The organism is Enterobacter sp. 50793107 (assembly GCF_001463365.1).
Taxonomy (GTDB): domain Bacteria; phylum Pseudomonadota; class Gammaproteobacteria; order Enterobacterales; family Enterobacteriaceae; genus Enterobacter; species Enterobacter cloacae.
This window is the reverse complement of the sequence record NZ_LNII01000166.1, coordinates 113,550-161,579: the sequence shown is the minus strand read 5'-3', so window position 1 is coordinate 161,579 and position 48,030 is coordinate 113,550. Positions and strand designations below refer to the sequence as shown.

At 57.3% G+C, this 48,030-nt stretch carries 52 protein-coding genes (1 of these 52 cut by a window edge); 21 read left to right on the top strand and 31 right to left on the bottom strand.

The annotated features are described in order from the left end of the window. The 3 genes from pcoS to APU11_RS24125 all read left to right on the top strand — a co-directional run. Nucleotides 1-1,260: copper resistance membrane spanning protein PcoS (pcoS, locus tag APU11_RS24140; RefSeq protein ID WP_060578733.1), on the top strand; the 1,260-nt coding region annotated here is incomplete at its 5' end. 217 nt (nt 1,261-1,477) lie between these two features. Beyond that, a complete protein-coding gene (gene pcoE, locus APU11_RS24135) occupies nt 1,478-1,912 on the top strand; it encodes a copper resistance system metallochaperone PcoE (protein ID WP_000723069.1) in 435 nt (144 codons plus the stop codon). A 448-nt stretch (nt 1,913-2,360) separates the two neighbouring features. After that, the gene (locus APU11_RS24125; protein WP_014833633.1) at nt 2,361-3,386 is read left to right on the top strand and encodes a TerC/Alx family metal homeostasis membrane protein; all 1,026 of its coding nucleotides are present in this window, start codon (nt 2,361-2,363) and stop codon (nt 3,384-3,386) included. A gap of 60 nt (nt 3,387-3,446) precedes the next feature. Here the strand turns inward: APU11_RS24125 and APU11_RS24120 are convergent, their stop codons facing one another. From APU11_RS24120 to APU11_RS24110, 3 genes are all read right to left on the bottom strand, one after another. Beyond that, the gene (locus tag APU11_RS24120) at nt 3,447-4,109 is read right to left on the bottom strand and encodes an HAD family hydrolase (RefSeq protein WP_013099181.1); all 663 of its coding nucleotides are present in this window, start codon (nt 4,107-4,109) and stop codon (nt 3,447-3,449) included. 106 nt (nt 4,110-4,215) lie between these two features. Next, entirely contained in the window at nt 4,216-5,010 is a 795-nt protein-coding gene (locus APU11_RS24115) for an SDR family NAD(P)-dependent oxidoreductase (protein ID WP_020687718.1), read from the bottom strand. Nucleotides 5,011-5,042: 32 nt separating this feature from the next. Further along, complete coding sequence (locus tag APU11_RS24110; RefSeq protein WP_045294878.1) at nt 5,043-5,924, bottom strand: LysR family transcriptional regulator; 882 nt, start codon at nt 5,922-5,924, stop codon at nt 5,043-5,045. Between the two features lie 99 nt (nt 5,925-6,023). On the opposite strand from APU11_RS24110, the gene APU11_RS24105 reads away from it, so the two are divergent. The 8 genes from APU11_RS24105 (at nt 6,024) to arnF (ending at nt 14,245) form a co-directional block, all read left to right on the top strand. Further along, nucleotides 6,024-6,530, top strand: coding sequence for a phenolic acid decarboxylase (locus APU11_RS24105; RefSeq protein WP_029883623.1), 507 nt, complete (start codon nt 6,024-6,026; stop codon nt 6,528-6,530). A 324-nt stretch (nt 6,531-6,854) separates the two neighbouring features. Next, nucleotides 6,855-7,994, top strand: coding sequence for a UDP-4-amino-4-deoxy-L-arabinose aminotransferase (gene arnB, locus APU11_RS24100; RefSeq protein WP_058650531.1), 1,140 nt, complete (start codon nt 6,855-6,857; stop codon nt 7,992-7,994). 1 nt (nt 7,995) lies between these two features. Further along, nucleotides 7,996-8,979 carry an undecaprenyl-phosphate 4-deoxy-4-formamido-L-arabinose transferase gene (gene arnC / locus APU11_RS24095; protein WP_013099176.1) on the top strand — a complete coding sequence of 328 codons (984 nt, stop codon included), beginning with the start codon at nt 7,996-7,998 and terminating at the stop codon, nt 8,977-8,979. After that, complete coding sequence (gene arnA, locus APU11_RS24090; RefSeq protein WP_013099175.1) at nt 8,976-10,958, top strand: bifunctional UDP-4-amino-4-deoxy-L-arabinose formyltransferase/UDP-glucuronic acid oxidase ArnA; 1,983 nt, start codon at nt 8,976-8,978, stop codon at nt 10,956-10,958. The genes arnC and arnA overlap by 4 nt, the downstream gene beginning before the upstream one ends. Further along, nucleotides 10,955-11,857, top strand: a complete 903-nt coding sequence (gene arnD / locus APU11_RS24085) for a 4-deoxy-4-formamido-L-arabinose-phosphoundecaprenol deformylase (RefSeq protein ID WP_045294885.1) — start codon at nt 10,955-10,957, stop codon at nt 11,855-11,857. The genes arnA and arnD overlap by 4 nt, the downstream gene beginning before the upstream one ends. Then, complete coding sequence (arnT, locus tag APU11_RS24080) at nt 11,854-13,509, top strand: lipid IV(A) 4-amino-4-deoxy-L-arabinosyltransferase (protein WP_058650530.1); 1,656 nt, start codon at nt 11,854-11,856, stop codon at nt 13,507-13,509. Before arnD ends, arnT begins: the two co-directional genes overlap by 4 nt. Beyond that, entirely contained in the window at nt 13,506-13,844 is a 339-nt protein-coding gene (gene arnE, locus APU11_RS24075; protein ID WP_013099172.1) for a 4-amino-4-deoxy-L-arabinose-phosphoundecaprenol flippase subunit ArnE, read from the top strand. Before arnT ends, arnE begins: the two co-directional genes overlap by 4 nt. Continuing rightward, nucleotides 13,841-14,245, top strand: a complete 405-nt coding sequence (gene arnF / locus APU11_RS24070; protein WP_013099171.1) for a 4-amino-4-deoxy-L-arabinose-phosphoundecaprenol flippase subunit ArnF — start codon at nt 13,841-13,843, stop codon at nt 14,243-14,245. The genes arnE and arnF overlap by 4 nt, the downstream gene beginning before the upstream one ends. Here the strand turns inward: arnF and acpT are convergent. The 18 genes from acpT to APU11_RS23980 form a co-directional block, all read right to left on the bottom strand. Beyond that, entirely contained in the window at nt 14,178-14,795 is a 618-nt protein-coding gene (acpT, locus tag APU11_RS24065) for a 4'-phosphopantetheinyl transferase AcpT (RefSeq protein WP_029883618.1), read from the bottom strand. The genes arnF and acpT overlap by 68 nt on opposite strands. Nucleotides 14,796-14,797: 2 nt before the next feature. Further along, entirely contained in the window at nt 14,798-16,027 is a 1,230-nt protein-coding gene (locus APU11_RS24060) for a beta-ketoacyl-ACP synthase (protein WP_020687725.1), read from the bottom strand. After that, nucleotides 16,024-16,755, bottom strand: coding sequence for a 3-ketoacyl-ACP reductase FabG2 (locus tag APU11_RS24055; RefSeq protein WP_013099168.1), 732 nt, complete (start codon nt 16,753-16,755; stop codon nt 16,024-16,026). The genes APU11_RS24060 and APU11_RS24055 overlap by 4 nt, the downstream gene beginning before the upstream one ends. Beyond that, nucleotides 16,752-17,225 carry a 3-hydroxy-fatty acyl-ACP dehydratase gene (locus APU11_RS24050; protein ID WP_023620062.1) on the bottom strand — a complete coding sequence of 158 codons (474 nt, stop codon included), beginning with the start codon at nt 17,223-17,225 and terminating at the stop codon, nt 16,752-16,754. The genes APU11_RS24055 and APU11_RS24050 overlap by 4 nt, the downstream gene beginning before the upstream one ends. Further along, nucleotides 17,222-18,391: a beta-ketoacyl-[acyl-carrier-protein] synthase family protein gene (locus APU11_RS24045; RefSeq protein ID WP_058650528.1), complete on the bottom strand. Its 1,170-nt coding sequence runs from the start codon at nt 18,389-18,391 to the stop codon at nt 17,222-17,224. The genes APU11_RS24050 and APU11_RS24045 overlap by 4 nt, the downstream gene beginning before the upstream one ends. Nucleotide 18,392: 1 nt before the next feature. Then, nucleotides 18,393-18,974, bottom strand: a complete 582-nt coding sequence (locus APU11_RS24040) for a DUF3261 domain-containing protein (protein WP_023620064.1) — start codon at nt 18,972-18,974, stop codon at nt 18,393-18,395. Beyond that, a complete protein-coding gene (locus APU11_RS24035) occupies nt 18,971-21,292 on the bottom strand; it encodes an MMPL family transporter (protein ID WP_058650527.1) in 2,322 nt (773 codons plus the stop codon). The genes APU11_RS24040 and APU11_RS24035 overlap by 4 nt, the downstream gene beginning before the upstream one ends. Further along, a complete protein-coding gene (locus tag APU11_RS24030) occupies nt 21,261-21,866 on the bottom strand; it encodes an outer membrane lipoprotein carrier protein LolA (protein WP_058650526.1) in 606 nt (201 codons plus the stop codon). Before APU11_RS24030 ends, APU11_RS24035 begins: the two co-directional genes overlap by 32 nt. After that, complete coding sequence (locus APU11_RS24025) at nt 21,863-22,285, bottom strand: thioesterase family protein (protein ID WP_020687732.1); 423 nt, start codon at nt 22,283-22,285, stop codon at nt 21,863-21,865. Before APU11_RS24025 ends, APU11_RS24030 begins: the two co-directional genes overlap by 4 nt. Nucleotides 22,286-22,288: 3 nt before the next feature. Then, nucleotides 22,289-23,980, bottom strand: coding sequence for a glycosyltransferase family 2 protein (locus APU11_RS24020; RefSeq protein WP_058650525.1), 1,692 nt, complete (start codon nt 23,978-23,980; stop codon nt 22,289-22,291). Then, nucleotides 23,971-24,324 (bottom strand): hydroxymyristoyl-ACP dehydratase, encoded by a 354-nt coding sequence (locus APU11_RS24015; RefSeq protein ID WP_058650524.1) that lies wholly within the window; start codon nt 24,322-24,324, stop codon nt 23,971-23,973. The genes APU11_RS24020 and APU11_RS24015 overlap by 10 nt, the downstream gene beginning before the upstream one ends. Continuing rightward, nucleotides 24,311-25,660, bottom strand: a complete 1,350-nt coding sequence (locus tag APU11_RS24010; protein ID WP_058650523.1) for an AMP-binding protein — start codon at nt 25,658-25,660, stop codon at nt 24,311-24,313. The genes APU11_RS24015 and APU11_RS24010 overlap by 14 nt, the downstream gene beginning before the upstream one ends. Beyond that, nucleotides 25,653-26,249, bottom strand: a complete 597-nt coding sequence (locus APU11_RS24005; RefSeq protein ID WP_032618692.1) for a hypothetical protein — start codon at nt 26,247-26,249, stop codon at nt 25,653-25,655. The genes APU11_RS24010 and APU11_RS24005 overlap by 8 nt, the downstream gene beginning before the upstream one ends. Further along, on the bottom strand, nt 26,221-26,472 hold the full coding sequence (locus tag APU11_RS24000; RefSeq protein ID WP_020687737.1) for an acyl carrier protein: 252 nt from the start codon (nt 26,470-26,472) through the stop codon (nt 26,221-26,223). Before APU11_RS24000 ends, APU11_RS24005 begins: the two co-directional genes overlap by 29 nt. A 12-nt stretch (nt 26,473-26,484) precedes the next feature. Beyond that, nucleotides 26,485-26,742 (bottom strand): phosphopantetheine-binding protein, encoded by a 258-nt coding sequence (locus APU11_RS23995; protein WP_010436544.1) that lies wholly within the window; start codon nt 26,740-26,742, stop codon nt 26,485-26,487. Next, complete coding sequence (locus APU11_RS23990) at nt 26,723-27,538, bottom strand: lysophospholipid acyltransferase family protein (RefSeq protein WP_013099156.1); 816 nt, start codon at nt 27,536-27,538, stop codon at nt 26,723-26,725. Before APU11_RS23990 ends, APU11_RS23995 begins: the two co-directional genes overlap by 20 nt. Continuing rightward, nucleotides 27,535-28,257, bottom strand: coding sequence for a beta-ketoacyl synthase chain length factor (locus APU11_RS23985; protein ID WP_060578732.1), 723 nt, complete (start codon nt 28,255-28,257; stop codon nt 27,535-27,537). The genes APU11_RS23990 and APU11_RS23985 overlap by 4 nt, the downstream gene beginning before the upstream one ends. Nucleotides 28,258-28,407: 150 nt before the next feature. Next, on the bottom strand, nt 28,408-29,457 hold the full coding sequence (locus tag APU11_RS23980) for an AI-2E family transporter (protein WP_013099154.1): 1,050 nt from the start codon (nt 29,455-29,457) through the stop codon (nt 28,408-28,410). A gap of 144 nt (nt 29,458-29,601) precedes the next feature. Between APU11_RS23980 and APU11_RS23975 the strand changes: the two genes are divergently transcribed. Next, complete coding sequence (locus APU11_RS23975) at nt 29,602-30,819, top strand: MFS transporter (RefSeq protein WP_045294902.1); 1,218 nt, start codon at nt 29,602-29,604, stop codon at nt 30,817-30,819. A gap of 4 nt (nt 30,820-30,823) precedes the next feature. Here the strand turns inward: APU11_RS23975 and APU11_RS23970 are convergent, their stop codons facing one another. Further along, nucleotides 30,824-31,381, bottom strand: coding sequence for a DcrB family lipoprotein (locus APU11_RS23970; RefSeq protein ID WP_013099152.1), 558 nt, complete (start codon nt 31,379-31,381; stop codon nt 30,824-30,826). 72 nt (nt 31,382-31,453) lie between these two features. Further along, the gene (locus APU11_RS23965) at nt 31,454-32,119 is read right to left on the bottom strand and encodes a 7-cyano-7-deazaguanine/7-aminomethyl-7-deazaguanine transporter (protein ID WP_013099151.1); all 666 of its coding nucleotides are present in this window, start codon (nt 32,117-32,119) and stop codon (nt 31,454-31,456) included. A 167-nt stretch (nt 32,120-32,286) separates the two neighbouring features. On the opposite strand from APU11_RS23965, the gene tusA reads away from it, so the two are divergent. Then, nucleotides 32,287-32,529, top strand: a complete 243-nt coding sequence (gene tusA / locus APU11_RS23960; protein WP_014833603.1) for a sulfurtransferase TusA — start codon at nt 32,287-32,289, stop codon at nt 32,527-32,529. 4 nt (nt 32,530-32,533) lie between these two features. On the opposite strand, the gene APU11_RS23955 is transcribed toward tusA, so the two are convergent. The 5 genes from APU11_RS23955 to APU11_RS23935 all read right to left on the bottom strand — a co-directional run bounded on the left by APU11_RS23955 (nt 32,534) and on the right by APU11_RS23935 (nt 38,397). Next, a complete protein-coding gene (locus APU11_RS23955; RefSeq protein WP_023621483.1) occupies nt 32,534-33,820 on the bottom strand; it encodes a TRAP transporter large permease in 1,287 nt (428 codons plus the stop codon). A gap of 10 nt (nt 33,821-33,830) precedes the next feature. Further along, entirely contained in the window at nt 33,831-34,340 is a 510-nt protein-coding gene (locus APU11_RS23950; protein ID WP_013099148.1) for a TRAP transporter small permease, read from the bottom strand. Nucleotides 34,341-34,351: 11 nt separating this feature from the next. Next, nucleotides 34,352-35,323, bottom strand: a complete 972-nt coding sequence (locus APU11_RS23945) for a TRAP transporter substrate-binding protein (RefSeq protein ID WP_013099147.1) — start codon at nt 35,321-35,323, stop codon at nt 34,352-34,354. 196 nt (nt 35,324-35,519) lie between these two features. Beyond that, on the bottom strand, nt 35,520-37,694 hold the full coding sequence (gene zntA, locus APU11_RS23940; RefSeq protein ID WP_058650522.1) for a Zn(II)/Cd(II)/Pb(II) translocating P-type ATPase ZntA: 2,175 nt from the start codon (nt 37,692-37,694) through the stop codon (nt 35,520-35,522). A gap of 76 nt (nt 37,695-37,770) precedes the next feature. Beyond that, the gene (locus APU11_RS23935) at nt 37,771-38,397 is read right to left on the bottom strand and encodes a lysoplasmalogenase (RefSeq protein WP_013099145.1); all 627 of its coding nucleotides are present in this window, start codon (nt 38,395-38,397) and stop codon (nt 37,771-37,773) included. Between the two features lie 129 nt (nt 38,398-38,526). On the opposite strand from APU11_RS23935, the gene APU11_RS23930 reads away from it, so the two are divergent. Continuing rightward, nucleotides 38,527-38,883, top strand: coding sequence for a DUF2500 domain-containing protein (locus tag APU11_RS23930; RefSeq protein WP_029883607.1), 357 nt, complete (start codon nt 38,527-38,529; stop codon nt 38,881-38,883). Between the two features lie 54 nt (nt 38,884-38,937). On the opposite strand, the gene APU11_RS23925 is transcribed toward APU11_RS23930, so the two are convergent. Together APU11_RS23925 and rsmD are read right to left on the bottom strand one after the other, a co-directional pair. Then, nucleotides 38,938-39,219 carry a DUF1145 family protein gene (locus APU11_RS23925; RefSeq protein WP_013099143.1) on the bottom strand — a complete coding sequence of 94 codons (282 nt, stop codon included), beginning with the start codon at nt 39,217-39,219 and terminating at the stop codon, nt 38,938-38,940. After that, on the bottom strand, nt 39,203-39,805 hold the full coding sequence (rsmD, locus tag APU11_RS23920; protein ID WP_029883606.1) for a 16S rRNA (guanine(966)-N(2))-methyltransferase: 603 nt from the start codon (nt 39,803-39,805) through the stop codon (nt 39,203-39,205). Before rsmD ends, APU11_RS23925 begins: the two co-directional genes overlap by 17 nt. 127 nt (nt 39,806-39,932) lie before the next feature. On the opposite strand from rsmD, the gene ftsY reads away from it, so the two are divergent. From ftsY to livJ, 6 genes are all read left to right on the top strand, one after another. Next, nucleotides 39,933-41,390, top strand: a complete 1,458-nt coding sequence (ftsY, locus tag APU11_RS23915; RefSeq protein ID WP_058650521.1) for a signal recognition particle-docking protein FtsY — start codon at nt 39,933-39,935, stop codon at nt 41,388-41,390. A 2-nt stretch (nt 41,391-41,392) separates the two neighbouring features. Continuing rightward, entirely contained in the window at nt 41,393-42,064 is a 672-nt protein-coding gene (ftsE, locus tag APU11_RS23910; protein WP_013099140.1) for a cell division ATP-binding protein FtsE, read from the top strand. Then, complete coding sequence (gene ftsX / locus APU11_RS23905; protein ID WP_013099139.1) at nt 42,051-43,106, top strand: permease-like cell division protein FtsX; 1,056 nt, start codon at nt 42,051-42,053, stop codon at nt 43,104-43,106. Before ftsE ends, ftsX begins: the two co-directional genes overlap by 14 nt. A gap of 251 nt (nt 43,107-43,357) precedes the next feature. Continuing rightward, nucleotides 43,358-44,215, top strand: coding sequence for an RNA polymerase sigma factor RpoH (gene rpoH / locus APU11_RS23895; protein WP_008500093.1), 858 nt, complete (start codon nt 43,358-43,360; stop codon nt 44,213-44,215). Nucleotides 44,216-44,351: 136 nt separating this feature from the next. Continuing rightward, complete coding sequence (locus APU11_RS23890; protein ID WP_038985052.1) at nt 44,352-45,617, top strand: 4-aminobutyrate--2-oxoglutarate transaminase; 1,266 nt, start codon at nt 44,352-44,354, stop codon at nt 45,615-45,617. A 196-nt stretch (nt 45,618-45,813) separates the two neighbouring features. Next, nucleotides 45,814-46,914 carry a branched chain amino acid ABC transporter substrate-binding protein LivJ gene (gene livJ, locus APU11_RS23885; RefSeq protein WP_014833593.1) on the top strand — a complete coding sequence of 367 codons (1,101 nt, stop codon included), beginning with the start codon at nt 45,814-45,816 and terminating at the stop codon, nt 46,912-46,914. Between the two features lie 91 nt (nt 46,915-47,005). Here the strand turns inward: livJ and panM are convergent, their stop codons facing one another. Further along, the gene (gene panM, locus APU11_RS23880) at nt 47,006-47,389 is read right to left on the bottom strand and encodes an aspartate 1-decarboxylase autocleavage activator PanM (RefSeq protein WP_023621800.1); all 384 of its coding nucleotides are present in this window, start codon (nt 47,387-47,389) and stop codon (nt 47,006-47,008) included. Between the two features lie 424 nt (nt 47,390-47,813). Here panM and livK point away from each other — a divergent pair, with 424 nt between their 5' ends. Continuing rightward, nucleotides 47,814-48,030 carry the beginning of a high-affinity branched-chain amino acid ABC transporter substrate-binding protein LivK gene (gene livK / locus APU11_RS23865; RefSeq protein WP_028028112.1) on the top strand. The gene runs 893 nt beyond the window's last position, so the window shows 217 of its 1,110 coding nt (coding positions 1-217); its start codon is at nt 47,814-47,816; its stop codon lies beyond the right edge, outside the window.

The window sequence follows — 48,030 nt, the reverse complement described above, 5'->3', positions numbered from 1 at the left end:
GGTAAACTTCAGCTCACCGAAGAGTTTCTTAAAACAGAGACGTTCAGGAACAAAACGGATATTAAGTCATTATCAGAAAAAATAAACGATGCGATGGTGGGGCACAATGGCTTATTCATTTCTATAAAAAACATGGAAAATGAAAAAATTGTTGAACTCTATGCCAAAAATTCTGTTGTTCCAGCGGTCCTGCTTAATAAGTCGGGTGATATTCTCGACTATATGATCCAGACGGAAGAAAATAACACCGTGTACCGCAGTATCTCGCGGCGGGTTGCCGTGACGCCGGAACAGGGTAAAAGCAAACATGTCATCATTACGGTTGCCACGGATACTGGGTATCACACCCTGTTTATGGACAAACTCAGTACCTGGCTGTTCTGGTTCAATATCGGTCTGGTCTTTATTTCTGTTTTTCTGGGCTGGCTGACCACACGTATTGGTCTGAAACCGCTACGGGAAATGACCAGTCTGGCTTCCTCCATGACCGTACACAGCCTGGATCAGCGTCTAAATCCCGATCTGGCTCCGCCGGAAATCTCTGAGACCATGCAGGAGTTCAATAATATGTTTGATCGCCTGGAGGGGGCATTCCGGAAACTGTCAGATTTCTCGTCTGACATCGCGCATGAGCTGCGCACACCAGTCAGTAATCTGATGATGCAGACGCAGTTTGCACTGGCTAAGGAAAGGGATGTTTCGCATTACCGCGAAATTTTATTCGCTAACCTGGAAGAACTGAAAAGGTTGTCACGAATGACCAGTGACATGCTTTTTCTGGCACGTTCAGAGCATGGTCTGCTGCGGCTGGATAAACATGATGTGGATCTGGCAGCCGAACTGAATGAATTACGTGAGTTGTTCGAGCCCCTGGCAGACGAAACAGGAAAGACAATCACGGTTGAAGGAGAGGGCGTTGTTGCCGGAGACAGCGATATGCTCCGACGTGCTTTCAGTAACCTGCTTTCCAATGCAATCAAGTATTCTCCCGATAACACCTGTACAGCGATACACCTTGAGCGTGACAGTGACTGTGTGAACGTGATGATTACGAATACGATGTCCGGCCAGGTTCCCGCTAATCTGGAACGTTTGTTTGACCGGTTCTATCGCGCAGACTCATCAAGGTTCTACAACACGGAAGGCGCGGGGCTGGGATTATCAATTACAAGGTCGATCATTCATGCTCACGGCGGCGAGCTGTCAGCAGAACAGCAGGGGCGTGAAATTGTGTTCAAAGTGCGCCTGTTAATGGATTAATCCCGTTGTTCAGGAGAAACCTGGAAGGTGACAAAATTGTCATCATTCAGTCACGCGATAAACAGAGGCGGTTTTTTATAATTATTCATAAATCAGGAGCAGCGTGATAACACAATCACCTGGTTCCTGGAGTGATGATTAACCCGCCCTGAGATCAACTGCTTTCTCTGTTATAAGCCATTGATTGTTTGGGTATGTAAACACCGGAGACCCAACCATGAAAAAGATTCTCGTATCATTTGTTGCCATTATGGCTGCCGCTTCATCTGCCATGGCTGCAGAGACAATGAACATGCATGACCAGGTAAATAATGCTCAGGCACCTGCCCACCAGATGCAGTCATCTGCTGAAAAAAGTGCAATTCAGGGAGACAGCATGACAATGATGGATATGAGCAGTCACGATCAGGCCGCAATGTCCCATGACATGATGCAAAACAGCAATTCTGCTGCCCACCAGGACATGGCTGAAATGCATAAAAAAATGATGAAAGCTAAACCCGGAGCTACCAACGAAACAGCAAAGTCATTTTCTGAAATGAGCGAGCATGAGAAGGCCGCAGCTGTACATGAGAAGGCGAATAATGGTCAGTCTTCCGTTGTTCACCAGCAGCAGGCTGATAAGCATCGCAGTCAGATCACCCAGAATTAACCCGCAGCTCCACTTGTTAGACCCTCATTTGACGCCGAAGTCACTGGCTTACGCTCCCGTCCGGGAGCGTTTTTTTTTCCCATATATCAAACTTTAACTCTGAAGAGGTGGAAGTATCTGACCAACACTGTCACGTAACGCCAGATAACTACAAAAACACCTTTTTCCTCCTGTAAATTGCAGTTCCTGCAAGAACATCAAGGCATAATGTTGGAACAGCGTGTGATACACACTTAGCATCATGTTTTGTATGTGTTTTTTTTAAAACTTTACAACTTTAAAGTCTTTTTCAGGTTAAAGGATACAACTTTAATGTCTCTACACAGCCGAAAAGAACGTTTAAACTTTTACTTTTCAGAGTGATGTGCCCTGGGCACCACTCTTTTTCTCTGCTGGCATATGCCAGTCTGCATGGTTTTTGTGTTTTGCCTCTACAAAAGGGTTGTGTATGTCTGCTGCTCATCTCGGTTTCCCGACGGAAACCGTTGTTGTCTTTGTGGTGATGGCTGTCGGGGCGATGTTTATCGACCTCTTCATGCACCGTCACGATAAGCCTGTTTCGCTGAAAAGTGCCGCAATGTGGTCCGTTTTCTGGTTCTCGATGGCGATGGCGTTTGCCGGGTTCCTGTATGTTCACCACGGTGCCGAGATGGCGAGCCTGTTCCTCACCGGCTACGCGCTGGAAGAGGTGCTCTCGGTCGATAACCTGTTTGTGATGATGGCGATTTTTGCCTGGTTCGGCGTGCCGGATAAGTACCGTCACCGCGTACTCTACTGGGGTGTGCTGGGGGCGATTGTCTTCCGCGGTATCTTCGTGGCCATTGGGACCAGCCTGCTGAGTCTGGGGCCGTACGTGGAGGTTATTTTCGCGCTGGTCGTTGGCTGGACGGCGGTAATGATGCTCAGGCGTAACGAAGAGAGCGACGAGGTTGAAGATTACTCCGGACACCTGGCCTATCGCCTGGTAAAACGCTTCTATCCTGTCTGGCCGAAAATCAGCAGCCACGCCTTTATTCTGACCCAGAAAGAGGTGGATGCGGAGCTGGAAAAACCAGAAAACCAGGACGTAATGGTTGGGCGCGTCAAAAAAGCGAAACGTTACGCGACGCCATTATTACTTTGCGTGGCGGTCGTGGAGCTGTCTGATGTGATGTTCGCGTTTGACTCCGTACCGGCCATTATCGCCGTCAGCCGCGAGCCGCTGATTATCTACAGCGCCATGATGTTTGCCATCCTCGGCCTGCGTACGCTCTATTTCGTACTGGAAGCGCTGAAGCAGTATCTGGTTCACCTGGAGAAGGCGGTGGTCCTGCTGCTGTTCTTCGTGGCGTTCAAGCTCGGGTTGAATGCAACAGATCACTTCTGGCATCACGGCTACAGCATTGGCGCGACGACCAGTCTGTTCGTGGTATTAGGCGTGCTGGCGCTGGGGATTATTGCGAGCGTGATGTTCCCGGGGAAACGTGAGGCCTGATGCAACGCTCTTCTCCCTCTCCCTGTGGGAGAGGGCCGGGGTGAGGGCACCAGACCGCACCTAACCCTTAATCGGTGAGTTGCGGCGCTTGCGCGGTGGGTGGAAGTGCCGCCAGTGTGGATCCTGCGCTGCGGCCAGCAGTTCGTGGTCGCCACGGGTATCTCCCCAGGCGCGCAGATGGTACTCGTTCAGATTGCCATACACCTTTTCCAGTCTGGCGACTTTCTGGGCGCAGCGGCAGTTGTTGCCGGTAATGCGCCCGGTCAGCTTACCGTCTTTCACTTCCAGTTGTGTGCCAATCAGCTTGATGCCAAGCTTGTCAGCCCACGGCTGGAGCACCAGTGCCGGAGAGGCGGAACAGATGGTCACTTCCGCGCCAGAGTTCACCTCCGCCGCCACCGCCAGCACCCCCTCGGGGCGCATCAGCTTGTTCCAGTATTTTTCGCAAAACGCTTCCGCCTGCTGACGTAACCAGTGTTCATCCACCCCCGTCAGGAACGTTTTGATCAGCACCTCTTTTAGCTCATCACGCGTTAGCTTGCGGCGTACGCAATGGAGCGTCGGCAATGCCATACGCACCAGTCGTCCCGCGAAGTAACGTTTCCCGAAGGCAAAACGCAGGAAAGGGATGAAGCTATCGTGGTGTGTTAACGTTCCATCAAAGTCGAAGACAGAGAGCACGTTAGATTTGGCCACGGTCTCGTCGGCAATCATATTGGTCATAAATACGTCTTAGCTGAAATACACATTCTGCTCGTTAGTTTACCTGCTTTGGCGCCACAGTCCTTAAACCTCACGCTTTTTTTCTCATTCTTGCGGCCTGAGCCACTCAGATAATGTCATCCACCACGCCACCGTCGACGCGCAACGCCGCGCCAGACGTGGCGGAGGCCTGCGCTGAGCAGACATAGACCACCATATTGGCGACCTCTTCAACCGTGGCCGCTCGCTGGATCACCGAGCTGGGGCGGTTGGCCATCACAAACTCTTTTGCCAGCTGTTCCAGCGACTTACCGGTCTTCTCGATCTCGTCTTTCATCATCTCTGCGAATCCATCAGACATCGTCGGCCCCGGCAATACGCTGTTGACCGTCACGCCGCTACCCGCCACGAACTTCGCCAGTCCGCGTGCCAGCGAGAGCTGTGCCGTTTTGGTCACGCCGTAGTGGATCATGTCCGCCGGGATATTGCAGGCCGACTCGGAGGAGATAAATACCACGCGGCCCCAGCCTTTCTTCACCATGCCGGGAAGCAGCGCGCGGGAGAGACGCACGCCGGACATTACGTTGGTCTGCCAGTAACGTTCCCAGGTGTCATCGTCGGTGGCATAGAAATCCTGCGGCCCGTAAATCCCGGCATTGTTGACCAGAATGTCCACGTTATTCGCCACCTTCAGCAGCGACTCGACCCCTTCCGGCGTGCTGAGATCGGCTATCGCGGCACGCACCTGCACGCCCGGCACCACCTGCTGCAGCTGCTGAATACCTTTATTCACCGACTCGGTACTGCGGCCATTGACGATCACTTCCGCACCGCTTTCTGCCAGCCCTCTGGCAATGGCGAAGCCAATTCCACCCGTTGAGGCGGTGACCAGCGCCACTTTCCCCGTAAAGTCGATTTTCATCATCTGCTCCTTATCGTTTTAACGTTCGGACCTTAAAGCGTAGCAGGTGACGATGACGGCTCCTGGCTAAAAAGGCGCAATAGCGTCTCAACCTGTTCGTCCAGCGGGCTAAGCGAGCGCTTCACAATCAGGTGCAGCGGCGTGGCTCGCCGCACGCCATGGCTGAGCGGCAGCATCTTCAGTACCCCTTGTTCCAGCTGAGTCTGAATGCGCTCCTCCGGCAGCCAGCCGTAACCCACCTGCGACATCACCGCCTCAATGGCCGCGTCAATGGTGGAAAAGGTCCACGAGCCACTGGCGGAGTGCGCCGCGGTCTGGTTGTCCGCAATTTTAATCAGCGGCCACGGGCGGAGCATGTCGTCGTTCAGCGGCGCGTCGAGCTGAAAGAGCGGATGCTGATGATGGGCCACGGCAACAAAGTCGATATTCATCAGCCATTCGCCAAGCCCGGTCATATCCTGGCGGCGGGTTAAGACCATTACATCGGCTTCATCATTGATGGCATCGGCGCGGGTATTTTCCAGCACTTCGGTGAGACGGACCTGAGTCTGCGGATACTGCTGCTGGAACTGACGCAGGATGGCGAACAGACGACGGCGGGGAAAGATATTGTCCACCACCAGATCCAGCCGCGTGCGCATTCCGTTACGCAGGGTAAGCGCACGTGTCTCAACGTACGCGAAGGCTTTCAGCAGCGGTTTGACCTGGTTGAGCAGCAGTTCCCCGGCAGGGGTCAACACCGCCCGACGGCCTTCCTGCACCAGAAGCGCCACCCCCAGCCGTTCCTGCAGTAGCGCCAGGTTATAGCTGACGGAAGACTGGCTGCGGTGCGTCTCTTCCGCGGCTCTGGCAAAACTGCCCGCATCCACCACCTTCTCCAGCAAGGACCATTGTTCGAGCGTCGTCTTGTGCATAATCAATCTAAAATTTGGATGAATTTGATTCAAACATAGCGTTATTCATTCATTTTTTGAAGGGGTAGGATCGTCTCATCAAAACAAAGGAGACATTATATGAGCACCTTCGACAAACACGACTTAAGCGGCTTCATCGGCAAACATCTGGTTTATACCTACGATAATGGCTGGAACTACGAGATTTATATTAAAAATGAAAATACCATCGACTACCGTATTCACAGCGGCCTGGTGGGAAATCGTTGGGTAAAAGATCAGCAGGTATATGTTGTTCGCGTAGGTGAGAGTATTTATAAAATTTCCTGGACTGAACCCACCGGCACCGACGTTAGCCTGATCGTGAACCTTGGGGACAAACTGTTCCATGGCACTATCTTCTTCCCGCGTTGGGTCATGAACAACCCGGAAAAAACCGTCTGCTTCCAGAACGATCACATTCCACTGATGAACAGCTATCGCGATGCAGGTCCGGCCTATCCAACAGAAGTGATTGATGAATTTGCCACCATTACCTTCGTGCGCGACTGTGGGGCTAACGATGACAGCGTAATTGCGTGTGCGGCCAGTGAATTGCCCGCTGACTTCCCAAATAATTTAAAATAAGCGCGACAATTAACTAAAAAGAAAAGTTCCCGGTTATTTCTGTTTTTAAAGAAATAACCGGGATTTTTTTTGTTTGTTGAGCTTTGGTTTAAACGTTACATTTTGAAAAAATTGAGTGCTGTCACAAAATAAATAATTCATAATTTTATAACTTTATGTTTTTAAAGATATTTATATTCATTTGAAAACATTTTAATTCCCTCTCTTAATTTTTCCCTAAGAAATGAGCGCTACCTTGATATGAGTTTATGAACCGTTGAAATAAACGGTCCGCTAATTGGTTAATATCAAAAGCATGCCATTCTTATTGCAAGGAAATTAATGATGAGTGATTTTTTGCCTTTTTCCCGCCCCTCAATGGGTAATGAGGAAATCGCGGCGTTGCAGGAGGTATTAACCTCTGGCTGGATCACGACCGGGCCGAAAAATCAGGCGCTTGAAGAGGCATTTTGTCAGCTGACCGGGAATCACCACGCCATTGCCGTCAGTTCGGCAACGGCCGGGATGCACGTCACCCTGATGGCGCTGGGTATTGGCCCTGGCGATGACGTCATCACCCCCTCCCTGACCTGGGTCTCCACGCTGAATATGATCGTTCTGCTGGGGGCAAACCCGGTGATGATCGATGTGGACAAAGATACCCTGATGGTCACCCCGGACGCGGTAGACGCCGCGATTACGCCGCGTACCAAAGCGATTATCCCGGTGCATTACGCCGGTGCGCCGTGTGATATCGATGCTATCCGCGCGGTGGGGGAACGTCACGGTATTCCGGTGATCGAAGACGCGGCACACGCCGCGGGCACGTACTACAAAGACCGTCACGTGGGCTGGCAGGGCACGGCAATTTTCTCCTTCCACGCCATTAAAAACATGACCTGCGCCGAGGGCGGTCTGGTGGTGACGGATGACGAACAGCTGGCACAAAAAATCCGCAGCCTGAAATTCCACGGTCTGGGCGTCGATGCCTATGACCGCCAGACCCACGGCCGCGCGCCGCAGGCCGAAGTGATCGCGCCCGGCTTTAAATACAACCTCGCGGATATCAACGCCGCGCTGGCGCTGGTGCAGTTGGGCAAACTGAAACAGGCCAATAAACGCCGTCAGGACATCGCCGAACGCTACCTGCGCGAGCTGGCCGACACGCCGTTCCAGCCGCTCACTATTCCATCATGGCCGCATGTGCACGCCTGGCACCTGTTTATTATTCGCGTGGATGAAGCCCGTTGCGGGATCTCCCGCGATAACCTGATGGCGGCCCTGAAGGAGAAGGGCATCGGCACTGGCCTGCATTTCCGCGCGGCACACACCCAAAAATACTACCGCGAGCGTTTTCCTGATGTATCGCTCCCGCATTCTGAATGGAACAGCGCGCGTATTTGTTCTCTCCCACTTTTCCCGGACATGACTCATGACGACACAACCCGCGTCATTACCGCGCTCCATCAGCTTGCAGGACATTGATATGTTCAGTGCGCCGCCTGTACAAAAAGTTTCTGTGGTGATCCCCGTTTATAACGAGCAGGAGAGCCTGCCCGAACTGATCCGCCGCACCACCGCCGCCTGCGAGACGCTGGGCAAAGCCTACGAAATCCTGCTGGTGGATGACGGCAGCAGCGATAACTCCGCCCTGATGTTGACCGAGGCTGCGCAGGCCGAAGGCAGCCATATCGTCGCGGTGCTGCTTAACCGCAACTATGGCCAGCACTCGGCCATTATGGCCGGGTTCAGCCACGTGACGGGGGATTTGGTCATCACGCTGGATGCCGATCTGCAAAACCCGCCGGAGGAGATCCCCCGGCTGGTCGCCAAAGCCGACGAAGGGTACGACGTGGTGGGTACGGTACGGCAGAATCGTCAGGATAGCCTGTTCCGCAAGCTGGCTTCCCGCACCATCAACCGCCTGATCCAGCGCACCACCGGCAAAGCGATGGGCGATTACGGCTGCATGCTGCGCGCCTATCGCCGCCATATTGTCGACGCCATGCTGCACTGCCATGAACGCAGCACCTTCATTCCGATTCTGGCGAATACCTTTGCCCGTAAGGCGACGGAGATCCCGGTGCTGCACGCCGAGCGTGAGCACGGGGAGTCGAAGTACAGCTTTATGCGTCTTATCAACCTGATGTACGACCTCATCACCTGCCTGACCACCACGCCGCTGCGCCTGCTGAGCGTCTTTGGCAGCATTATCGCGCTGGCCGGGTTCACGCTTTCCGTTTTGCTGGTCGTCCTGCGTCTGGTCTTTGGCCCCCAGTGGGCGGCGGAAGGGGTGTTCATGCTCTTTGCCGTGCTGTTCATGTTCATCGGCGCCCAGTTTGTCGGGATGGGCCTGCTCGGTGAGTACATTGGCCGTATCTATAACGATGTTCGCGCACGTCCGCGCTACTTTATTCAACGTGTTGTCCGCCAGGAACACAAAGTCTCTCAAGAGGAAAAACACCCATGAAAGCTGTTGTCTTTGCCTATCACGATATGGGGTGCGCGGGCCTGCTTGCCCTGCTTGAAGCGGGTTATGATATCGCTGCCATCTTCACGCATCCGGACGCCGCAGGCGAGAATAACTTCTTTGGCTCCGTGGCGCGTATCGCCGCCGAGCGCGGCATTCCGGTCTACGCGCCGGACGATATCAACCACCCGCTGTGGGTGGATCGCATTCGCGACACCGCCCCGGATGTCATCTTCTCGTTCTACTACCGCAACCTGATTTGCGACGATATTTTACGTCTGGCGACGAAAGGGGCATTTAACCTTCACGGCTCATTGCTGCCCGCCTACCGTGGCCGCGCGCCGCTGAACTGGGTGCTGGTGAATGGCGAAACTGAAACCGGCGTGACCCTGCACCGCATGGTGCACCGCGCGGATGCGGGCGCCATCATCGCGCAGCAGCGTGTTGCCATTGATGCGGATGAGACGGCGCTGCAGCTTCATCAGAAACTCTGCTCGGTGGCACAAAGCCTGCTGCGCGATGCACTGCCGACCATCCTGAACGGCACCTTCAGCGAGACCGCTCAGGACGAGAGCAAGGCGAGTTGTTTTGGCCGCCGCACGCCGGAAGACGGCCGTCTGGACTGGAACAAGCCCGCCCGCCAGTTGCACAACCTGGTGCGCGCAGTGACCGACCCCTGGCCGGGGGCGTATAGCTTTGCCGGCGTCAGCAAATTCATCGTCTGGAAATCCCGCGTGCGCGACGATGTCCCGGCCGCGAAACCGGGCACCATCGTCTCTGTCTCTCCGCTGATTGTCAGCTGCGGCGAGCAGGCGCTGGAGATCGTGACCGGTCAGACCGACAACGGCGTTTATGTGCAGGGCGCGCAACTGGCGCAGTCTCTGGGGCTGGTTCCCGGCGCCTTGATCACCAGCGCCCCGGTGGTGGCAATTAAGCGCCGCACCCGCGTGCTGATCCTCGGCGTAAACGGTTTTATTGGTAACCACCTGACCGAGCGTCTGCTGAAAGACGATAACTACGAAATTTATGGCCTCGACATTGGCTCCGATGCCATCAGCCGTTTCCTTGACTGCCCGCGCTTCCATTTCGTGGAAGGGGATATCAGCATCCACTCCGAGTGGATCGAGTACCACATCAAAAAATGCGACGTGGTGCTGCCACTGGTCGCCATTGCCACGCCGATTGAGTACACCCGCAACCCGCTGCGTGTGTTCGAGCTGGACTTTGAAGAGAACCTGAAGATTATCCGCGACTGCGTGAAATACGATAAGCGCATCATCTTCCCGTCCACCTCCGAAGTGTACGGCATGTGTACCGATAAAAACTTCGATGAAGATACCTCTAACCTGGTGGTCGGGCCGATCAACAAGCAGCGCTGGATTTACTCCGTCTCTAAACAGCTGCTGGACCGCGTGATTTGGGCCTACGGCGAGAAAGAAGGGCTGCGCTTTACCCTGTTCCGGCCATTCAACTGGATGGGGCCACGTCTGGATAACCTGAACGCGGCGCGCATTGGTAGCTCCCGCGCCATTACCCAGCTGATCCTGAACCTGGTGGAAGGCTCGCCCATTAAGCTCATTGAAGGCGGTAAACAAAAACGCTGCTTCACCGATATCAGCGACGGCATCGAAGCCCTGTTCCGCATCATTGAAAACAAGGATGGCCGCTGCAACGGGGAGATCATCAACATCGGCAACCCGGATAACGAAGCGAGCATTCGTGAACTGGCCGAAATGCTGCTGGCAAGCTTTGAGCGCCATCCGCTGCGTAACCAGTTCCCGCCGTTTGCAGGATTCCGCGAAGTGGAAAGCAGCAGCTACTATGGCAAAGGCTACCAGGACGTTGAGCACCGCAAGCCGAGCATTCGCAATGCGAAGCGCTGCCTGAACTGGACGCCAACGGTGAAGATGGAGCAGACCATTGATGAGACGCTCGATTTCTTCCTGCGCACCGTGGAGCTGTCGGAACAGGCCTCATGAAAAAAGTCGGTTTACGCATTGATGTCGATACCTTCAGGGGAACGCGTGACGGCGTTCCCGCACTGCTGAGGCTGCTGAGCAAGCACGATGTGCGTGCCAGCATCTTCTTCAGCGTGGGGCCAGACAATATGGGACGTCATTTATGGCGTCTGGTTAAACCGGCATTTCTGTTCAAAATGCTGCGCTCGCGCGCAGCATCGCTCTACGGCTGGGATATTTTGCTGGCCGGTACCGCATGGCCCGGCAGGCGTATCGGCGCGGGTAACGAAGCCATCATCCGTGAAGCGGCGCAGCACCATGAGGTCGGCCTGCATGCCTGGGATCACCATGCCTGGCAGGCCTGGGCGGGCGTCTGGGACATTCCTCGCCTGGCCCGGGAAATCGAGCGTGGTCTGCGGGAGCTGGAGGCCATTATCGGGCAGTCGGTGCGCTGCTCCGCCGTGGCCGGATGGCGTGCGGATCAACGCGTCGTGAAAGCCAAAGAGCCGTTCGCGTTTCGCTACAACAGCGATTGCCGGGGCAGCGGACCATTTTTACCGCAGCTCGGTGAAAACCGCGTTGGCACGGTGCAAATCCCGGTCACACTGCCCACCTGGGATGAAGTGGTGGGGCGCGAGGTGACCGCCGACGGCTTCAACCGCTACATTCTGGACTGTATACATCGCGACACCGGCACGCCGGTCTACACCATCCACGCCGAGGTGGAAGGGATTGCGTATCAGCATGATTTCGATGCGCTGTTGACGCTGGCGGCGCAGGAGGGGATTCAGTTCTGCCCGTTGATCGACCTGCTGCCAGACGATCTCAGTACGCTGCCCGTCGGCAAAATTGTGCGAAGTGAAATGGCTGGCCGGGAAGGCTGGCTTGGCTATCAACAAACCGTGAGTCCGGTACCATGAAAGTCGCCCGTTATGGCTTAGGGCTTTTCGCCCTGTTTATTGTTTACTATCTCATTCCGGTTGATATCCGTCTGTTATGGCAGCCTGATGAAACGCGCTATGCGGAAATCAGCCGTGAAATGCTCGCCTCCGGCAACTGGATTGTGCCGCATTTTCTGGGGCTGCGTTACTTTGAAAAGCCGATTGCGGGCTACTGGGTCAACAGCCTCGGGCAACTGCTGTTTGGCCATACAAACTTTGCCGTGCGCGCCGGGGCCATCTTTTCCACCGGCCTGACGGCGCTACTGGTTATCTGGATGGCCTGGCAACTCTGGCGCGATAAACGCGTTGCCCTGTTCTCCGGCCTTATCTTCCTGACGCTGTTTCTGGTCTATGGCATTGGCACCTATGCCGTGCTCGACCCCATCATCTCCCTGTGGCTGGCGGCGGCGATGTGCAGTTTCTGGCTGGCCTCGCAGGCGCAGACCCTGGCTGGCAAAGCGGGGGGCTACATCGTGCTGGGGCTGGCCTGCGGCATGGGGGTGATGACCAAAGGCTTTCTCGCTCTGGCGGTGCCGGTCCTTGGCGTCCTGCCGTGGGTGATTGTCCAAAAGCGCTGGAAAGAGGTGCTGATTTTTGGCGGGCTTGCGATCCTGAGCTGCGTGCTTATTGTCCTGCCCTGGGGGCTGGCGATTGCCCAGCGTGAACCCGATTTCTGGCGCTACTTCTTCTGGGTTGAACACATTCAGCGTTTTGCCCAGAGCGACGCCCAGCACAAAGCCCCGTTCTGGTATTACCTGCCATTCCTGGTCGCGGGCAGTTTGCCGTGGCTGGCGCTGTTGCCCGGTGCGCTGCGTCTGGGCTGGCGTGAAAAACATCCGGCAGGCGGCGGGCTTTATCTGCTTGGTTGGGTGGTGATGCCGCTTTTATTCTTCAGCATTGCCAAAGGCAAGCTGCCTACCTACATCCTGCCGTGTTTTGCCCCGCTGGCGATCCTGATGGCGCGCTATGCCTGCCTCGCTGCGGAAAAGGGGGCCAGCGTGTTACGCATCAATGCCGGGATCAACCTGGCGTTCGGTACCCTCGGTGTCATCGCGGCGTTAGTCGTGTCGCCGTGGGGGCTGGCTAAGCACCCGGTCTGGACATCGGTCGAGCTGTTTAAAGTCTTCTGCGCGGTGGTGGCCTTCCTCGTCTGGGCCGTGGTGGGCTGGTTTAGCTTCAGACGGAGCCAGCAGCGCTGGTGGCTGGCGGCGCTGTGCCCTGCCGGGCTGGCGTTGCTGATTGGTTTTGCTATTCCCAACCTGGTGGTGGACTCCAAACAGCCACAGTCGCTGGTGGATACAGTGCGCGACCCGCTCCAGCAGAGCCGGTTCGTGCTGGCCGATAACGTCGGCGTGGCGGCAGGGCTGGCGTGGGAGCTTAAACGTAATGACATCATCATGTTTGGTCAGAGCGGTGAGCTGCGTTACGGGCTGGATTATCCGGACGTGAAAGACCGCTTTATCACTAAAGATGACTTTGCGCAGTGGCTGGCGAGGCATCGCCAGCAGGGAAGCGTGTCGCTGGTGATCCTGCTGTCGAAGAACGACGATCTGAACCGGGATAACCTGCCAAAGCCGGACTACCTGTATATCCAGGGGCGGCTGGCTTACCTGCAGTATCTGCCGCAATGATGACCTGGCTTTGGCTGGTGCTGGCAAGCCTGCTGACCTGCGCGGGACAGCTCTGTCAGAAACAAGCGACCCGTCCGGCGAAAACCGGGCGGCGTGGCGCGCATATTGTGCTCTGGCTGGGGCTCGCCTTGCTGGCGCTGGGCTGCGGCATGCTGGTCTGGCTGGTGGTATTGCAGCGTCTTCCCGTCGGGGTCGCCTATCCCATGCTGAGCCTTAATTTTGTCTGGGTGACGCTGGCAGCGAAGGGGCTCTGGCATGAGAAGGTGGCCCGACATCACTGGCTGGGCGTAGGGTTGATTATGATCGGGATTGTTCTGCTGGGAGGAAGCCTGTGAAAGGGGCGTGCTGGGCGTTATGCAGCGTGGCGTTAGTCAGTGCCGCGCAGTTGCTGCTGCGCAGCGCCATGCAGGCGCTTCCGCCCGTCGGCGAGGCGCTGGCATTTTTCAGGGCTCTCTGGCATTTTTCGTCCGGTACCGGCGCGCTGCTGCTGGGGCTGATGGGCTATGTGGCCTCTATGGGCTGCTGGTATCTGGCGCTGCATCGCATGGCGCTCAGCAAAGCGTACGCCTTGCTGAGCCTCAGTTATATTCTGGTGTGGGGCGCGGCGATCCTGCTGCCCGGCTGGGGCGAGTCGTTCTCGTGGCAGGGGCTGGCGGGTGTCGGGTTGATTATGCTGGGCGTGCTGGTGATATTCCTGCCCCGGACATCTCGTGGTGAAAAATCGCCCCGGGGGTAAGGGTGAACGGAGTGGGCGTGCAGACGGCGAGACTCAGCGAGCCAAACTGAAGCTGGCTGACCGAGTGGGCCTCAGAGGTACTGTCGATGCTGACAATCTGCCAGGCGCTGCCGCCTCGTTGCTTCACAATCGCCTCTTTACGCGTCCAGATCCCCCAGAAAGCGGGGAGCTTCGCCTCCTGCGCTTCGCGTTCCAGCTCTGCATGTTCCGCCACGCTGAAAACCGCGTTCGCCAGTGCCTGCCAGTTTTCACGCGGGCGTATCACTTCGATATCGCAGCCTACTTCACCTTCATCGCTCACCAGCAGGGCAATGTCGTCCCCGCTGTGGCTCAGGTTAAACCAGAGCCGATGATCTTTCGCAAAGGCGGGTTTCCCCTGTTCACCGTACACAATGTCGGGCAGCGGAGACGGGGACAATGTCCGGGCGAGCAGCGTCCTGCCTGCCAGCCAGGAACGGTTTCGCGCACCCTGAGGTGCCATATCTGCGAGCGTTGACGCCAGCGGGTCCGCGCAAAGAGTGGAGATTTTTCCCAGTATAAACTGGTACATAGTTACGCCCAGCGTTTGATAATGATTGAGGTATTGATGCCGCCAAACGCGAAGTTATTGCTTTGCAGATACTCGCAGTCAATCTGACGGGCTTCCCCCATAATATAATCTAAAGCACCACATTGCTCATCCGGTTGTCTTAAATTGAGCGTCGGGGCAAACCAGCCTTCACGCATCATCTGCACGCTCATCCATGCTTCCAGCGCACCGCAGGCACCTAACGTATGGCCAAAATAGCTCTTCAGCGAGGAGAGGGGGACCCTGTCGCCAAAGATGGCCGCAGTGGCCTGGCTTTCGGCGATATCACCCCGATCGGTGGCGGTGCCGTGGGCGGAAATATACCCGATGTCCGTGGCGCCTAAACCGGCCATTGCCAGCGATTGCTCCATGCAAATCTGCATGGTTTCACGCTGCGGCTGGGTGATATGCGCCGCATCGCAGTTGGTGGCAAAGCCCACGATTTCGCCGTAGATGGTCGCCCCGCGCGCTTTGGCATGTTCCAGCTCTTCCAGAATCAGTGTGCCTGCCCCTTCGCCGATGACCAGACCATCGCGCGCGGTATCGAAGGGCGACGGCGTGGTTTTCGGCGCGTCGTTGCGCTGGCTGGTGGCGAACAGCGTATCAAATACCGCCGCCTCCGAAGGACAAAGCTCCTCGGCGCCCCCGGCGACCATAACGGTCTGATAACCATGGCGAATGGCTTCCCAGGCGTAACCAATCGCCTGACTGCCGGAGGTACAGGCACTCGACGTGGGAATGACGCGCCCCCGCAGACCAAAGAACAGGCCGGTATTGACCGCGGTGGTGTGCGGCATCATCTGCACATAGGTGGTGCCGGTGATGTTATTGGTGTGTTTTTCCATCAGCATGGAGGCAAAGTCGCTTACCGGGCCCGTGCTGCCCGTGGACGACCCATAGGCGATGCCGGTTTGCCCCTGCGTCAGTACCGGGTCATCGATCAGGCCCGCCTGCTCAAGCGCCAGTTCGGTGGCGCGGGTGGAGAGCAGCGACACGCGGCCCATGGCACGAATGCGCTTGCGGGTATAGTGTGCCGGAAGGGTGAAATCCTCGATGGGGGCGGCCAGCAGCGTTTGCAGACCGGCATACTCTTGCCACTCCGTCATGGTGCGCACGGCGTTTTCGTAGCCGAGCAGCCGCTGTGAAATGGTCGGCCAGTCCTCGCCAAAGGCGGTCACGCCTCCCATTCCCGTAATCACCACCCGACGCGTCATAACATCCCCCCGTTGATCGAGATCACCTGGCGTGTCACATAGCCTGCCCGGTCTGACATCAGATAACTCGCCAGACCGGCCACCTCGTCCGCCTGACCCATGCGCTGCATCGGGATCATGGACATGGCCTCTTTCAGCGCGGCCTCTTCCATCTCGATCATGCCGGTATCAATCAGCCCGGGTGCGATGCAGTTGACGGTAATTTTGCGTTTTGCCAGTTCAATGGCCAGCGCTTTGGTGGCGCCGATAATACCGGCCTTGGCGGCACTGTAGTTCACCTGTCCGCGGTTGCCCATCACGCCTGACACGGACGACAGGGTGATAATCCGTCCACCCTTGCGGGTTGCGATCATCGGCATGATGCAGGGATGAATAACGTTATAAAAACTGTCGAGGTTGGTGTGGATGACGCTGTCCCAGTCCTCGTCGCTGAGCGCCGGAAACGCGCCATCGCGGGTTATCCCAGCATTGCTGACCACGCCATACCATGCGCCAAAGGTGCTGATTTCCTGTTCCAGAACCTCGCGGCACTGCTCGCGGTTGCCCACGTCAAAGGTCAGTAAACGACCCGTTCCGCCAGCCTGAACAATGGCCTCCAGCGTCTCATGCGCGCCATCAGCATCGCGATGGTAATGCACGCCTACGGTGAAACCGTCAGCGGCAAGCTGACAGGCGATGGCGCGGCCAATGCCTTTGCTGGCGCCGGTGACCAGTACGGAACGTGTCATGATGAAGCTCCCTGAGAGAAAAGTGAGGTTAATTCGTCCTCGCTGGGCTGGAACGTATTCACGCGGCCCGTGGCAAGGGGGGCGTTATCCGTCTGGATTGTGCATTCAAAGCTGCCAAAGCGTTCGTCCTGCATAAGGCGCTCAATGGTAATGGTTAATGTAGTGCCTGCAGCAAAGCGGCCCGTGCTGCACACCAGCTCGCGCGCGCCCAGCACCATGCCCAGCGGGCTGTGGGGCAGGCCTTTTTGCAGACGGTGCCATTCAGACCAGACGCCCACGGTCTGGGCCATCAGTTCCAGCGCAAACCAGCCCGGCAGATCGCCGTCAACGTTCAGGAACGGCGCAAGCACACCGTGCCCGTCGACCGTGACGCTGCACACCGCGCTGCTGTCGGTGACACGCTCAACGCGCTCCAGCAGCATCATCGGTGCGTCGTGGGGCAGGTAGTCGGCGGGGGATAAATAACTCATGACACTCTCCCCAGCAGAAGGCTGGCGTTGTTACCGCCAAAGGCGAATGAGTTCGATAAAATCACCGGTTTTGTCAGCGGCGCATGCTGATGCAGCAGGCCGCAGGGCGGCAGCGTGTCGTCCGGCGCGTAGCGGGAAAAATCCTGCGGCGGCAGCGGCAGGTCACGGGTCAGGATCAGCCAGCTTAATGCGGCTTCAGTGATCCCGGCCGCGCCAAGCGTATGGCCGGTGAGGTGTTTGGTGGAGCTGCACGGTACCCGGTCGCCAAAGAGGGCGTTAATCACGTGCGCCTCAATCCGATCGTTGAGGGGAGTGGCGGTGCCGTGCAAATTAATATAGCCCACGTCATCTGCCGTCATGCCTGCCTCCTTCAGCGCCTGGGTAATGGCGCGAATGGCGCCTTCTCCCTCGGGATGTGGGGCAGAGATATGGTACGCATCGCTCGATTCACCCGCCCCCAGCAGCGCAACCTGATCCGGTTCGCGGGTCAGCACCATGAGGGCCGCCGCTTCACCGATGGTGATCCCCCGGCGGTCTCGGCCAAACGGTTCGCACTGCGTGGGCGAGAGCGATTCAAGGCTGTTAAAACCATTGACCGGCATACGGCTTAAGCTGTCTGCCCCGCCTACAAGGGCGACGTCAACCAGTCCGGCCTCAATCAGACGCTGTCCGCTGATGATCGCCCGGGCGCTGGAGGAGCAGGCAGTCGAAATGGTATACGCCGGGCCATCCAGCTGCAGCCAGCTGGCGAGGAAGCGGGAGGGATCGCCCAGCTCCTGCTGCGGGTACTGCCATTGTGGGCTGCGTTCGCCGTTCAGGGAGAGGCGCACGTACTCATCGCCTTCATCCAGCCCTGAGGTGCTGGTGCCCATCACCACCGCCACGCGGTCGCGGCCCACGCGGGCGATGGCTGCCTCAACGGCAGGCTGAATCTGTGCCAGCGCCGCCAGCAACAGCTGATTATTACGGCTGCGGTGTGCTGCCAGGCTATCCGGTATCGGCGGCAGTTCACCCTCAACGCCACCCAGCATGGCATCAGGTAATCCTTGCAGCCATCCGGCGCGATGACGCATACCCGGCGCAACCCCGGCGTTCAGGTTGGCCGCGATCTCATCGGCCGAGTTGCCCAGCGCGTTGACCATGCCAACAGCGGAAATGTAAATCATCTCAGTCACCCAGATATTGAATGGTGATGTGGTATTTAAAGACGTGCTGCGCAATGCTGATCGGCTCGCGCTTACCGTTGCGTTGCAGGTAGACAATCTCGGTGACCAGCTTGCCGTCAGGGTTACGCAATTCGCGTCGGGTGCCAGTATCCTTTAGCGTCCATCCCTTCGGCAACTGCGGCTGCCAGGCGCTGAGCGGCCAGTGGCTGAGCATCACATCTGCCAGCACCTGGCTGGCGGGCGGTAGCTGGGGCATAACGACCGACTGCTCGGTATGGATCCCGGTGTTGTCATAGGTCGCGAGAAACAGGCGGATCCCCACCGACGAGAGCCCGGCAAGCGTCACTTTTTGCCCGTCAGCGTTCAGCAGAACCAGCAGCGACTGAGTCTGACCGTTAAACCGGCCGGTCAGCAGCTGCTGAGAACGGATGGCTGGCGTAATGCCCGGCGGTGGCAGCGTCACCTGCGTGCCCGGCTGAAGCCAGGCCAGCGGGCGAGTTTCTTCAGTATCGGTCGAATGGCTGCAGCCTGCCAGCAGCAGCGTCGCAGCCAGCGCGGCGGCGCGGTAAAAAGCGTTCATCATGGTTTTCTCTCGTTCCTGGCCGGCATCGCCAGCGGGGCCAGCAGGAAGGCGGTGAAAATACCGCTTACCAGCACAATTCCAAAGCTGCTGATGGCCTGCGTCGCGCTGAACACCAGCATGCCCAGCGTCAGCAGCGTGGTCATCATCGCCAGGGTGATAGCCAGCATCGACGTCAGCGGCGTGCCGCGTGGGTTGCTGAAAAACAGCGTGTAGTTGATGCCAATGCCGAGCACCAGCACCAGCGCCAGCAGTGAAAACAGATTGACGGAATGCCCGGCGACGGCCAGCGCCGCCAGCCCACAACTGAGCGACAGTACCGACGGCACCAGGCTGATAAGCCCCTGACGCCAGCCAAGTCGGATTATGGCGCCGCAGGCAATCGCCGCCAGCGCTACGCACAGTAGCCCCGTCAGCAGGGTGCGGTAGAGGGCAAACAGGCTGTCAAAACTGGCCTTACGATCGATCCAGACGACCCCTTCATGCTGTGCCGCCCGTTCACTTAGCGCCGTACTGTTTTTGACGCCGTCCACCGGGACGAGCACGCCGCTTTCGCCACCCGGCAGGGTCAGCCAGAGCAGACGCCAGCCTTCGCTGGCCGGGCTGGCAAGCCAGGCGTCCACGCTGACAGGCATTGGCGTCAGATCCGGTGAGACGGTGTTCAGTCCGGCGCTGTGCAGCACGTTCATTACCACAGGCGCAGCGTGGTGCAGTAGCGCCAGATCGCTTTTTTGACGCTTCATGGAGTTCAGCGGCAGGGTTCGCCAGCTTGCCAGTTCACCCGCTTTTTGCGCCTGCGCCAGCGCAGGGGTAAAGGCCTCCAGCCGCTCCAGCGTCTGCTGGGCTGACGTGCCGTAAACCACAAACCATTTCTGATCGACGCGCTGGCCGGTCAGGGCGGTAATGGTCTTCTCCTGCGCCAGAATCGTTTTCGGCAGCGCCTGCAGCTGGGCGATATCGTCGTCCACCTTCAGGGTGGCAATACCTGCGGCGGAAAGGAGTGCCAGCGTGACGGGCAGGCCAACCGCGAGTGTTTTATTACGTCGCCAGGCGGTCAGCCAGCGCGACATCGCTCTGCTGGCCGGAACCGGGCGTACCGGCAATCCACGGCACAGCCAGGGGTGCCAGAATATCACCGTCAGGCACGAGGCGCTCAGCCCCACGGCGGCAAACAGCGCCATCTGGCGGATCCCGGGGAAGGGGGCCAGCATCATAATCAGGTACGCCACGACGGTCGTCAGAAGCGCCAGCAGCAGGGCATTACGCACTTTATCCAGACTTTGCCACGGCGAGTTTTCGCCACCGTGCACCAGCCGTTCGGTCAGGTAGTAGAGGGTGTAATCGGCCGAAATACCGATGATGCTCATGCTCATCACCAGCGTCATCAGATGCAGCTCGCCAAAGAACAGCAGGGTGGCGACCGTGCCCGCCAGCGCGCCGATGGCAATGGAGATCGCGCACAGCAGCAGCGGACGCAGGGAGCGGAATGTCGCCACAATCAGCAGGAGTACGCCCAGAAGTGTGGCGACACCCAGCGTGGAGATATCCCGTTTGGCCTGCTGGCTGGCGTAATCGCTGTAAAACACCGTGCCGCGAGACAGCAGTTGCGCCTGTGGGTAATGCGTTTTCAGCGTCGCCTGCAGCGCGTTCAGGGTGGTCACCAGCCGGTGGGTTTGCTGCATATCAAAAGAGGAACCGGCCAGCTCGCCGTGCAGCAGATACCAGTAGTTTCCGGCGTCATCCTGCGTCACCAGCCAGCCGTCCATCAGCCGCAGCTTCTGGCCGTTTTGCGCCAGCGCGAGCTGCGCGCCGCGCATCAGCATTAGCGGATCGTTTTGCAGCTCCTTGCCGCTCACGCCGGAAAAGGCCGAGTAAAGCTGAGATAAAACCCACTGCGCCTGCGCTTCACCGCCGTTTTGCAGGCGGGCGCGGGTGGCGGGGTCAATCATCCCGTTGCGGTGCTGCCAGAAAAACTCGCCCCAGGCTTGTTGCCCGGCGGGGTCAATGGGCCCTTTGACCTCGCTCAGCGCTCCGCTGCGTTGCAGCAGCGTCAGCCACTGCTGCGCCACGCGCGGATCGGGTTTTTTGCCGGGGCTGACCAGCCAGACCAGCTGACGGTCGAGCCGCTGCATAAAGCCGTCGTTGAGCGCCGGTGAGATCGCCCCCAGCGTCTGTGTCGGTAACATGGCCAGCACGCTGCTGTTCAGGCGCGCGCCGGGCAGCAGCGACACCAGCAGGCCCAGCATAATCAGGCATCCCGCGGCCCAAAGCAGCGCCGGGCGCAGCGATTTACGGTGCGGCAAAGCGTTGGCGTTCGTCATCGGTCAGGCTGGCGGGTGTCAGTCGGTGACTGGAGAGGGTGATATCCGTACGGTCGCCCTGTTTGTCGTTAAGACGAATAGACTCCAGAAAGGTCGCACCGCCCAAATCGAGGGTGGTGAAAATGGTGTTCAGCGGCGTCGTGGTGGGCGTGAGCACCAGCGACCAGCGGCCCTCTCCCAGGTCTTGAAAATCGATGCGGAAATTCTCTTCCAGCACCTTGCGGTCGGCCTGGAACAACGCCCGCAGCAGGTGGTTGAACTGGAACATCTGCGGATTATTGTCGGCGGTAATGGTCTGCGGCGGCTGGCCGTTGATGGTCTGCACCATCCGTTTGTCATCCAGCAGCAGCGTCATGGGGAACGGGGCTTTTTGATCCCACAGCAGGCCGCTGTCACGGGCGATCACCATCTCGCCCTGCGAACGCAGCGGCTGCGGCATATCTTTAATCGTACGAACCTGCTCGAAGTGGGCGCGCACCACGGGCTGTTGCGTAAACCGCTGCTGCAGTTCATCCAGCGTCACGGCGCTGACCAGCGGGCTAAACAACAGTGCCAGCAAAGGCAACCATTTCATGGCGTGACTCCCATACGTTCAAACAAGATCCCCGGGCTGACAAAGCACATTTCGCGGGTGGCTGCGTCGACCGCCACCTGGATGGTGTAACCGGTGGTGGTGCGTTTACCGGTCTGCGCGTCGAAGATTTGATAGGCAATGCGCAGACGGTTTTCATACTCTTCAATCTGCGCCCGGACCCGGATGCGTTGTTCAAAGGTCACCGCATCGCGGTATTTCACCCGCGTATCGACCACCGGCCAGACATAGCCGGAGGCTTTCATCTGGCGATAGCCGTAGTCGAACTGATTGAGCAGCGCTTCGCGGGCTATTTCAAAGTAGCGGAAATAGTTGCCGTGCCAGACCACGCCCATCATGTCGACGTCGTGGAACGGGACGGTGATTTCAACTTCCGTCGTAAAGCGGGGATCGGTCAGCACCCTTTACTCCTTCTCGCTGATTTCGGGCAACTGCCAGAAATCGAAAAAATTAAACCAGTCGAGCGGTGACAGCAGGGCGTAATGTTCCAGCCGCTGCGCGTAGCGATCGACGGTATGTTGCAGCGCCTGCTGACGTTCACCGCGCGGCAGCAGCAGCGGGTCGGCGAACGGTTCGCAGTGCAGGGTCAGCGTCCCCTGCTGGCTGAGGGCAAAAATCAGCACCACCGGACAGCGCAGAATGGAGGCCAGGATAAACGGCCCCTGCGGGAACGGCGCGTGCTGACCCATAAACGCGCTCCAGATCACGCGCCAGCTGCCGCCGCGCTGCGGCGTGACGGCGATACGATCGCCCACGATGGCCACCCATTCGCCGCGATCCAGCTTTTCTTTGATCAGGATAGCGGTCTCCGGGCCGATGTCAGTGACGGGCATCAGGTGAATGCCCGCCTGCGGAGCCATCTCTTCCATAATCTGCTTAAAGCGTTGGGCGTTATCGCTAAAGACCAGGGCGTTGATGGTTTTCCCCCCTTCACGCTGTGCCAGCGCCCGGCAGGCTTCCACGTCGCCAAGATGCGAGGCCAGCAGCAGTTTACCCTGTGGATCGTCCAGCCCCAGCGCCTCGCGGGCACCCGGTGCAAACACCAGATCGCGATGCAGCTTCATCTCGCCGCGCCAGCTGGCCACCTTGTTCAGCATGGCATGACCAAAACGCAGGAAGTGAAAAAAGCTGTTCAGCCGGGGGGGCGGTGGGATCTGTCGCTGTGCCATGACCTCTTTAACCCGCCTCAGCCATTGCCGCGACGCCTGACGCGCCGAACGGGCGGTAAGCCAGTAAACGGCGGTGACCGGCCACAGCAGGAGGGTGAAGGCCTTGCGCCCAAGCAGTTGCCAGACGCGTAACATCAGGCGCATTCCCCATAGCCCTTTGACCTCCTGCTGTTGCGCCCAGTGCTGCGGGCGACGGCGCATCAGCAGGGAAGGGATGCGCGGCAGCATCCCCAGGAACAGACGGGTATGCATCAGCGAGATGCGTACGTTGTCTTTTAGCGCATCGAAGTGGGATACACCGTCTGCCGGGTAGGTGACGCGGGTGGGCAGAAAATAGCTGGGCGTGCCCTGCCAGTAGAGGCGGACCATCACTTCAGTATCAAAGTCCATGCGCTTGCCGAGCGGGGTACGTGCGGCAAGCTGCATCACCGGCGTGATCGGATAGACCCGAAAGCCGCACATGCTGTCTTTAAGCTGCAGGGACAACGTTTCAATCCAGACCCAGACGTGCGTTATCCAGCGTCCGTAAAGGCGCGAACGGGGTATGGAGTCATCGTAAACGGGCTGACCGGAAATCAGCGCCTCGGGGTGACGTTGCGCCAGCGCCAGAAAGCGGGGGAGATCTTCAATGGCGTGCTGGCCGTCGGCATCCACCTGGATTGCATGAGTGAAGCCGCGCTCTGCGCAGGCTTTCAGCCCCGCCATTACCGCCGCGCCTTTGCCGCTGTTTTTCGCCAGACGCAGCAGCGTAACCTGCGGATGCTGCTCCGCTAAGTGTGCCAGGGTGTGGCGCGTGCTCTCTTCGCTACCATCGTCAACCACCAGGCACGGGAGGTCAAACGGTGCCAGACGTGCGAGCACCGCGGCCATCATCGCACCGTGGTTGTAGCAGGGGATCAACACGCAGGGGCGGAACGTTACTGACATAGGCGAATCTTCCCGCTGCTGGCGGTATGGCGTTCACTGCCCGCATGGCGCTGGTAGCTGAAGCTGAGCATCTGACGGGCAAGGTGCCAGTCAAGGATCAGCGTCACCGTGTTGTCCGGCAACAGCGGGGCCGCAAACTTCACATTCTGAATGCTGTGAAAACGGTAGCCTGGTGCCATCAGGGTGGTAGCGTAATGCATCACCCAGTCGAGTTGTGCAACGCCAGGGAGCAGGGGCTGGACAGCAAAATGTCCCTTAAACCAGAGCAGGTCAGGATCAAGATAAAGCGTTATCTCCAGATGCTCCGGATGAGTCTGGTGGCGATCGATTTCATGAATCTTCATGAAATAACTCCTGTAGCTGTGCAGTCACACGCTTGTTCATACTGTTGACCGGGATTTCATCGACAATGCGCCAGTAGCGGGGCACGGCAACCGGTTCAAGGCAGGGGCGAAGGGCGCGACGCCACGTGGATTCCTGGGCATTTTTACCCCCGTTGTCTCTGTGCAAGCGCGCCGCGTCACTGAGCACCAGCAGCACGCCAATGGCCTGACGCCCACGGCGAGTGACCGCCAGCGCGGCGGCGTCGCAGATGCCGTCCAGCGCCAGTAACCGCTGCTCAATCTCATCGAGCGAAATGCGTTTATCTTCAATTTTGACTACCCGGCCACGGCGTCCGACGATGTTGAACTGCCCGTCAGCCGCGAAATGCAGGATATCATCCAGCACGACTCCTTCAGCCTCGCGGATCAGTGGCGACATCACCCGATCGCCGTGGAACGTTACGCCGGGAAACGGCTGCCAGAGCGTTGTCTCATCCAGACGGTGACGCCAGGCCATAACGCCCGTTTCGGTGCTGCCGTAAATTTCATCAGGCCAGACGTTCAGCCAGTCATGACAAGGGATGATGTCGCGCCAGGGCAGTTCGCCCCCGGCTGAGATCAGCAGGGCAACCGGAGGCGGCACAAGCGAGGTGTCGAGCCGCTTGAGGAATGCCGGGCTGCTGATAAAGAGGTACCGTTTGTCCTGCGGCAGCGCTGACAGCTGTTCTGCGTACTGCAGCAGGGAGGCATGCAGCGGCAGGCCAAGCGCCATGGGTAAGACAACACGGAACGTCAGGCCATACAGATGATGCAACACCACGGAGGCCACGACGTGACAGCCTGTCAGCCGTTCGCCAAACCGATCGGCGAGCAGACGGGCTTCCCGATCCAGGCCGATCACCGGCTTAATCACCCGCTGCGGCGTGCCGGTGGAGCCAGAGGTAAAGAGCTCGATAACGCGCGTCTCGTCAATGGCAGGCAAGGGGGAAAAGGGGGTGTTTGTCGGCGCAGTGGCGGTGACCAACCGCAGTCGCCCTGAAAACGCGAGCGTGGTGTCGCTCAGAACGCCGCTGAACATGGCCCGCTGTTCGTTAAGCTGCGCCCCCCGGCTGTGCCCGGGGAGCACGGGGGTTTTACCCGCATGAAGCGCCGCCAGCAGGGCGACGATAAAAAGATAACCGTTTTCAAAACAGAGCGCCCAGCGCTCGCCCTCTTCCTGACGCAGCGCGTCGACCAGCTGCGTTACATCGTGGCGCAGATCGCCCAGCGTCCAGATACGATTGTCAAGCCAGGCGACAGGCGTCTCATCAGGACGCGGGGCATTTAGCCACTGGCTCAGAGGAAGCGGTTTATCCATCGTTTTTGATTACCCGTTGTCGCACCAGCCATTCACCCGCCATTAACGTTCCCATCAGGATGTAGGAAAGCATCCCGTTCCACAGCGTCCACAGGCGCAGGTCGGCGTACAGCACGGTAAACAGCGCGACTGCGCCATTGCCGATAAAAAAGCCGCACCAGACTTTCGTCACTTTACGCGTGTAACGAACCCCGGCAGGAGACAGCTGGGGCTCCCGTATCCGCGCCAGCCGTTCCACCATCGGCATGGATGTCCACAGCGAGCCCCCAAAGACCACCAGCATCACCAGATTAACGACCACCGGATAAAACAGCACCCACAGGTGAGCGTGGAAAAGGCTCGCCACGCACAGCACTGCTCCGGCCAGCGTCACGCTCAGGAAAACGTAGCGCAAGGGGCCGCGCTGCTGGCGCGTCTGCCAGACACGCAGCAGCAACACCAGCGCCATCAGGGGCAATATCCATTGCAAATGGTGACTTGCAAGGCCATAGCCAATCAAAAACGGCCAGGCCAGCAGCATCAGGCCTGTCAGTATCGGGATGAGCGGAATGGCAGGCACGTCAGGCGTCGCGCTGGAGTTGTTCCACAACGTCGACGATGTCCTGAACGGTACGCACCGCTTTGAAGGTTTCAGGCTTAATTTTATGCCCCGTCTTCTTCTGCAGGTTAACCACCATATCTACGGCATCAATGCTGTCGAGATCCAGGTCTTCGTAAAGCCGGGCCTGCGGCGTAATGAGCTCAGGGTCGAGTTCAAAAAGTTTAATAAGAAGCGCAGAGACTTCCTGATAAAGGGTTTCTTGTTCTGTCATAGCGGGTCATTCTCAGGCGCGTTGTTGATGAATAAAAGCGGCGAGCGTGGCAACGGAATAGAAGTGCTGACGCATCTCGTCGCTCTCGGCAGAAAGCACTACGCCGTACTGATTTTTCACAGCCAGCCCCAGCTCCAGGGCATCAATAGAGTCCAGACCCAGTCCGTCACCAAACAGCGGAGCGTCGGTGTCGATATCCTCTGGGGTAAGTTCTTCCAGATTCAGCGTAGAGATAATGAGATTCTTAATTTCAAGATAGAGCGCTTGCATCTTTCATTCCTGACAAAGATTGAAGACCGGATGTTAATTGCTGCTGCATATGCCGGTTTAACTGCCTTGCCGCCAGCGCAGGTTCGTGCTGGCTCGCATCGTAAAAATCATGAATGTTGATGCGTTCGCGAACATCCACGGTAAAAATGGGTTTTTTGGGCGGCACATTGTACCAGCGACTCTGTTTATCCAGCATGCGTTCGCTACAGTGGATCACCACCACGCGCAGAGAGCTGTTGCAACGAACGGCAATATTCGCCGCTCCCCGCTGCAGGGTAATGGCTTCGCCCACGCGGGTGCGGGTGCCTTCCGGGAAAATCAGCAGGGTGTCGCCCTGCGCCAGACGCTGCTGGCTGGCACGAAGCAGCGTTTCTGCTTCGCTGTTGATCAGGTAATCGGCAGCACGGATCACGCCGCTGACAAAGGGGTTACGCAGCAGCGCGCTTTTCACCAGACAGTCGGTTTCGTTCATCACCGAGGCGAGGATCACATAGTCCAGCAGCGAAGGATGGTTGGCTATCACCAGGCAGCCGCGCTCGGCGCGCAGAACGTCCAGATTGTTAAAGCGGTAATCCAGCACGCCGGTTCCGCGAACGACCGCCAGGAATAGCCGAAAACTGGCGGAGATGCTGCGTCGCGCCAGTCGGCGGCGTGCCGTGCGATCGCGCTGAAAAATCAGCAGCAGGTTAAACCAGACCAGCGACAGCAGCAGCCCGCCAAGGCCAAACAGGGCGAAGCAAAACCCGGTCATCAGCATGCGCCATAACCGATCGAGGCGGGAGAGGATCTGGCTCATTGGCGCGTCCACTGCCACTGCAAACGCTCGCCTGCCAGGGCAAATTGCCGCGCGTCGCTCAGGTAATGTCGCAGGAACTGAAGGCTTTGCGGCAGCGCGGGCTCTTCCCCTGTGCTTTCGCGATGGGTTTCACAGCAGAGTGCGTCCCCGGCTTCAATCACCAGCGCAAGGGCGTAAGGCCAGACGGGCATCTGAGGCGGGAGCCCGGCGTGATAAAACGCGGGCAGGACGCCGTCAAAATCCACCAGCAAAACGCGGGAGTAGCCCGCGTGAAGCAGACTCAACACTTCGCACAAACTTTGCTGGAAGGTGTCCATCCCGGCGGAGACCGAGGATGAGACAATCGGCTGACCTGCGGTGATCGTAAGATTGCCGACCGCGGCGTTATGAACAGACATTGCAAAATCGGTGGGGGAGACGGGTTGCTCCGTCGCCAGCGCTTGCAGAATACGGTAGTTGCGTTCCAGCTCGCCATGGCGGCTGCTGTAGACCACGGCATCGATACGATGTTTGCGCAGCATCGCAAGACCAATATCCACCGCCAGCTTACTGCCCGAATTAAGGCGGCGGGCGGTCATCATCGGCAGATCGGTCAGTTTTGCAAGCGGCGTGGCGGGATCGATGGCGTCAGACTGGCGCGACCATGCCTGCCATGCGTCGGCATCGCTGAGTCCTGGCGCTCTGGCCTGCCAGTCGATAATGGTGAGGGTAAATTTCATCTACGCGCGTCCGCGATAAACCTGTTTCTGTGATTTTTACTTCGCAAGCGCGATGTTACAGCGTACATCGTACAGTGTTGTCGCAGGCTTGCGAATAACGTTTCTCCTAAAAATTTCCCGTAGAGTCGTGTTCCGTCTCACCCCAGACGATTAACCGGGAAGCCGACTCTTGGGTCGGCCCGGCCCCAGCAGTATCGCCAGTTTGCTGCCGCCTTTGGTGGTCTCCATCCAGATTTTACAGACGCTGGTGAGCGGTACCGACAGCAGCATCCCAACCGGGCCCAGCAGCCATCCCCAAATCAGTAAGGATAAGAACACCACCAGCGTCGACATGCCCAGCCGGTGGCCCATCATCCGTGGTTCAAGAATATTCCCCAGCACCATATGCACCACGAGGAACAGCGCCCCCACCAGCATGCACTCATAAAAGCCATTAAACAGAAACGCCTGAATCATGGGCGGCACGGCGGAGAGTACCGCGCCAATGTTGGGCACGTAGTTCAGCAAAAACGCCAGCACGCCCCACATCAGCGCGAACTGCACGCCCATCAGCATCAGCCCCAGCCAGACAATCACGCCGGTCCAGACGCTCAACAGGGTTTTTAAGGCCAGATATTTGGAGACGCCCTTTAACGCGCGGTGTAAACCGGCGATGTGAATTTGCGGATTATTCAGCGCAAAGCGCAGCTTATAGGGCACGTGGCGCACTTCGAACAGCATAAACACCACCGTCATGACCAGCAGCAAAATGCTGGCCATAGCGCCGGACAGGCCGGTCATCAGCGTGGTGGCGTAGGTCATGATTTTTTCTGAATCCATCCGGCGCAACATCCGTTCCGGCGAAATATGCAGGTTCAGAAACGGCATCATCTCCTGAAGCGCCACGATCTTGCGCGTCAGCTCTTTGTTGTATTGCGGCAGCATCGTGGAGAACTCGCTCAGCGAGGCGGCCAGCACGCCGAAAAGGGCGGTGAGGGCAATCAGCATCACGATAACCACAATGGTTATGGCCACCGGGCGGCTGATACCCCGGCGCAAAAACCAGGTCACCAGCGGGTTAAGCACAATGGCAAAAAAGAGCGCCAGCAGAAGCTGGACAATAATATCGGCGGCAGCATGGATACCGGCGAGGATCACCACCAGAGAGGCGAGTTTTAACAGGATGTGGAGTCCTGCTTTGTCGGGCGGGTTTGGGGTCATTCGTGTTCCTTAATGTGATTGCCCGTTAAGTGTAGTGCGCGGGTTCCGCTTCGTCTGGCACCGTTAATCTGAAAGTCGCTGCTGATTTTCTGCTGGCGTCGTGGTAATAGTGAAACACTGTTGCAAAAATCCAGGTAAAACCTCATGCCCGAACCCGCCGCCGAACCGGCATTAAGCGGATTACGCCTTAATCTGCGCATTGTCTCCGTTGTGATTTTTAACTTTGCCAGTTATCTGACGATTGGCCTGCCGCTGGCGGTGTTGCCGGGCTATGTGCATGACGTGATGGGGTTTAGCGCATTCTGGGCGGGGCTGGTGATTAGCCTGCAGTACTTCGCCACGCTGTTGAGTCGCCCGCATGCGGGTCGCTACGCGGATCTGTTCGGGCCGAAGAGCATTGTGATCACAGGATTATGCGGCTGTTTTCTCAGTGGCCTGAGTTACCTGCTGGCGGCAACGACCAGCCACTGGCCGTTGGTCAGCCTGGTGCTGCTGTGCCTGGGCCGGGTGATCCTCGGTATTGGGCAAAGCCTGGCAGGAACCGGCTCGACGCTGTGGGGCGTAGGCGTGGTCGGGGCACCGCACATTGGCCGGGTCATCTCCTGGAACGGCATTGTCACCTACGGGGCAATGGCGCTTGGCGCCCCGCTTGGGGTGATGTGCTATGCGTATGGCGGACTGTACGGGCTGGCGGGCACCATTATGGTGGTCGCGCTGGTGGCGATCCTGTTTGCCCTGCCGCGCCCGAAAGTGAAGGCCAGCAAAGGTAAACCGCTGCCGTTCCGGGCAGTGCTGGGGCGCGTCTGGCCGTATGGTATGGCACTGGCGCTGGCAACTACCGGCTTTGGGGTGATCGCCACCTTTATCACGCTGTTTTATGACGCCAAAGGCTGGGATGGGGCGGCCTTTGCGTTAACCCTGTTCAGCTGTGCGTTTGTGGGTGCCCGTTTGCTCTTCCCGAACGGTATTAACCGCCTAGGCGGGCTGAATGTGGCGATGATCTGCTTTGCGGTTGAGATTGTCGGGCTGCTGCTGACCGGTATAGCGACCGCGCCGTGGATGGCAAAAGTTGGCGTGTTCTTCGCCGGAGCCGGTTTTTCGCTGGTCTTCCCGGCGCTGGGTGTGGTGGCGGTGAAAGCCGTGCCGCCGCAGAATCAGGGGGCGGCGCTGGCAACCTACACGGTGTTTATGGATATGTCGTTGGGCATTACCGGGCCGCTGGCAGGGCTGGTCATGGCCTGGGCAGGTGTGCCGGTTATCTATCTTGCGGCTGCGGGTCTGGTGGTGATGGCCCTGATGCTCACGTGGCGGCTAAAAAAATGGCCCCCGATGCAGGCACCGGAGGCCACGTCATCATCCTGACGTGTTACTGAATCACGATGGTGTTGATGATATTTTCAGCGGCAGTCTGCGCTTTCTGCTGATCTTCCGCTGGCAGGGTGATCTGCAGGGTCAGCAGTTTGTTATCAACCTTACCCAGCACCACGGAAGAGTAAGCCGTCTGACCTTTTGCAGAGATAATGCTGTCCAGCTGCTGCAGCGTGTGGCCTTTCAGTTCGATGGACTTGTTCGTCACCACCTGCAGCTGCGGGTCGCGGCTGCGCTGCTGATCTTCCAGACGTTTGGACAGCACGGCCAGGTCTTCGCTGGTGTCGTCGCCCACAATCACAATCACCGCTTTCTGCCCGGTTGCATCGGAATAGACGTGCATGTTGTTCGCCTGGGTACCCAGCTTGCCGCTCTGGTCAGTCATATCCGCTGGCAGAGAGAAGCTGAGTTTACCGTCCAGCAGGTTCACCGGCTGACCGGTTGCGTTGCTCTCTGCAGACGCGCCCTGAGCAGGCGTTTTCGTGTCGCTGTTATCACAGGCTGCAAGGCCGACAACCAGCAGGCCAATCCCGACATATTTAACCAGATTGCGCATTGACTTCTTCCTTTCGATAAACGGCCATAACGGCTCATTTGTCCATCTTATCACAACTGATAAAGCGAACCCTTAACCAGCCTGCAATGCTGTGATTTCAGATTTATCTGCCAGTCTTTTCAGCAGCATATTCAGCAGCACGCCGTACATCGGCAGGAAGAAGACAATGCTGATAAGCACCTTGAAGCAGTAGTCCACCAGCGCAATTTCCATCCAGTGTTCGGCCATAAACGCATCCGGGCTGTGCCAGAAGGCAATGAAGAAGAAGGCCAGCGTATCGCTGACGTTGCCGAACAGCGTCGAGGCGGTGGGGGCCATCCACCAGCGGTGATTCTGACGCAGGCGGTTAAATACGTGCACGTCGAGGATCTGCCCCAGCGCATAGGCCATGAAGCTTGCAGTAGCGATTCGGGCAACAAACAGGTTGAAGTGGGTTAATGCCTCAAAGCCCTGCCAGCTTCCCATGTAAAACAGGGAGGAAATAACGTACGACACGAACAGCGCCGGCAGCATGACCGCAAAAATAATGCGGCGAGCCAGCGGTGCGCCAAAAATACGCACGGTCAGATCGGTGGCGAGAAAAATAAACGGGAAGCTGAACGCGCCCCAGGTGGTATGGAAACCAAAGATGGCAATCGGCAACTGCACCAGATAGTTACTGGAGGTGATCACCAGCAGATGAAAAAGCGAAAGCCAGAACAACGCTTTTACGCGCTGCGATTCAGAAAACGGCGTCATATTGTGACCTTTTTATACGTTGGGGTGAGGGAACCCAATAAAAACCGCAGCATGATACTGCTTTGGCAGGACAATGCAATGGTTAGTTTTTACGCAACCGTTAACCTGGTTTGCATTGCTGGCTACGGGGCGTAAACTACAGCCGTTTTTATCTGACCGAGAACACCATGACCGATCTGTTTTCCACTCCAGACCACACCCTTGATGCGCAGGGCCTCCGCTGCCCTGAGCCGGTAATGATGGTGCGCAAAACCGTGCGCAATATGCAAACCGGCGAAACGCTGCTGATCATCGCTGACGATCCGGCAACCACCCGCGATATCCCCGGTTTTTGTACCTTTATGGAGCATGAACTGGTGGCACAGCAGACCGAAGCGCTGCCGTACCGGTATTTGATCCGCAAGGGGTAACCCCTTACTGCATGCCTAACAATCCCGGCAGCCACAGCGAAATCGCCGGGATGTACGTTATCATTCCCAGCACCAGCAGCAGCATGCCGTAAAACGGTAGCATCGCGCGCACCACATGTTCGATTTTCTGCTTGCTTACCGCACTGGCCACAAACAGCACCGAACCCACTGGCGGCGTGATAAGCCCGATCCCCAGATTCACCATCATGATCATCCCGAAATGGACCGGGTCGATCCCAAGCGACTGGGTCACCGGCAACAGCACCGGCGTCAGGATCAGAATGATCGGCGCCATATCCATCAGGGTGCCAATCAGCAGCAGCATGATGTTGAGGTACATCAGGATCACGTACTTGTTATCCGAGAGCGAGGTGAAGAACGCCGTGATGCGCACAGGCAACTGCATGTAGGTCATCACCGCGCCAAACGCCGCCGCAAAGCCAATCAAGATCATTACGATAGTGACCGTTTTCACCGTCCGGCACATCAACTTCGGCAGTTCGCTCCACGTGTAGTCGCGATAGATGAACATGGTGACAAAGAATGCCCACAGACAGGCGACCGCCGCGGATTCGGTGGCGGTGAATATCCCGGACATGATCCCGCCGAGGATAATTACCACCGTCATCAGCCCCCACAGAGCGTCCAGCAAAATCTTCAGCGCCTGTTTAAAGGGGATCTTTTCGCCTTTTGGATAGCCGCGCTTATGGGCAAAGCACAGACACAGCGTCATCAGGCACAGTCCCAGCAGCAGCCCCGGCAGCACGCCTGCGATAAACAGCGTGGCAATGGAGACCGTACCGCCTGCGGCCAGCGAGTAGATCACCGAGTTGTGGCTAGGGGGGATTAAAATCGCCTGCACCGACCCGCTGGCGGTGACCGCCGCCGCATACTCGCGGGGATACCCCTTTCTCTCCATCTCCGGGATCATCACGCTGCCGATGGAGGCCGTATCCGCCACCGATGAACCGGAAATCGCGCCGAAAAAGGTGGAGGCCACAATATTCACCAGCGACAGCCCGCCGCGAATAAAACCGACAAAGACATACGCGAAATTCACCAGTCGTCGGGCGATGCCGCCTTCCGCCATGATCGCCCCCGCCAGGATGAAAAACGGGATCGCCAGCAGGGTAAATTTGTTAACCCCGCTGGTGATCTGGATCATCAGCGCTTCGAGCGGTAACTCGATCCACAACGCGCCCGCGACAGCGCTTAAGCCGACGGCAAACGCCACCGGCATACCCAGCGCCAGCAAAATGGCGAGGGTGAATAACAAAACGAATGCATCCATTGTTCACCCCTTAACTGTGGTTGCCGATCAGCACCACAGGACGGTTTTCCTGTGAGCCAAACAGCAGACGTTCAATGACAAACAGGATCAGCACCGCAGAACCAATCGGCAGCGGCAGATAACTCTCCCCTGACGTCAGGATCGGAAACTCGGCGACCGGCTGCTCCCAGAGCTCGACACACAGCCAGTAGCTGTACCAGAACATAATCAGCGAGATCAGCAGCATCAGCAGATCCACCACGCGCGCACACGCTGTTTTCAGCATGTCCGGCAGTCGGTCGGTCAGCATGTTCACCGCGATGTGTGACCCGGCACGGTAGCTCACCGCCGCGCCGATAAACGTAAAGGTCACCATGCAGATGATGGCAATCGGCTCCGGCCAGGATTCACCGCGATTCAGCACATAGCGCGAGAAGATGCCAATCGGGATCACCACCGTCATCACCAGCAGCGCGCATCCCGCTACGCCCATGGCGAGCAGATACAGCCGGTCCATCCACTTCAGGTAGAGTTCGGACATACGTTCTCCGTTTACTGAACGTCAGCAATGGCTTTCATCAGGTCCTGATGCTTTTCGCCATACTGCGCGCGCACCGGCTCTGTGGCTTTGATAAATACCGATTTGTCGATCTCGTGGAACTGCACGCCACCGGCTTTCATCTTCGCCAGCGCCTCGGCGTTATAGGCCTGCCACAGCTTGCGCTGTTCGAACTGCGCTTCGCGCGCCAGGGTCAGGATTTTCTGCTGTTCGTCTGCGCTGAGCTTGTCCCATTTCACTTTTGAGTAGAGCAGCATTTCCGGGGTAATGAAGTGGCCGCTGAGGGTATAGTTTTTGGCGATCGGCATATAGTTATGGGCGATGAAGGTCGGCGGATTATTCTCAGCGCCGTCGATTACGCCGGTCTGCATGCCGCTGTAGACCTCACTGACCCCCATTGCCACCGAGTTAGCCCCCATGTCTTTCAGTGTCGCCAGTGCCACCGGGCTTCCCTGAACGCGGATTTTTTTGCCTTTCAGATCCTCCGGTTTGACGATCGGCGTTTTGGTGATCAGGTTACGGGTGCCGGAATCCATCCAGCCGAGAAACACCAGCCGCGATTTGGGGTTGGCGGTCAGTTTGTCGCCAATCTGCTTGCCGATATCGCCGTCGATGACTTTGTGCATGTGGTCTTCATCGCGGAACACATAGGGCAGGGTAAAGACTTCGATATCGGGCAGGATCGCCGCCACCGGAGCCATGGAGACACGGATCATGTCGATCGCCCCCATCTGCGCCTGTTCAATCATCTGCTTTTCATCCCCGAGCACGCCGCCGGGAAAGACCTTGATCTCCAGCTTGCCGTCGGTTTGTTGTTTGAGTTTCTCCCCCATGTGCTGTACGGCTACCACGTTCGGGTAGCCTTCAGGATGCACATCGGCGGCTTTAATGGTTTGCGCAGAAACGGAGCAGGCAAAAGCAGACAGACACAGAGCGGCCAGTAACGGCTTGAGGGTCGTTTTCATCAAGTCAACTCCAGGGTAGTGAGGTAAGTGTTAAAACGGTGTTTTAGTTTTGTACGTTTAAAAATTACACTATGGCCTGGAAAACGGAGGTGAAGCGCCTCACAAAAGCGTGAATTTCTGAAACGCTGGTTTAGATTTTTGAGAAGGGAAGGCCGGGTTGCCGTTACGCTTTACCCGGCCAGGCGTGCATTGCGTGTTATTTGCGTCGCAGTAAGCGGAGCGCGTTGGCCGTCACCAGCACCGTCGCGCCGGTATCCGCCAGCACCGCCAGCCACAGCCCGGTGATGCCGAGCAGGGTGGTGACGAGGAAAATCCCTTTCAGCCCCAGGGCGATGCTGATGTTCTGGCGAATATTGGCGCGCGTGGCGCGTGCCAGGGAAATCATCTGCGCCAGGCCGGTCAGGCGGTTATGGGTGAGCGCGGCATCGGCGGTTTCCAGCGCCACGTCGGTACCGCTGCCCATGGCAATCCCGATGGTGGATGCTTTCATCGCTGGCGCATCGTTGATTCCGTCGCCGATCATCGCCAGCGGAGCATGGCTGTTCAGCTCCGTCACGGCACTGACCTTGTCCGCAGGCAGTAATCCGGCCTTAAAGTCCAGCCCCAGCTCTCCGGCAATCGCGGCGGCGGCACGCGGGTTATCGCCGGTGAGGATCACACCCTGGACGCCCAGCTGATGGAGCGCCGCGACGGCCTCTTTCGCATCATCACGCAGGGTATCGCGCAGTGCCAGCATGCCTTTGGCGACGCCGTCCTGCATGACGGTTACGACAGTTTGTCCGGTCTGTTCTAACGCCTCAACCTCTGAGTTAGAAGACTTACCCGCCGCGACAATCAGCACCTTTTTACCGTCGATGTCGGCCTCAATCCCGGACCCAACCAGCGCCCGCTGTGCCGTTGCCGTCGGAATTGCCAGCCCGCGCGACTGCGCTTCACGCACAATCGCCTGCGCCAGCGGGTGAGTGGAACCCTGCTCTACGGCGGCGGCCAGCGTAAGCAGTTCATCTTCACCGATATCCTGCGGATACACGCCGGTGACCTGCGGCTTGCCGACGGTCAGCGTGCCGGTTTTATCGAACGCCACCTGCTGCACCTGGCTTAACTGTTCCAGCGCCGCGCCGCCTTTTATCAGGGCGCCACGACGTGCCGCTGCCGCCAGACCGGAGGTAATGGCCGCCGGGGTGGAGATCACCAGCGCACACGGACAGCCAATCAGCAGCAGGGTCAGACCTTTATAAATCCAGCCTTCCCACGGCGCGCCAAAGAACAGCGGCGGAACGATAGTGACCAGCAGGGCAACCAGCATGATGGCGGGGGTGTAAATCCGGCTGAAGCGGTCAATAAATCGCTCGACGGGGGCGCGACGCTCCTCGGCCTCTTCGATCAGCTTCAGGATACGGTCGATGGCGCTGTCACCGGGTTCGGAAAGTACCGTGAGCTGGACCAGAAGGTCGACGCTGGTGGCGCCCGCAGGTACTTTTTCACCGGCCGTGCGTTCAACCGGAATCGACTCCCCGGTGAGGGCGCTTTCGTCGAAGCTCGCGGTGGCGGTGAGCAGGGTACCGTCCGCAGGCAGGCGCCCTCCGGCAGCGACTTCAATCACATCGCCCGGACGCAGTGCGTTAATGGCCACCGTCTGGCGTTCGTTTCCGGCTACTCGTGTGGCGGTTTCAGGCTTAAGCGCCATCAGGGCGCTGACCCCTTTACGCGCCCGGCTTGCCGCCCAGCCTTCAAGACGTTCGCCAATTAAGAACAGCAGCAGCACCATGGCCGCTTCCGCTGTGGCACCAATGAACAGCGCGCCGATAGCTGCCACGCTCATCAGCGTTTCGATGGCGAACCAGCTGCCGCTTTTCATCAGCCGCAGCGCCTGACGGGCAATGGGATACAACCCGACAAGCGTGGTGGCGATAAACGCCAGATTGCCAAACGGGTGGTTGATCTGCTCCAGACCCCAGCTCAGGGCCATCATCATCACGAGCGCGATAAGGGGCAGATTTTCTCGCAGCGGAGCGGTTTTTTCGGCGGGGGCCGTTTCGCTACGCAGGGAATAACCGGCCTGGCTGACCGCGGACACAACCTGCTCGCTGACGTCACTCTCGGCGCTGACCAGCAGTTTTTCGGTCGCAAAGCGCACCTGCACGTGGCTGACGCCGGGGATCTGTTTTACCGCATTTTCGACTTTGCGGGCGCAGGCCGCGCAATCCATGCCGTCAACCACCCAGCTGTAATGGTTTCCGCTTTCAGGCAGCGGCTGCGCGTTTTGCGTTTCGCATGCCCCGTCACAGCAGCAGTCATCTTTCGCTGGCACCGGGCTGAGCTTAAATGCTGAAAATTGTGGGGCTTTTTTAGGTGTTTCTGGAGTCGACATGGCACTCTCCGGTAATGATAATTTTCTCATTAACCGCAGCATACACTCTGGAGTCGACTCCAGAGTCAAGGCTTATTTAGATATACAGCGAACGCACAATCAGGAAGTGCCCCGCAAAGTAACAGGCGGAGGCAATCGCGTTATCAGCCCGGAAACGACGGCGATAGTGGCTGCCCAGCCAGACGATATTGCCGATTAACAGCAGCGCCGCGCCAAAGAAAGCGGACATCGCCTGTGAGGTTGGGCGGAAGAACCACAGTTCACCGGCCAGCCACACCATCACCAGCGTCATGGCAATAAACGTGCAGACGGGCAGACGCATCTCTTCCAGGCGTGACCAGATCACCGCGATCAGCAGCGCGCCGATCACCAGCAGCACCAGCGGGAGCGGCCAGAAGAAGGATAGCGTCATCTGGCTGGCAAAGTAGATGGTGTAAAGCAGATGCGACAGGAAGAACGCCCCCACGGCATACAGCAGACGCTGACGCGGCAACAGGGTTAAGGCATCGCCAATCAGAGAAGCACACAGCCCGGCGAGGACCAGGTAGCTGATGGCGTTAAACATCGGCGCTTGCCAGGCAAGCAGCAGGAGCAGCAACAGCGTGACGGGTTTAAACAACCAGCGCTGCCAGGCCGGACCGCGGTATGACGCATCGACATAAAGCCATGCGGAAAAACAGACAGCGATAAATGACCAAAGCATATTAACTCCCTGTATCTGTTAAGGCTGAATAATCAGTTTCATCTTCAGTGTAGTGATGCGGGCAGGCGTTTGGCAATGCCGGGGGAGTCAGGGTATCCTGAATTCCGCATAATCTTATGGGATTGTTGAATGAGCAAGATGCCGCTGTTTTTCATTATCGTGGTGGCGATTATCGTCATTGCCGCCTCGTTCCGTTTTGTGCAGCAGCGCCGCGAGAAAGCGGATAACGACGCCGCGCCGTTGATGCAAAAGCGCGTGGTGGTGAGCAATAAACGCGAAAAACCCCTTAATGACCGGCGCTCGCGCCAGCAACAGGTTACCCCTGCGGGAACGACCATGCGCTATGAAGCGAGCTTTAAGCCGGAAACGGGCGGCCTGGAGATGACCTTCCGCCTGGAGGCGCAGCAGTACCATCAGCTGACGGTGGGTGAGAAAGGGATGCTGAGTTACAAAGGGTCGCGGTTTGAAGGGTTCAGGGCTGAATAATACGGTCCCCTCTCCCAGTGGGAGAGGGTTAGGGTGAGGGCATCAGACCGCACCTTACTTCTTCACCTGCGCCTTAAACTTCTTCATCCACACCAGCAGTTCAAACACGCCGAAAATAAACACGCGCAGCTGCTGCCAGCCGGTCATCTGCGGGCCGTCTTTTGGCAGGCCGTTTTTCAGCATCACCATCTGCAGGGCGTGCATGAAGGTGGTAAAGATAAACGCCACGTTCACAAAGATATTCATCGGGCGCGGGAACGGATGCACCAGATTGAGCAGTAAAAACGCCCAGACGCACAGCATCAGCAAACGTCCCAGATTAATCAGTACTGGCATTGGATTCTCCTTGTGCCTGACGATGATACAGACGATAAGCGACCTGACCCGCCACTTTTTCGCGGTGTAAATCCCAGTGAACCGGCACTGGCGGTAGCCCGTTTTCTACTTCGCTTTCAACGTAAATCAGCGCGTCATCCGCCAGCCAACCATTGCTTTCCAGCAGGGATAACGTCTCTTCCAGCAGCCCCTTACGGAACGGCGGATCGACAAACACCACGTTGTGCGGCGTGCCTGGCTGCGCGAGGAAACTGAGCGTATTGGTGTTCACCACTTTGGCGTTGGTGGCTTTCAGCGTCGCCAGATTTTGCTGCAGCGTCTGCGCGACGCCGCGCTCCATTTCCAGCAGCGTGGCGCTGGCGGCGTAGCGCGAGAGGGCTTCCAGCCCTAATGCGCCGCTGCCCGCAAAGCAGTCGAGGCAGTGGGCGTCTACCATTGACGGGGCCAGCCAGTTAAACAGCGTTTCACGCACGCGGTCGGTGGTTGGGCGTAAACCGGGGCTGTCCGGCACCGGGAGTTTCCGGCCTCGCCACTGGCCACCGATAATACGAATTTGACCGGCTGGGGCGCGGTTGGGTTTCTTCATCTCAGGAAAGCTCTGTTAACAATTGGCCTGCGATTGCGGGCGGTGATGTCAATTAAGTAAAGTGTTAGACTATTTCATCATTTTTTTAGCTTCCATGTATATAGCGCCGCGAGGAGTGTAGTCGCAGATGGCAAAACAAAAAAAACGTGGCTTCTTTTCCTGGCTGGGTTTCGGTGAAAAAGAGCAAGAAACAGAACAGAAAACCGAAGAACAACAAGCCGTTGAAGAGCAGTCTCAGCCTGAAACGCCTGTAGAAACCGCCGCGGTTGTCGAAGCGGAAGAGCATGCGCACAGCAAAGAAGAGACTGAAGCCTTTGCTGAAGAGGTGGTTGAGGTCACCGAACAGGTTCAGGAGAGCGAAAAGCCAGAACCTGTTGTTGAAGCGGTTACTGAAGCGCCGCAGGCCGTTATCGAACATGAAGAGTTGCCGCTGCCGGAAGAGGTAAAAGCGGACGACGTTTCCCCTGAAGAGTGGCAGGCCGAAGCGGAAACCGTGGAAATTGTCGACGCGGTGGAAGAAGAAGCGGCACATGAGCCGGCGCTGACCGACGAAGAGCTGGAAGCCCAGGCGCTGGCCGCTCAGGCGGCTGAAGAAGCGGTTATCGTCGTGCCGGTGGAAGAGCAGGCCGAAGAGGAGATCGTTCAGGAGCAGGAAAAACCGACCAAAGAAGGTTTCTTTGCCCGCCTGAAACGCAGCCTGTTAAAAACTAAAGAAAATTTAGGTTCCGGATTTATCAGTCTGTTCCGCGGCAAAAAGATCGACGACGATCTGTTTGAAGAGCTGGAAGAGCAGTTGCTGATTGCGGACGTTGGGGTGGAAACCACCCGTAAGATCATCGCCAACCTGACCGAAGGGGCGAGCCGCAAACAGCTGCGCGACGCCGAAGCGCTGTACGGCCTGCTGAAAGACGAGATGGGTGAAATTCTCGCAAAAGTTGACGAACCGCTTAATATTGAAGGCAAAACGCCATTTGTTATTCTGATGGTTGGCGTTAACGGTGTCGGGAAAACCACCACCATCGGCAAACTGGCGCGTCAGTTCGAGCAGCAGGGTAAAACGGTGATGCTGGCGGCGGGTGATACCTTCCGCGCGGCGGCGGTTGAACAGCTGCAGGTGTGGGGCCAGCGCAACAACATTCCGGTGATTGCGCAGCACACCGGTGCAGATTCCGCGTCCGTGATCTTTGACGCCATCCAGGCGGCGAAGTCGCGAAATGTGGATGTCCTGATTGCCGATACCGCAGGGCGTTTGCAGAACAAATCGCACCTGATGGAAGAGTTGAAGAAAATCGTCCGCGTCATGAAGAAGCTGGACGAAGACGCACCGCATGAAATTATGCTGACCATCGATGCCAGCACCGGACAGAACGCCGTCAGCCAGGCGAAGCTGTTCCATGAAGCGGTAGGACTGACCGGGATCACGCTGACCAAACTGGACGGCACCGCGAAAGGCGGGGTGATCTTCTCCGTGGCCGATCAGTTCGGCATTCCTATTCGTTACATCGGTGTGGGCGAGCGTATTGAGGATTTGCGTCCGTTTAAGGCGGACGACTTTATTGAGGCATTATTTGCCCGAGAGGACTAACAATGATTCGCTTTGAACACGTCAGCAAGGCCTATCTCGGTGGGAGACAAGCGCTGCAGGGGGTGACCTTCCACCTGCAGCCAGGCGAGATGGCATTCCTGACCGGCCATTCCGGCGCGGGGAAAAGTACCCTGCTCAAGCTTATCTGTGGGATTGAACGGCCAAGCGCCGGGAAAATCTGGTTCAGCGGCCATGAGATTAGCCGTCTTAAGAACCGCGAAGTGCCGTTCCTGCGTCGCCAGATCGGGATGATTTTCCAGGATCACCACCTGCTGATGGATCGCACCGTTTTCGATAACGTGGCGATCCCGCTGATTATTGCCGGTGCCAGCTATGATGATATCCGCCGTCGCGTCTCTGCGGCGCTGGATAAGGTCGGGCTGCTGGACAAAGCGAAGAACTTTCCGATCCAGCTCTCCGGCGGTGAACAGCAGCGTGTGGGCATTGCCCGTGCGGTGGTGAACAAGCCTGCGGTACTGCTGGCGGATGAACCGACCGGTAACCTGGACGACGCCCTTTCTGAAGGGATTTTGCGTCTGTTTGAGGAATTCAACCGCGTTGGGGTGACGGTATTGATGGCGACGCACGACATCGGGCTCATTTCCCGCCGTTCGTACCGCATGCTGACCCTGAGCGACGGGCATTTGCACGGAGGCCACGGTGAACAAGCGTGATGCAATGAACCAGATTCGGCAGTTCGGGAACCGGTTTGACCGTTTCCGTAAGCCGCAGGGTGGCGGTGACGGTAACCGTAATGCGCCGAAGCGGGCGAAAGCCGCGCCGAAGCCAAACTCCCGCAAAACCAACGTGTTCAATGAACAGGTACGCTACGCCTTCCACGGCGCGTTGCAGGATCTGAAAAGTAAACCGCTGGCGACGTTCCTGACGGTGATGGTTATCGCCATTTCGCTGACGCTGCCAAGCGTCTGCTATATGGTCTATAAGAACGTGAATCAGGCGGCGTCGCAGTACTATCCGTCTCCGCAGATCACGGTCTATCTGGACAAAGCGCTCGACGATAACGCCGCGGCGCAGGTGGTGGGGCAAATCCAGGCCGAGAAGGGCGTGGAGAAGGTGAACTACCTTTCCCGCGAAGAAGCGCTGGGTGAGTTCCGTAACTGGTCAGGCTTTGGCGGCGCGCTGGATATGCTCGAAGAGAACCCGCTGCCGGCCGTGGCGGTGGTGATCCCGAAGCTCGACTTCCAGGGAACGGATTCACTTAATACGCTGCGCGACCGCATCTCTACCATTAAAGGCATTGATGAAGTGCGTATGGACGACAGCTGGTTTGCGCGTCTTGCCGCACTGACCGGGCTGGTGGGGCGCGTGTCGGCGATGATTGGCGTGCTGATGGTGGCGGCGGTGTTCCTCGTCATCGGTAACAGCGTGCGTCTGAGCATTTTCGCCCGCCGCGATACCATCAACGTGCAAAAGCTGATTGGTGCGACGGATGGCTTCATCCTGCGTCCGTTCCTTTACGGCGGCGCATTGCTCGGTTTTTCCGGCGCATTTCTTTCACTGATATTGTCAGAAATTTTGGTGATGCGGCTCTCCTCCGCCGTGACCGAGGTGGCGCAGGTCTTCGGAACTAAGTTTGATATCAGTGGTTTAGGGTTCGATGAGTGCCTTCTTCTGCTGCTGGTTTGCTCCATGATTGGCTGGGTGGCAGCATGGCTGGCGACGGTTCAACATTTACGCCACTTTACTCCCGACTAAGAAAAGCGTGATATAATCTTTCCCTGCACCGAGATGTTCGCTCTGCAGGGAAAGCGTCCCTGTTGTCTCTTCCCCTGTTATCATCTCCATGTCACATTTTGTGCGTAATTTATTCACCGTTGCACCTGGAACTTGTGGATAAAATCACTGTCTGATAAAAGAGTGAATGCTAATCTCGTTGCTCAAACGCTTTGGCATGGTTGTTGCCTGATGGGGACAACCTGGACCAGAAGAAACATTGAGAGGAATGAATGACCAAAGAAATGCAAACTTTAGCTTTAGCCCCTGTTGGTAACCTGGAATCGTATATCCGGGCTGCGAACACCTGGCCGATGTTAACGGCCGAGGAAGAAAAGGAGCTTGCTGAAAAGCTGCATTACCAGGGCGATCTGGAAGCAGCGAAAAAGCTGATCCTGTCTCACCTGCGCTTTGTTGTTCACATTGCTCGTAATTATGCGGGCTATGGCCTGCCGCAGGCGGACTTGATTCAGGAAGGTAACATCGGCCTGATGAAGGCTGTACGTCGCTTTAACCCGGAAGTGGGTGTACGACTGGTCTCCTTCGCTGTGCACTGGATCAAAGCAGAGATTCACGAATACGTGCTGCGCAACTGGCGTATCGTGAAAGTCGCCACGACAAAAGCGCAACGCAAACTCTTCTTCAACCTGCGTAAAACCAAGCAGCGTCTGGGCTGGTTCAATCAGGATGAAGTAGAAATGGTGGCGCGCGAGCTGGGTGTTTCCAGCAAAGATGTGCGTGAGATGGAATCCCGTATGGCCGCGCAGGACATGACTTTTGACATGTCTTCCGATGACGATGCGTCCGACAGCCAGCCAATGGCGCCGGTACTGTATCTGCAGGATAAGACCTCTAACTTTGCTGACGGCATTGAAGAGGACAACTGGGAAGATCAGGCCGCGAACAAGCTGAGCTATGCGATGGAAGGCCTTGACGAGCGTAGCCAGGATATTATCCGTGCCCGCTGGCTGGACGAAGACAACAAGTCCACGCTGCAGGAGCTGGCCGACCGCTACGGCGTGTCCGCTGAACGTGTGCGTCAGCTTGAAAAGAACGCCATGAAAAAACTTCGCGCCGCGATTGAAGCGTAATTCCCGCGAAGTATGACGAGAGCCCCTGGATGCTAATCCGGGGGTTTTGTTTTTTTAGCGCCCGCTCTGGCGAATTTCTCCCCCCTGGCAAACACTTACTGATGCGCTAAGCAGGCGACTTTCTCAGGGGGACAGGGTGAAAAATAACGAACTGAACGACCGGCGTTTACAGGCGACGCCGCGCGGCATCGGCGTGATGTGTAACTTCTATGCCGATAAAGCTGAAAACGCCACGGTGTGGGACGTCGAGGGCAACGAGTATATCGACTTTGCCGCCGGAATAGCGGTGCTGAACACCGGGCATCGCCATCCAAAAATCATTTCCGCCATTGAAAAACAACTTCATGCCTTCACCCACACGGCGTACCAGATTGTGCCATACGAAGGCTATGTGTCGCTTGCCGAGCGAATCAACGCGCGTGTGCCGATTGACGGCCCGGCCAAAACCGCCTTCTTCTCAACGGGGGCAGAAGCCGTCGAAAACGCGGTAAAAATTGCCCGCGCATACACCAGACGCCCTGGCCTGATCGCCTTTGGCGGTGCTTTTCATGGACGCACCTCGATGACCATGGCGCTGACGGGGAAAGTTGCCCCTTACAAGCTGGGTTTCGGGCCGTTTCCTGGCTCGGTATATCACGCCCAATACCCCAATGAACTGCACGGTGTCAGTACGGCGGAGGCATTAAAAAGCCTGGAGCGTATCTTCAAAGCGGACATTGCCCCGGACCAGGTCGCGGCCATTATTCTTGAACCGGTTCAGGGTGAGGGCGGTTTCAACATTGCACCGGCGGATTTTATGCAGGACTTGCGCGCCCTGTGCGATACCCACGGTATTTTGCTGATCGCCGATGAGGTGCAAAGCGGTTTTGCGCGTACCGGAAAACTGTTCTCGATGGAACACCACTGCGTGAAACCGGATCTGATCACCATGGCGAAAAGCCTGGCGGGTGGCATGCCGCTCTCGGCGGTGTCGGGCCGCGCCGAGGTGATGGACGCGCCTGCGCCTGGCGGACTGGGCGGTACCTACGCCGGTAACCCACTGGCGATCGCCGCCGCACATGCCGTGCTGGACGTGATTGATGAAGACGACCTTTGCACGCGCTCGGCGCACCTGGGTCATCATCTGGTGGAAGTACTGAACAAAGCGAAGGAACATTGTCCGTATATCGCGGATATCCGCGCACAAGGCTCAATGGTGGCGGTGGAGTTTAACGATCCGCAATCCGGGCTGCCGTCACCGGAATTCACCCGTCAGGTTCAGGAGCGAGCCCTGCAGGAAGGCCTTCTGCTTCTGAGTTGCGGCGTGTACGGTAACGTCATCCGTTTCCTCTATCCGCTCACAATCCCTGAAGTGCAGTTCCGTAAAGCGCTGGACATTATTTCTGCGTCGCTGACTCGTTAAAGCCAGAAGCCCGGTGAAATTCCTGCCGGGCTTATCATATATTCATTTCAAATTTGCTATTCCAAAATCATAAAAATGGGGTATGTTTTAGCAGAGTATGCTGAAAAAGCGCGACTGGTATACCTATAACTGAAATAAAGCGCTACACAACAACATCACAACAATCGTAATAACCATAATAATGGGGAATCTCAGGATGAACATGAAGGGTAAAGCGTTACTGGCAGGATGTATCGCGTTGGCATTCAGCACCATGGCGCAGGCCGATATTAAAGTGGCCGTGGTGGGCGCGATGTCCGGTCCGGTAGCACAGTATGGCGACCAGGAATTTACGGGCGCAGAGCAGGCGGTTGCCGACATTAATGCGAAGGGCGGTATCAAAGGCGAAAAACTGCAGATCGTAAAATATGATGATGCCTGTGACCCGAAACAAGCGGTTGCCGTGGCGAACAAAGTGGTGAACGACGGCATCAAATACGTTATCGGTCACCTGTGCTCCTCTTCCACCCAGCCTGCGTCTGATATCTACGAAGACGAAGGCATCCTGATGATCACCCCGGCGGCAACGGCACCGGAGCTGACGTCGCGCGGCTATAAGCTGATCCTGCGCACCACCGGTCTGGACTCCGATCAGGGCCCAACGGCCGCCAAATACATTGTCGAAAAAGTGAAGCCGAAGCGTATCGCGATCGTTCATGACAAACAGCAGTACGGTGAAGGTCTGGCGCGCTCCGTGCAGGACAACCTGAAGAAAGCGAATGCTGACGTCGTGTTCTTTGATGGTATCACCGCCGGTGAGAAAGACTTCTCTACCCTGGTGGCGCGTCTGAAGAAAGAGAATATCGACTTCGTTTACTACGGTGGCTACCACCCGGAAATGGGGCAGATCCTGCGTCAGGCTCGTGCAGCGGGTCTGAAAACCCAGTTCATGGGGCCGGAAGGGGTGGCGAACGTTTCCCTGTCTAACATTGCCGGTGAGTCTGCGGAAGGCCTGCTGGTGACCAAGCCGAAGAACTACGACCAGGTCCCTGCGAACAAACCGATTGTAGATGCCATTAAGGCGAAGAAACAGGATCCAAGCGGCGCGTTCGTCTGGACCACCTACGCAGCACTGCAGTCTCTGCAGGCGGGTCTGAACCAGTCAGCCGATCCGGCTGAGATTGCCACCTGGCTGAAAGCGAACTCTGTTGATACCGTGATGGGGCCGCTCTCCTGGGATGAGAAGGGCGATCTGAAGGGCTTCGAGTTCGGCGTGTTTGACTGGCATGCCAACGGTACTGCTACTGACGCAAAATAAAAGCAAAAAGGCAACGTAAGTTGCCTTTTTTAATGTTTGCCCCCTCTCCCCGTGGGAGAGGGCTGGGGTGAGGGCATCAGGCCGCACAAATCTAGCGCTTCTCCCACCCATTTTTCTGCGCCGTAAATCCTAACGCCTGCATAAACGCCGCCATCACGCTACGGTCCTCCACGCCTACGTCGGCCATCCACCAGGAGGTAATGCTCGGGTTTTCACGGATCACTTCTTCAATCAGGTACTGTCCTACGCCGCGACGACGGGTGACGTCGCGCACGCGCAGAGAGTCCAGCGCCCCTTCCGTGCCGCTCAGCGTCACGCGCACAGCAGCCAGCAGACGCTCGTTGAAGCGCGCGGCATAAATACGGTGGGTTTCGTCAACGCTCAGCGACGAAGGGGAATATTCCGGCCAGATCTTGCCCAGGTCGATATGATCCTGGTCGCTAAAGGTCACCAGACGAACGATAGTCAGTTTCATTAGCTGCTTGTCCAAATCAAATTGAGTAGAGGCAGTGTACTCAATTTATTCGCTCAGCGGCTTCCTCTTTTTATTCCCCGTTACCAGGTGATTAGTTTTTTGCCAGGGCGAAGTGCAGTCTGAAAACACATGGATCGAAAAATAAGCAGAATTTTAACCTGAATGGCAGTGATTTATTCGGCGCTTTGTGCCGTTATTTTATGCTGCAAACTGCACTTTTATTTGTTTATCTCTGCCTGATTTCAGAATATTATCTTTGCTTAATCGCCTGAAAAATAGAGAATTTAGTCTGGTTTTTGATAAAAACCTGCGCTAAACCATTAAAGGCACTGGTAAAAATAGCGTTGTGCATTAAAAGTACAGAATGCTTTTTAACCATAATAAAACAAAATATATACACGACATCACGAATGGGGATTCAGAGATGAAAAGGAACGCGAAGACGTTAATCGCGGGCATGGTTGCATTGTCTCTCTCGCATGCAGCCATGGCGGAAGAGATTAAGGTTGCGGTGGTCGGTGCCATGTCCGGGCCTGTTGCCCAGTGGGGTGACATGGAGTTCAACGGCGCACGTCAGGCAATTAAAGACATCAACGCCAAAGGTGGCATCAAAGGCGACAAGCTGGTGGGCGTGGAATACG

Bases quoted from the DNA above. Each gene is read 5' to 3' on its own strand.
- zntA (WP_058650522.1), bottom strand. From the start codon at position 37,694: ATGTCGACTCCAGAAACACCTAAAAAAGCCCCACAATTTTCAGCATTT.
- APU11_RS24115 (WP_020687718.1), bottom strand. From the start codon at position 5,010: ATGAAAATCGACTTTACGGGGAAAGTGGCGCTGGTCACCGCCTCAACG.
- APU11_RS24060 (WP_020687725.1), bottom strand. From the start codon at position 16,027: ATGACGCGTCGGGTGGTGATTACGGGAATGGGAGGCGTGACCGCCTTT.
- APU11_RS23945 (WP_013099147.1), bottom strand. From the start codon at position 35,323: ATGAAAACGACCCTCAAGCCGTTACTGGCCGCTCTGTGTCTGTCTGCT.
- arnC (WP_013099176.1), top strand. From the start codon at position 7,996: ATGTTCAGTGCGCCGCCTGTACAAAAAGTTTCTGTGGTGATCCCCGTT.
- APU11_RS23935 (WP_013099145.1), bottom strand. From the start codon at position 38,397: ATGCTTTGGTCATTTATCGCTGTCTGTTTTTCCGCATGGCTTTATGTC.
- APU11_RS24110 (WP_045294878.1), bottom strand. From the start codon at position 5,924: ATGCACAAGACGACGCTCGAACAATGGTCCTTGCTGGAGAAGGTGGTG.
- APU11_RS23995 (WP_010436544.1), bottom strand. From the start codon at position 26,742: ATGCAAGCGCTCTATCTTGAAATTAAGAATCTCATTATCTCTACGCTG.
- panM (WP_023621800.1), bottom strand. From the start codon at position 47,389: ATGAAACTGACTATCGTTCGTCTGGTGACCTTTAGCGACCAGGATCAT.
- APU11_RS24010 (WP_058650523.1), bottom strand. From the start codon at position 25,660: ATGGATAAACCGCTTCCTCTGAGCCAGTGGCTAAATGCCCCGCGTCCT.
- arnA (WP_013099175.1), top strand. From the start codon at position 8,976: ATGAAAGCTGTTGTCTTTGCCTATCACGATATGGGGTGCGCGGGCCTG.
- APU11_RS24120 (WP_013099181.1), bottom strand. From the start codon at position 4,109: ATGACCAATATGATTGCCGACGAGACCGTGGCCAAATCTAACGTGCTC.
- APU11_RS24050 (WP_023620062.1), bottom strand. From the start codon at position 17,225: ATGAGTTATTTATCCCCCGCCGACTACCTGCCCCACGACGCACCGATG.
- APU11_RS24055 (WP_013099168.1), bottom strand. From the start codon at position 16,755: ATGACACGTTCCGTACTGGTCACCGGCGCCAGCAAAGGCATTGGCCGC.
- APU11_RS23980 (WP_013099154.1), bottom strand. From the start codon at position 29,457: ATGACCCCAAACCCGCCCGACAAAGCAGGACTCCACATCCTGTTAAAA.
- rpoH (WP_008500093.1), top strand. From the start codon at position 43,358: ATGACCAAAGAAATGCAAACTTTAGCTTTAGCCCCTGTTGGTAACCTG.
- arnD (WP_045294885.1), top strand. From the start codon at position 10,955: ATGAAAAAAGTCGGTTTACGCATTGATGTCGATACCTTCAGGGGAACG.
- pcoE (WP_000723069.1), top strand. From the start codon at position 1,478: ATGAAAAAGATTCTCGTATCATTTGTTGCCATTATGGCTGCCGCTTCA.
- APU11_RS24035 (WP_058650527.1), bottom strand. From the start codon at position 21,292: ATGACGAACGCCAACGCTTTGCCGCACCGTAAATCGCTGCGCCCGGCG.
- APU11_RS24105 (WP_029883623.1), top strand. From the start codon at position 6,024: ATGAGCACCTTCGACAAACACGACTTAAGCGGCTTCATCGGCAAACAT.
- ftsY (WP_058650521.1), top strand. From the start codon at position 39,933: ATGGCAAAACAAAAAAAACGTGGCTTCTTTTCCTGGCTGGGTTTCGGT.
- APU11_RS24045 (WP_058650528.1), bottom strand. From the start codon at position 18,391: ATGATTTACATTTCCGCTGTTGGCATGGTCAACGCGCTGGGCAACTCG.
- APU11_RS23975 (WP_045294902.1), top strand. From the start codon at position 29,602: ATGCCCGAACCCGCCGCCGAACCGGCATTAAGCGGATTACGCCTTAAT.
- APU11_RS24000 (WP_020687737.1), bottom strand. From the start codon at position 26,472: ATGACAGAACAAGAAACCCTTTATCAGGAAGTCTCTGCGCTTCTTATT.
- ftsE (WP_013099140.1), top strand. From the start codon at position 41,393: ATGATTCGCTTTGAACACGTCAGCAAGGCCTATCTCGGTGGGAGACAA.
- APU11_RS23930 (WP_029883607.1), top strand. From the start codon at position 38,527: ATGAGCAAGATGCCGCTGTTTTTCATTATCGTGGTGGCGATTATCGTC.
- APU11_RS24030 (WP_058650526.1), bottom strand. From the start codon at position 21,866: ATGAAATGGTTGCCTTTGCTGGCACTGTTGTTTAGCCCGCTGGTCAGC.
- APU11_RS23985 (WP_060578732.1), bottom strand. From the start codon at position 28,257: ATGAAATTTACCCTCACCATTATCGACTGGCAGGCCAGAGCGCCAGGA.
- APU11_RS23950 (WP_013099148.1), bottom strand. From the start codon at position 34,340: ATGTCCGAACTCTACCTGAAGTGGATGGACCGGCTGTATCTGCTCGCC.
- APU11_RS24040 (WP_023620064.1), bottom strand. From the start codon at position 18,974: ATGATGAACGCTTTTTACCGCGCCGCCGCGCTGGCTGCGACGCTGCTG.
- rsmD (WP_029883606.1), bottom strand. From the start codon at position 39,805: ATGAAGAAACCCAACCGCGCCCCAGCCGGTCAAATTCGTATTATCGGT.
- arnE (WP_013099172.1), top strand. From the start codon at position 13,506: ATGATGACCTGGCTTTGGCTGGTGCTGGCAAGCCTGCTGACCTGCGCG.
- APU11_RS24020 (WP_058650525.1), bottom strand. From the start codon at position 23,980: ATGTCAGTAACGTTCCGCCCCTGCGTGTTGATCCCCTGCTACAACCAC.
- APU11_RS23955 (WP_023621483.1), bottom strand. From the start codon at position 33,820: ATGGATGCATTCGTTTTGTTATTCACCCTCGCCATTTTGCTGGCGCTG.
- APU11_RS23970 (WP_013099152.1), bottom strand. From the start codon at position 31,381: ATGCGCAATCTGGTTAAATATGTCGGGATTGGCCTGCTGGTTGTCGGC.
- APU11_RS24015 (WP_058650524.1), bottom strand. From the start codon at position 24,324: ATGAAGATTCATGAAATCGATCGCCACCAGACTCATCCGGAGCATCTG.
- APU11_RS23925 (WP_013099143.1), bottom strand. From the start codon at position 39,219: ATGCCAGTACTGATTAATCTGGGACGTTTGCTGATGCTGTGCGTCTGG.
- arnT (WP_058650530.1), top strand. From the start codon at position 11,854: ATGAAAGTCGCCCGTTATGGCTTAGGGCTTTTCGCCCTGTTTATTGTT.
- tusA (WP_014833603.1), top strand. From the start codon at position 32,287: ATGACCGATCTGTTTTCCACTCCAGACCACACCCTTGATGCGCAGGGC.
- APU11_RS24125 (WP_014833633.1), top strand. From the start codon at position 2,361: ATGTCTGCTGCTCATCTCGGTTTCCCGACGGAAACCGTTGTTGTCTTT.
- APU11_RS23965 (WP_013099151.1), bottom strand. From the start codon at position 32,119: ATGACGCCGTTTTCTGAATCGCAGCGCGTAAAAGCGTTGTTCTGGCTT.
- arnB (WP_058650531.1), top strand. From the start codon at position 6,855: ATGAGTGATTTTTTGCCTTTTTCCCGCCCCTCAATGGGTAATGAGGAA.
- livJ (WP_014833593.1), top strand. From the start codon at position 45,814: ATGAACATGAAGGGTAAAGCGTTACTGGCAGGATGTATCGCGTTGGCA.
- APU11_RS23990 (WP_013099156.1), bottom strand. From the start codon at position 27,538: ATGAGCCAGATCCTCTCCCGCCTCGATCGGTTATGGCGCATGCTGATG.
- acpT (WP_029883618.1), bottom strand. From the start codon at position 14,795: ATGTACCAGTTTATACTGGGAAAAATCTCCACTCTTTGCGCGGACCCG.